At 30.3% G+C, this 46,655-nt stretch carries 43 protein-coding genes; 9 read left to right on the top strand and 34 right to left on the bottom strand.

Translation table 11 applies throughout. The annotated features are described in order from the left end of the window. Window positions 1-180: 180 nt before the first annotated feature. The 10 genes from AALI31_RS01815 to AALI31_RS01770 all read right to left on the bottom strand — a co-directional run bounded on the left by AALI31_RS01815 (window position 181) and on the right by AALI31_RS01770 (window position 13,224). Window positions 181-927 carry a DUF4214 domain-containing protein gene (locus AALI31_RS01815; protein ID WP_489884824.1) on the bottom strand — a complete coding sequence of 249 codons (747 nt, stop codon included), beginning with the start codon at window positions 925-927 and terminating at the stop codon, window positions 181-183. A gap of 103 nt (window positions 928-1,030) precedes the next feature. After that, complete coding sequence (locus tag AALI31_RS01810; RefSeq protein WP_489884823.1) at window positions 1,031-1,294, bottom strand: hypothetical protein; 264 nt, start codon at window positions 1,292-1,294, stop codon at window positions 1,031-1,033. Window positions 1,295-1,938: 644 nt separating this feature from the next. Continuing rightward, entirely contained in the window at window positions 1,939-2,076 is a 138-nt protein-coding gene (locus AALI31_RS01805) for a hypothetical protein (RefSeq protein WP_489884822.1), read from the bottom strand. A 125-nt stretch (window positions 2,077-2,201) separates the two neighbouring features. Then, a complete protein-coding gene (locus AALI31_RS01800; RefSeq protein WP_489884821.1) occupies window positions 2,202-2,804 on the bottom strand; it encodes a cytidylate kinase-like family protein in 603 nt (200 codons plus the stop codon). Between the two features lie 89 nt (window positions 2,805-2,893). After that, window positions 2,894-4,414 (bottom strand): hypothetical protein, encoded by a 1,521-nt coding sequence (locus AALI31_RS01795; RefSeq protein WP_489884820.1) that lies wholly within the window; start codon window positions 4,412-4,414, stop codon window positions 2,894-2,896. 86 nt (window positions 4,415-4,500) lie between these two features. Beyond that, the gene (locus tag AALI31_RS01790; protein ID WP_489884819.1) at window positions 4,501-4,746 is read right to left on the bottom strand and encodes a hypothetical protein; all 246 of its coding nucleotides are present in this window, start codon (window positions 4,744-4,746) and stop codon (window positions 4,501-4,503) included. Window positions 4,747-4,765: 19 nt separating this feature from the next. Then, on the bottom strand, window positions 4,766-9,199 hold the full coding sequence (locus AALI31_RS01785) for a type VII secretion EssC family protein (RefSeq protein WP_489884818.1): 4,434 nt from the start codon (window positions 9,197-9,199) through the stop codon (window positions 4,766-4,768). A 184-nt stretch (window positions 9,200-9,383) separates the two neighbouring features. Beyond that, on the bottom strand, window positions 9,384-10,553 hold the full coding sequence (locus AALI31_RS01780; protein WP_489884817.1) for an AI-2E family transporter: 1,170 nt from the start codon (window positions 10,551-10,553) through the stop codon (window positions 9,384-9,386). 118 nt (window positions 10,554-10,671) lie between these two features. Beyond that, the gene (locus AALI31_RS01775) at window positions 10,672-11,673 is read right to left on the bottom strand and encodes an aldo/keto reductase (RefSeq protein ID WP_489884816.1); all 1,002 of its coding nucleotides are present in this window, start codon (window positions 11,671-11,673) and stop codon (window positions 10,672-10,674) included. Between the two features lie 129 nt (window positions 11,674-11,802). Continuing rightward, on the bottom strand, window positions 11,803-13,224 hold the full coding sequence (locus AALI31_RS01770; protein ID WP_489884815.1) for an FGGY family carbohydrate kinase: 1,422 nt from the start codon (window positions 13,222-13,224) through the stop codon (window positions 11,803-11,805). A gap of 165 nt (window positions 13,225-13,389) precedes the next feature. Here AALI31_RS01770 and AALI31_RS01765 point away from each other — a divergent pair, with 165 nt between their 5' ends. The 3 genes from AALI31_RS01765 (at window position 13,390) to AALI31_RS01755 (ending at window position 15,395) form a co-directional block, all read left to right on the top strand. Further along, on the top strand, window positions 13,390-14,217 hold the full coding sequence (locus AALI31_RS01765) for a thymidylate synthase (RefSeq protein WP_489884814.1): 828 nt from the start codon (window positions 13,390-13,392) through the stop codon (window positions 14,215-14,217). 12 nt (window positions 14,218-14,229) lie between these two features. After that, window positions 14,230-14,712, top strand: a complete 483-nt coding sequence (locus AALI31_RS01760) for a dihydrofolate reductase (protein WP_489884813.1) — start codon at window positions 14,230-14,232, stop codon at window positions 14,710-14,712. Between the two features lie 95 nt (window positions 14,713-14,807). After that, window positions 14,808-15,395: a dipicolinate synthase subunit B gene (locus AALI31_RS01755; RefSeq protein ID WP_489884812.1), complete on the top strand. Its 588-nt coding sequence runs from the start codon at window positions 14,808-14,810 to the stop codon at window positions 15,393-15,395. Window positions 15,396-15,432: 37 nt separating this feature from the next. On the opposite strand, the gene AALI31_RS01750 is transcribed toward AALI31_RS01755, so the two are convergent. The 13 genes from AALI31_RS01750 to AALI31_RS01690 form a co-directional block, all read right to left on the bottom strand. Then, a complete protein-coding gene (locus AALI31_RS01750) occupies window positions 15,433-17,184 on the bottom strand; it encodes a peptide ABC transporter substrate-binding protein (RefSeq protein WP_489884811.1) in 1,752 nt (583 codons plus the stop codon). A 94-nt stretch (window positions 17,185-17,278) separates the two neighbouring features. Then, the gene (locus tag AALI31_RS01745) at window positions 17,279-19,069 is read right to left on the bottom strand and encodes an ABC transporter substrate-binding protein (protein WP_489884810.1); all 1,791 of its coding nucleotides are present in this window, start codon (window positions 19,067-19,069) and stop codon (window positions 17,279-17,281) included. A 93-nt stretch (window positions 19,070-19,162) separates the two neighbouring features. Beyond that, window positions 19,163-20,134 carry an ABC transporter ATP-binding protein gene (locus tag AALI31_RS01740; protein ID WP_489884809.1) on the bottom strand — a complete coding sequence of 324 codons (972 nt, stop codon included), beginning with the start codon at window positions 20,132-20,134 and terminating at the stop codon, window positions 19,163-19,165. After that, window positions 20,135-21,115, bottom strand: coding sequence for an ABC transporter ATP-binding protein (locus tag AALI31_RS01735; protein WP_489884808.1), 981 nt, complete (start codon window positions 21,113-21,115; stop codon window positions 20,135-20,137). Between the two features lie 10 nt (window positions 21,116-21,125). Further along, window positions 21,126-22,052 (bottom strand): ABC transporter permease, encoded by a 927-nt coding sequence (locus tag AALI31_RS01730; protein ID WP_489884807.1) that lies wholly within the window; start codon window positions 22,050-22,052, stop codon window positions 21,126-21,128. Window positions 22,053-22,063: 11 nt separating this feature from the next. Next, window positions 22,064-23,029 carry an ABC transporter permease gene (locus tag AALI31_RS01725; RefSeq protein ID WP_489884806.1) on the bottom strand — a complete coding sequence of 322 codons (966 nt, stop codon included), beginning with the start codon at window positions 23,027-23,029 and terminating at the stop codon, window positions 22,064-22,066. Between the two features lie 294 nt (window positions 23,030-23,323). Continuing rightward, complete coding sequence (locus AALI31_RS01720) at window positions 23,324-24,016, bottom strand: A24 family peptidase (protein ID WP_489884805.1); 693 nt, start codon at window positions 24,014-24,016, stop codon at window positions 23,324-23,326. Next, on the bottom strand, window positions 24,013-24,402 hold the full coding sequence (locus AALI31_RS01715; protein ID WP_489884804.1) for a prepilin-type N-terminal cleavage/methylation domain-containing protein: 390 nt from the start codon (window positions 24,400-24,402) through the stop codon (window positions 24,013-24,015). The genes AALI31_RS01720 and AALI31_RS01715 overlap by 4 nt, the downstream gene beginning before the upstream one ends. 84 nt (window positions 24,403-24,486) lie before the next feature. Beyond that, complete coding sequence (locus tag AALI31_RS01710) at window positions 24,487-25,446, bottom strand: methyl-accepting chemotaxis protein (protein ID WP_489884803.1); 960 nt, start codon at window positions 25,444-25,446, stop codon at window positions 24,487-24,489. A 140-nt stretch (window positions 25,447-25,586) separates the two neighbouring features. Further along, complete coding sequence (gene groL, locus AALI31_RS01705) at window positions 25,587-27,212, bottom strand: chaperonin GroEL (RefSeq protein ID WP_489884802.1); 1,626 nt, start codon at window positions 27,210-27,212, stop codon at window positions 25,587-25,589. A 20-nt stretch (window positions 27,213-27,232) separates the two neighbouring features. After that, complete coding sequence (gene groES, locus AALI31_RS01700) at window positions 27,233-27,520, bottom strand: co-chaperone GroES (protein WP_489884801.1); 288 nt, start codon at window positions 27,518-27,520, stop codon at window positions 27,233-27,235. Between the two features lie 223 nt (window positions 27,521-27,743). Further along, entirely contained in the window at window positions 27,744-29,678 is a 1,935-nt protein-coding gene (gene thrS / locus AALI31_RS01695; RefSeq protein WP_489884800.1) for a threonine--tRNA ligase, read from the bottom strand. A gap of 10 nt (window positions 29,679-29,688) precedes the next feature. Further along, window positions 29,689-30,222 carry a peptidylprolyl isomerase gene (locus tag AALI31_RS01690; RefSeq protein ID WP_489884799.1) on the bottom strand — a complete coding sequence of 178 codons (534 nt, stop codon included), beginning with the start codon at window positions 30,220-30,222 and terminating at the stop codon, window positions 29,689-29,691. Between the two features lie 209 nt (window positions 30,223-30,431). On the opposite strand from AALI31_RS01690, the gene AALI31_RS01685 reads away from it, so the two are divergent. Next, a complete protein-coding gene (locus tag AALI31_RS01685; RefSeq protein ID WP_489884798.1) occupies window positions 30,432-32,021 on the top strand; it encodes a M28 family metallopeptidase in 1,590 nt (529 codons plus the stop codon). 156 nt (window positions 32,022-32,177) lie between these two features. On the opposite strand, the gene AALI31_RS01680 is transcribed toward AALI31_RS01685, so the two are convergent. The 3 genes from AALI31_RS01680 to AALI31_RS01670 all read right to left on the bottom strand — a co-directional run bounded on the left by AALI31_RS01680 (window position 32,178) and on the right by AALI31_RS01670 (window position 35,074). Continuing rightward, window positions 32,178-32,732 (bottom strand): hypothetical protein, encoded by a 555-nt coding sequence (locus AALI31_RS01680; RefSeq protein WP_489884797.1) that lies wholly within the window; start codon window positions 32,730-32,732, stop codon window positions 32,178-32,180. Window positions 32,733-32,810: 78 nt separating this feature from the next. After that, window positions 32,811-33,542 carry an ATP-binding cassette domain-containing protein gene (locus AALI31_RS01675; RefSeq protein WP_489884796.1) on the bottom strand — a complete coding sequence of 244 codons (732 nt, stop codon included), beginning with the start codon at window positions 33,540-33,542 and terminating at the stop codon, window positions 32,811-32,813. Continuing rightward, entirely contained in the window at window positions 33,542-35,074 is a 1,533-nt protein-coding gene (locus AALI31_RS01670) for an ABC transporter permease/substrate-binding protein (protein ID WP_489884795.1), read from the bottom strand. Before AALI31_RS01670 ends, AALI31_RS01675 begins: the two co-directional genes overlap by 1 nt. Before the next feature lie 431 nt (window positions 35,075-35,505). Here AALI31_RS01670 and AALI31_RS01665 point away from each other — a divergent pair, with 431 nt between their 5' ends. From AALI31_RS01665 to AALI31_RS01645, 5 genes are read left to right on the top strand one after another with little or no spacing between them, the layout of a single operon-like run. Next, the gene (locus AALI31_RS01665) at window positions 35,506-36,174 is read left to right on the top strand and encodes a response regulator transcription factor (RefSeq protein WP_489884794.1); all 669 of its coding nucleotides are present in this window, start codon (window positions 35,506-35,508) and stop codon (window positions 36,172-36,174) included. After that, window positions 36,165-36,554: an MBL fold metallo-hydrolase gene (locus AALI31_RS01660; protein WP_489884793.1), complete on the top strand. Its 390-nt coding sequence runs from the start codon at window positions 36,165-36,167 to the stop codon at window positions 36,552-36,554. Before AALI31_RS01665 ends, AALI31_RS01660 begins: the two co-directional genes overlap by 10 nt. 28 nt (window positions 36,555-36,582) lie before the next feature. Then, window positions 36,583-36,987 (top strand): ComEC/Rec2 family competence protein, encoded by a 405-nt coding sequence (locus AALI31_RS01655; RefSeq protein ID WP_489884792.1) that lies wholly within the window; start codon window positions 36,583-36,585, stop codon window positions 36,985-36,987. 27 nt (window positions 36,988-37,014) lie between these two features. Next, window positions 37,015-37,689, top strand: coding sequence for a response regulator transcription factor (locus AALI31_RS01650; RefSeq protein ID WP_489884791.1), 675 nt, complete (start codon window positions 37,015-37,017; stop codon window positions 37,687-37,689). 8 nt (window positions 37,690-37,697) lie between these two features. Then, complete coding sequence (locus tag AALI31_RS01645) at window positions 37,698-39,191, top strand: sensor histidine kinase (RefSeq protein WP_489884790.1); 1,494 nt, start codon at window positions 37,698-37,700, stop codon at window positions 39,189-39,191. A gap of 110 nt (window positions 39,192-39,301) precedes the next feature. Here the strand turns inward: AALI31_RS01645 and AALI31_RS01640 are convergent, their stop codons facing one another. From AALI31_RS01640 to AALI31_RS01605, 8 genes are all read right to left on the bottom strand, one after another. Next, window positions 39,302-39,559: a hypothetical protein gene (locus AALI31_RS01640; protein WP_489884789.1), complete on the bottom strand. Its 258-nt coding sequence runs from the start codon at window positions 39,557-39,559 to the stop codon at window positions 39,302-39,304. A 228-nt stretch (window positions 39,560-39,787) separates the two neighbouring features. Then, window positions 39,788-40,030 (bottom strand): hypothetical protein, encoded by a 243-nt coding sequence (locus AALI31_RS01635; RefSeq protein WP_489884788.1) that lies wholly within the window; start codon window positions 40,028-40,030, stop codon window positions 39,788-39,790. Continuing rightward, on the bottom strand, window positions 39,999-40,607 hold the full coding sequence (locus AALI31_RS01630; protein ID WP_489884787.1) for a hypothetical protein: 609 nt from the start codon (window positions 40,605-40,607) through the stop codon (window positions 39,999-40,001). Before AALI31_RS01630 ends, AALI31_RS01635 begins: the two co-directional genes overlap by 32 nt. Window positions 40,608-40,924: 317 nt before the next feature. Next, a complete protein-coding gene (locus tag AALI31_RS01625) occupies window positions 40,925-41,353 on the bottom strand; it encodes a hypothetical protein (protein ID WP_489884786.1) in 429 nt (142 codons plus the stop codon). 213 nt (window positions 41,354-41,566) lie between these two features. Beyond that, the gene (locus AALI31_RS01620; protein ID WP_489884785.1) at window positions 41,567-42,367 is read right to left on the bottom strand and encodes a hypothetical protein; all 801 of its coding nucleotides are present in this window, start codon (window positions 42,365-42,367) and stop codon (window positions 41,567-41,569) included. 255 nt (window positions 42,368-42,622) lie between these two features. Next, window positions 42,623-43,711, bottom strand: a complete 1,089-nt coding sequence (locus tag AALI31_RS01615) for a hypothetical protein (protein ID WP_489884784.1) — start codon at window positions 43,709-43,711, stop codon at window positions 42,623-42,625. Window positions 43,712-44,226: 515 nt separating this feature from the next. Beyond that, entirely contained in the window at window positions 44,227-45,621 is a 1,395-nt protein-coding gene (locus AALI31_RS01610) for a S1 family peptidase (protein WP_489884783.1), read from the bottom strand. Window positions 45,622-45,814: 193 nt separating this feature from the next. Further along, the coding region (locus AALI31_RS01605) for a S1 family peptidase (RefSeq protein WP_489884782.1) at window positions 45,815-46,655 on the bottom strand (841 nt) is incomplete at its 5' end.

Raw genomic sequence — 46,655 nt, 5'->3', positions numbered from 1 at the left:
GGTCTTAAACTATCTCCTGTTACTTCTGCCATTATAACCCCTAGTTTATCTTCAGTTAATGTACCATTTGGATTAGCTGTAGTTTTAACACTCTTAACCTCATACTCCTTCCCTGATATATTACCATTTAACACCTTGAAAAGTAAAAAGACAGACTCTAAAGTCTGTCTCAATTTATTTCTAATATAAAACCCCTAACTTAGTAGTAATATCCTTAGCCTCTTTATTACTTGTCATACCATTAGCTACATTCGAAATCTTACTTTTAAAATTAGTCCCAAGTTTCGAAGTCCAATATCTTATCCCTTCATCATCTGCTTCCCTAACAAATATCAAACCATATAACCTCTTCACTGTATCAGTAGCATCCTTCACACCTTCTCGAAATTCTGAAGAATTAACCAATACACTAATAAAACTCCTAAATGTAACTTTACCTTCTGTAAACATACCTGTCCAATAATCTAACGCTTCCTGATCAATGTCTCTTCCAAAAGCTCTAGTATACGAATCCTTAAGATAAGAATCTAATTCCTCCTTATTAACATTTGGCTTCTCTGTAACCTTAGTAGATTGACTATTACTATTTGATGATTGATTATTACCACTTGTTGATGTGGACTGAGTGGTATTAGTAGTATTAGAGGAAGAACCAATCTTAACGCAGAAATCACACGGATCTGATTTCTTCAAAATTACATCTTTTAAAGCTCCACTATAAATTGTTTTACTCCTCGATAACCTTGAACAACTCTTTGTTAAATGAAAAGATTTTCCATTTGGTGTATAATACACTGTAGGATTGCCTAGGGCTTCTACTATAGATTGAGCTTGTACCACAACTGGTCTCTGAACTAATGGTACACTTAAACCTGTAAATGAAAATAAATTAACTGCTATCAATGTCTTTATGAGTAACTTCTTCAAAACAAACAACTCCTTATGTATATCAAATATGTCCAAATACATCTGTAGATTATAATATACTTAGCTCAATAGTAATATAATTTAGTGTAATAAAATTGTCAGTTCATAAAAAGTTTCCATTTCCTAGCCCTAACTCCCTGCTCCTCATGTTACCCACACTCAATCCTATCATTTGCTCCCTATTCGCTCCTACTTGTAATCTTATTCCTTCTTCTTCCTTAACTACCTCGTTATTAAATGTTATAACAACACCTTTATTTGCATTTAAGTTAGCTTTATTTATATCTAATTCAATATCTATTCCCGCTATCTTAAACGTCTCATTTGTAGCATTTTGAGCAGTTTTGAAAGTAAAACTATCCATCACATATTCCTTACCTCCATAGTTAAATCATTGGCTCCAGTAGGATTTGTTTTTGTATTCTTACCTCCGTCCGACTTTAACTCCTTCCCTGATATATTACCATTCAATACATAAAACAAAAAGACATCATATGATGCCTTTCAGTAAGTGTTTATCATCCATATATTTTTAACCACTACTATATTATCACATTATTCCTTAAAAAAACGGAACTAAAATGGCACAATTTTGGAACTAAATTCGGAACAATTTCGGAACTAAAACGGAACTAATTTAGATATAATGAAAGTTTATCAAGTGCTTTATTTCTTATGTTACGTAAATATCGATCAGAATAATTCTTATTTATTGATATATGGCTTATTGAATTCTTCTTTAAATAAAAATCTATTATAATTTCTCTCTCAATTCCTTCAAGTGAGTTTANTTCTATCGTTACTGCATCTCCTGCACCACGTGAAATAGTAAATTTAAATGTTCCTTCTCCTAATTTCTTTATCTCATCCGGATCTACATCTTTAAATATATCCTGTAATTTAACATCATTACCGCCATTACCATTAGTAACGGTTCCTCTCTTAACCTCATACTCCTTCCCTGATATATTACCATTCAACACCTTGTTAGTTTAAAGTTCTAGCTTGTCCTCACACGTATCTCACACAAATCTTCCACGAGTTTAGTAGCTTGTCCATCCACGTGTTTCCCAAACTCCTTCTACACCTTTTCAAAAGTTTGATGCTTGTCCATCCGGACATATCCCATACATCCATACATCCATACATCCCATCACACCTCCCACAAAAAACAAAAAGTCGCTAAGTCATTCCTTAGCAACTTTTTAAATTTTCATTGTTAAATTTCAAATACTTGTACAAGAACCGAACTGTATGTGTCAATTCGAAAATAGCTACATAAAAACATTAGCAATGAATTTTGCTATTTTACTTATAGAACCTCTAGACGTATTCACACAGAGATCGTAATTATTCTTATCTCCCCATCTTTTATCAGTAATAAATTCATAATACCGAGCTCGGTTCCTATCTATCTCTAAAATTCTACGTCTTAATTCCTTTTCAGATAAATTTTCACTCTCCGAAGCGTTATTCATACATCTCTGAATCTTAAATTGCATATCTGCATAAACAAATATCTTAAATGGACTATAATCTTTGAGAATATAATCTGCACATCTCCCAATTATAACACAATCAGATCTTTCTACCATTTCTTTTAAAGTATTATTTTGCTCAACATATATGTTATTACTATACTCTACAACTGGATTGAAAACAGGATAAAAACTATTTCCAATTGTAATAGGAAAATGTATTCTTGGTTTATTCTCTACTATACTTTGGACATATTCCTCAGCTAGCTCAGTCCTTTTTGATATTTCAGTTACAATTTCTTTATCATAGTAAGCTATTTGTAAATGCTCTGAAATACGTTTGCCAAGTTCACGACCACCACTTCCAAATTCTCTTCCAATTGTAATCACCTTATTCATAATAGAACTCCTTACCAATAACAAATCATAATTTTACACTTCAAATAACAATATATAGTATATTTTCAACAGATTCAACTTACTCAAAATTACATTTGTACAAATTTACTAGATATATTTTCAAAGATAGGATTTTCAAAGATATAATCTAGAATTGAATTTATAATTTCATACTTATTTCTATCCTCTTTAATCATGTTTTCAATGATTACAATATTGATATGGGTATATTCTTCCTCACTTGGAAAAGTATTCAGTATTGAATTATATAGATTATTGATAATCTCATCATATGATTTATCTAGCATTACAAATTTTCTATCCAAACATACATCTTTTATAATTTGCTCAAAATTAGATTTACTAGTTAATATGTAAGATTGTAGATTTTCGAATTCTTCATCATTAATGTACCTATTCAAAATATTAGCAAACATCTTATTCAAATAATTACAAATTGTCATTTCTTCATCGTTATCAATAACTGGTATATCTATTTTATTTAACACAAAATTTTCAAGCGAAGTTATAACTTGTCCATCATTTAAATAAACAACATAACTTTGATTTTGTAAAATAACGTCAGACACGTCAGTTATACCATTTAGTTCATGTTCTATGTCGTAAGGTATAGTTATTGAACCATCACGATGAAGAACTATAGTTAAATATCCAGATTCATAAACATTTTGTACATTATCAAAGGTATTCATATACTCAATTTTATTTTTATTAAAACTACTTATTTCATTGTCGCTTTGTACATGGTAATAAACTCTACCATCAGTAGTTATGAAGTAAGATTTATAAAAATTGTTTGCTTCAGTAGAAAATTTATCTATTACTATATTTGAAATATTCGAAAGATATTCTTTAGGAGCTTTAAAGTATTTTTCATATATTGGTATAACTACATCATCAAATGTCAAAATATATAAATTTTCCTCTTCTTTTATAAATTTTTTAGCATTGACAATAGTGGAAACTGTTGATGAAATTCTATTAAATCCATCTCCTATTCCTACAATTTTACCATCCTTTTTTATTATAAGAAGAATATCATCATCATAAACAACAGCATCTAGTATCTCTTCCTTAAATATTAACCCACTTATTCCATTGCTCCCGTTGCTCCAAATTTTAACAGTTCCATCCTGATTGTATAACACAACAACCTTATCACTCAAGGTTTTTATATCTTCGACATTATATACATCAATTAAATACCTAGGGTTCCTTCCAGTATATAAAAAAACCCGCCCATCCATTGTCAAGAAAAAGTTACCACATATTTTCTTAACTTTTGTATCGTAAGGTAAACTAAATTTTAAATATGGAATTATCTCATCACTTTCAATTGGATTAATAAATTCTGACCCACTAGCATTTATTGTAGAAAAATTTATCAAATTATCAAACGCTATATCATCCATTTCACTGCTCAATCTTACTATATTCCCATTTTTATCCATTAAATATATTATTTCACCCTTATTATGTATATTTATTGTTTGTACACCAAAATTAGATTTTTCATGAGCAAACAAAAACGTGCAATTTAAAAAACTAAATATTAATACAAATATTATTATTTTTTTTATATTACTCATTAAAACCTCCTAAAACAAATTATATTATTAAAATATGATTAAAAAATATAAGGCATGCCCCTAAATTATAGCACGCCTTTATATGTCTATATTAATAAAAATTTTTCTCCATTGTGAATCGCATAGTCTTCCATTATAAAAGTATCTTCCAATTTCTTATTATCATGGAATTTCAAAAGTAAATAGTTCATTTTAATAAATTCAATATCATATTTTAAATTATATACTGCCTCAAGTATTAAGCTTTTTAAAATCAAAACACTAACTTGATCTGATATTTTGAAATCATATGTCTTGTTTTTATCTGGAACGTAAACTTGTATATAAATCATCAGCCTTTACTCCTAAATTTTAATCTATCATAACAGGAACTTTTTCAGATTTATACATCGCTACAAAATTCTCATCTAAATTATCCTTATCATTTGAAGTAATAATTAATCCATTTTGTGGATTAGAGTTTAATATATCTAGTAATTTATATTGCGAATAATTATTATCATCTAAAGATACAAAAAAGTAAACTCCTATATCATTTTCACATTCAACTACATTTTGTACAATTTTATTTATACTTTCCTCTAGAAAAGAATTATCCAAATTCGATATAAAGATACATAATTTTTCCTCATTTCTTAGGTCAAATTCTTTATCTTCAATTCTTTTAAGTGAAATATCAGTAATCCAATTAATGGTTTGAGATATTTCTTCTCTCACACCACTATACCAATAAAATTTCTCACCCTTAAAATTTGAACTTGTATCCCCTAACATATAACTTTTAAAATTACTACTGTTAAATATCTCCAAAAATTTCTTAATAATTCTTTTGTTATTATCAATACTATCATAAGTAATGATCGTTAACTTGGGTATTCTAGTTCCACCACTTATAAATTGAGATAAAGATATTCTTTTACTTTCATTTAAATAATTATGATTTTCATCTCTAATTTCATTATAATTCACATCCTCATCTAACATTTTGCCAATATATGATGACTCGTAAATCTTGTTATTTATATCTCTCATCTGCATGAATAAATACTTGAGCCTATTATTAAGGTCAACATTATTTTGAGTCTCCATAGGAACAGCAATCTGAAATTCTAAAATTCTACTTCCCCTATTGTCATTATAGCAAATAAGTCCTCTACCTTTAAGCTTTGAGCTTACAACACAATCTTCACCTAATATTTTCTTATACAAATTTTTATTGTTCAACCTTAATACAAACTTATTGTTAAAATATTCCGAAAGCTTCTCCTCAACATCGTCGTATTCAGGTGAAACTGCACAAACAAATATACCGTATGACTTTCCATCTCTAGCTAACATTTTTATAAAATTGCTATAATCCCAAACGCTATTAGATATGTCTTGTATGCTATCAATAACCAACAATATATGTGGCAACTGTTCACCAGTCTTGATCTTATAATTTTCTATAGAAGAGATATCTAAATTCTCAAATATCTTTCGTCTTAGATCAAATTCATCCAATACCTTTTTAAACAATGCATTAATTTCATCTTTCGTATAAGCCATATCTTTAACATGAGGAGCGTAACTAAAGCAATCCATATTCCTCGTATTAGCGTCAACTATATAAATATTTAAATAACTAGGCTTGTACTCGCAACATAACGAATAAATTAACGTCTTAATTAAGGTACTCTTACCTGTACCAGGCGATCCGTAAACAAACAAGTTGCCTAAATTTTCAAAATTCACTTCTAAGAATCTTTGCAAATGATATTTAGGATCATCTATAATTCCAATTATTGCTGAACACTTATTCTTAGATTCACACCACATAAATCCATTGAAATTACTACTGTAACCTGGTAACTGCTGAAGGTTTAAATATCTCAAAGAAGAATTAAAAATAGACGTAACATTAACTTCGATATTATCACACAACTCATTAATCTTATCGATAACTGCCAAATACTGAATTTTCGAATTATTTAAATATCTAACCCTACTTATTTTCTTAATTATCAATCCGCAGTTATTAATTATGTCTAAATTTTCATTACTATTTTCAATATCTTGCTCAACATTTGAGAAAGCAACCTCAACATTCTTTACTACAGACAAATTCGAAAACTTAACATTAAATATTCCACTTCCTCTCGGATTTGAGACATTACTATCTTCAAGTAAAGCAAACATATGTTTTAAATTAGAAAGCCTAAAACATATCCTAAAATCAAATTTAGATAATAAAAATCCTGAATCATCAACAAAAGCACTGGAATCATTAGTAGCAATCAATAAATAAATACCTACCGTAGACATGTGATCACGTAAACTCGTTAACTCTTTTATTAAATCTAAATCTGAACTACGTACGTCATCAATAACTATTGTTATATATGGCAATATACACAAGTCATCATAATTTTTATAAACATTTAAATATCCATTTATATCTCTAACCTTCACACTGTCAAATAATATCTGTCTCTTATTTATTTCATTTTTTATCAACAAGACAAACCTACTTAGTTCAGATTCACTCTCTTTATCCAAAATATCTATAACATGTGGCATATTAATGAAAGAATTTAATTTTGTATTATGGTTAGATTTAATTACTATAAAATTAAAATTATTAGGATGAAAATTTATACAATATGATAAAATAAAAGTTCTCAAAAATTCAGTTTTACCAGTGCTACTATCTCCAAGTATTATTCCATTTGGACCATTATGTTTTGCATGCATATTAACAGAAAATATAGACCTATTGTACTTAACTCCTACAGGTATATCTCTCAAGTTAAGCAAACTATTATTATCCCATCGTGACATTATATCTAATTCATCAGTCCTCGAGATAGAATACATATTAAACATAGACTTATCTTCAAATTTCTTTATCTCTTCAAAGTTATCGAAAATTTTAATTTTAGATAACTCATTAACGTATTTGTCCACATCAATTAAATTCGATATATCTGCATACTCATGGGACAGAACCAATTTCTTAATTCCGCTTTCCTGAACTTTATAAAGAGTTTGTGTATCTTCACTAATATTCAAAATATACTTAAAGGAATCTGGTACAACTCTATCGTGTATAGTAACTAAAATGAATGATATACCGATTTTACTATCTACATTTTTCATATAATCCAAAAATGAATCTAAGATAGGATTAAAATCATAAAATATAAAGATGACATACTCGGTGTTAAACTTTCGATTCGAATCTTGTGATAACATAGATTCACGTTCTGACACAATTCTCTTTATATTGTAAATCAAATCAACCATTTCATTATCACCAGAGGATATATACCTAAAGTCTTTATCATCAGAATAAACATGAGGAATCTCTTTAACATAATTTAGCTCCTCATCATACTGTTTCGGATTCAAAATTCCTATCTTTAAATCCCTATAAGAATGTAATGCCGTAAGCTGCACCAAGAAATCCTTAACAACATCATACAAAGTACTCATATCACCAACAATTGCAATCCTATTGATATCCCTCAATGGTATCGTAATTGGTGCTTTTCTAATTATCCTAAAGTTACTCGTTATTTCCACATATTCCTTATACAATTCATGCTCTTTAGATAAATTTGAAATCACATTAGAATTAACATTTAAATTCTCAAAATACAAATTACCTTGACCAATTGTCAAATTCAAAAAATCTTTATCAGCTATGTTCCTATTCCAAATCTTCTTATCAAAATTTATAACTCCTCTATAACAATCAGTTACTTTCGGATACCTTCTAGATAGTGCCTTAACTTTCTCATCTCTTATTAACGTAAGCTTCTTAGATTTCCCATCTAGGTATAACTTATAATTTTTAATATTTCTTTTTATTTCAGATTTATTAGAAACAATTCCATAAATCAAAATAAAAATAGAAATCAGCAATCCACATGAACCCAAATATATTATGGAGGATAAATCTACAAACATCACCCCTATAAATAACAAAACGCTCGATGTTACAATAATAATCGGCAAAATACCAAAATACAAAAACTTAAATTTAATTTTGAAATCTATATACGGAGGATTTACAGTTATGTTTTTTTCTTCTCCCATATCCATTAAATGTCTTCCTATGTCAGTAGAACTTGCTTTGAAGTTTGTAAATTTTCTAGGAAGTAAAGTATCGATTTCATTTTTTTCAATAACTCGTAGATTTAAATAAACATTTTTATTAGGATTGTTTACAGCTATGCAGTTACCCAAATAAACACACTTTAAACCATATAAGAATATTACATCTCCAAATTTTATACTGGACTTACTCACCCTCACTTGGTTAAGATAACATCCTAAAGTCCCCTCAACAATTTCTACGGTAGGATTTTCACCAAGTTGTAATACGACATGGAAATCTGACACATTTGAGTTATCATAAACTATATTATTGTTTTTTCCTTTACCAATTTTTATGTTGTCAAATCCCATCAAACTAAATTTTCCAAATACGTGACTAATCTCATCTTCAAACTGTATTAATAAAATAATTTTTGAATTTTCATGAGGAAAATTACAAATCAAAACATCTCCATCATAGATTGTTCTACAATTTATATTCTGATCTTTATAGGTGACAATCATATCGTAAGAAGATTTAAGCTTATAATGTCCATTCTCAAATTCAAACCGTATGTTATAATCTCTTGAAAACATAGTAATTGATTTATCTAAGACAAATTCAACCATACTATCTTGAAATCTATTGATTTCCCACTCAACTAATCTATCTTTACAGAATAAATAAATCTTAACCTTTTTCATAATTCCCTCTTAAAAGTTTATCAATGATTCGTACACAATATATTAACATATTTAAAGATTTTATTCAATATTTTGAAATTAATTTGTAATCTTATAATCCCATAAAATTTAAAATCGCAAAATCATATTTTTGTAAAAAACAAAAATGGTTTGATCACAAAATCAAACCATTCTTTGTAAAAACTTAAATCTTCTTGTCAATCTTCTCTAGATATTTTTTATAGTAAAGTGAGATTACACCCACAGTCGGAGATGCAATTATTATACCAATAATACCAAATAGCCCACCACCTATTATTATTGACATAATAATGACTAATGGCGGTAGCCCTACAAACTCCCCTAATATCTTAGGTTGAACAATATTACCATCAATCTGTTGAAATCCTATAAGCACTAAAAAACTTAAAACTGCTGTAGTAATACTAGCTGGTAATCCTAAAAACAACCCTGCCAAAGCTCCAACAAGAGGTCCAACATAAGGCACAACGTTACAAATTCCAGCCACTACACCAACCACAACAGCATATGGATTCTTTACTATCGCAGTTAATATGAATGAGCAACATCCAACAAGTATCGCATCAACTATAACTCCAGTAAAATATCCTCCAAACACCCTATCGAAATTAATAGAAAACTCCTTTACTTTCTTGGAAAATCTCTCTGTGAAAACAATATCCGATAAAACTGAAAAAAACCGTGCTATTTTTTCCTTGCTCCTCAGTATATAGACTGATAAAATTATCGCAATCACAAAATTGAATATAAGAATTCCTGTATTGGAAATAAAAGATGTTAATGCTGATATGGACGTATTTAATAAGTTTGAAAAATTAGTAGTAAAAAATCCCGTTACCTTCTGAACAACTTGAGATACAAACTCAGGGTCTAATTCAAATCCACTCAACCCACTATTCACAATATTTATAAATGATGGTACTTCTTTAACTAAAGACCTCAAACTGTTCAAAAGTGGTTCCAATATAAAGAAAACCAATATCACAATGAATCCTATCAACGTCAACAATACGGATAAAACAGTTAGTAACCTAACTCTTGAAAATTGTTTTTCAGAAACAACATCTAATGGATTTTGATTTTTATCTATCTTATAAAATAACTTAAAATACATCTTATCAATAAGATTAACTAATGGCTTTAATATATAAGATAGAATCATAGCAATAATTATAGGTTGACATATACCCAGTAATCTAAATCCAAAATCTCTAAAACCTCCTAAAATCACAGGAGTATAGTCCGCTAACTTATATAAAATAATTAAAATGAAGAACATAACAAAAATCACAAAAAATTTATGATTCTTTATATCCATAAAAATCTTCTTCACGTATCCAAATACCTCACTTCAAAACTTTAATTGTATGCTAAGGTTATTACAACTCAATTAATCATTATTATCTTAATAAATCAGATAAAAAATTCATCTTGACAAACATTCATATATTTCATACAAACGCTACTTCTTTTTCAAAAATATCTATATATTTAAAATCATCATGCGTATAAAGTCTATCGACCGCTTCAAATGCTTCTCTAAGTTGATTTAAACTTCCACAAGATAAAATAGAACAAGTCTCTATTTCCTGATTAAACAAATACCCAAGAGCCACCCAACCAGGAGCTGCTAAATATTTGGAACCTATTTCTTTCATCCTCTCATATATTTGTAAATTCAACTTTGTATAATATGGAGAATTTTCTTTCAAAGCTTCTATATCTATAAATCCTGGTTCATTTTCACTTATATACAATTTAGAAAAAATACCATTAGCTAAAGCATTATATGGCATAGCAAGAATATCGTACTCCTTATGAACCTGCATCATATTACTATTCATTTTAACATATAAATTAGGCTCCTTAAAAGGATTCATATACTTCGAACCTATATTCCACAACATTTGATTAACAGTAAAACCTTCAAAGGAATTTTCCTTAGCAAATTCCATAGCTTGTCTTATTCTATATGGCTTCCAATTCGAACAACCATAACTCAAAATCTTACCTTCTTTTTTTAAATTTTCAAATTGTTCAATAACGACAGACACATCGACATCTTCATTATCTCCATTAACCAAAAAGACATCTAAATAATCCGTATTCAAGTTCTTAAGACTAAATTCTAAATCAGTCTTAAGGAGATTGTCCCTATTCCCTTCATCATTCAAGAGATAACTACTTTTAGAAATTATACATGAAATTTCTCTTTTACGGTGATCCTTAACCCACTCTCCTACCAACTTTTGTGATTCCTCAACTTCATTCTTCCTAGTGCCAACATCATATCTAGAAGTATCAATAACATTCCCTCCCATTGATACAAAGTCTGTCAACAACTCTTTTATACTCTCTGTACTTAATCCACGCTTTAAAATATCGTAAGTTCCAAAACCAAATTTGTATATATAGTGGTTCGAACCTGGAATTTTAGTCACATATTTCTTCATGAAACTATCCTCCACATAAATAAATTCAAATTTAATTGTACCATATAAATTTCACAAAAATCTATATCCTTTTCAATTTATTTCCAAATACAAAAATAAAGCTACCCATTTTAAAGAGTAGCTTTTAACTTAAACTATATTTTCAAGATATTTATAATTTATCTTCTTTCCACTGTACTTAATCTTTTGATACCCAAACGAATTTTGTAAAATTCTATATCCGTGAAGAGGACCTTCTATAATCCCTAATGCTATAAATTGATTTACAGCATTCCCAATTATCCCAGAATCCTTTGGTCCAATCTCTATATCCTTAGATATTACATCAGCTATAAATTGATTGTATGAATCACTTGAAATATAATCTCCAACTATACAGACGTTATCAAATATTCCTCCAGTTAGCTTTTCCATATTTTTTATACACTTTTTATAATATACAGCAAAGCTATCATATACAATTCTTATAAAGTTAGATATAGCATCCGGTAAGCCATTTAACTTAAGTTCAAAATAATACTTTACTACATTCAATAAGGCTGCTGAATTTTTGAAAATATCGCTATCAAAATCAATTATATAATCTATAGCTTTATCCTCATTAATAAATTTTAACAAATCTTGCATCATATAACTGTTCTCAATGTTTTTCAAAAACTCATCTATGAATCTATAACACGGTACATACTTAAATATCTTTACAAGATTTGTATTAACTAACTGATGATTAAAATCAAATTTAAGTCCCTCTAAATACATTCTAGAAAAATCTTCCGTACACCCTATTACTCCTTCGTAAGAATTAACTATAAATATGGAATTTTTATCTTCCATGTTAGTTGTCAAGAATGAAGATGTTATATTGTTTCCATATGGAGATATAACAATACACCCACCCTCTTTACTCTCACCAATAAATTTACCATAATCTATAAGTCTAAATTCCAAATTACTATTTAATTCTAGATAATCTAAAATATCATAATCTACATTCTGATTTTTAAAATTAAAAAATTGAGTTAGAGAAAGACTTATCCTTTCATTAAAAATATTTCCTGTTAACCTGTAATTTATATAATCACTGAAGGATAAGATTTTTCTAACTTTTGAAAATTTCTCTGGATATAAATCTTTAAACATCATTAATCTATAGACAATGTTATTAGATCTAAAGCTTATTCCCGTTTTTCTATATATGTGTGCCCTTCCTAATTCATTAACTATCTTGTTTAAATAACTCGAGTTCAGATTATAATCTAACAAAATATCATTCATTAAGTTATTATCCTCATCAAGTAATACAAAATCCATTATTGAAGAATTTACAGAAATAGATTTTATATCGTACCCTATTTCCTTTATACTCAATAGAGAATCTTCTATTTCTTTAATAATCTTATCAATATTTATTATAGAATTTGAGTCTTTACCTCTCATAGCTATTTTTGAACATTTGTGCACTTCTTGGATAAACATTTTACCTTCTCTAAGAATTGCTGTCATTATTTTTAGACATATTTTAGAAATATCAATTACCAAACAACATTCCATATTACCACCTCAAAAATTTGTCATCTTTGAATTTAAAAATGTAAAAGCATTAAATTAAATATATTCCTTCAAATATTCATTAATTCTTTTATCATTAAACATTGAAATTAATATTACAATCTATTAGCATATATTTAAAACTTTAATAATGGAGATTAAAATAAAATGGTTTGTATTGCTGATGTATACCACAAAAGATGTATTAAAGAAATTTTAAGTAATGGTTGTTATGATAAAGATCCACGCCCAAAATACAAAGATGGCACTCCCGCCTTTTCAAAATTTATAACTCATCATAATGAAACTTACGATATATCAAAAAATGAATTCCCAATAATAACACTAAGGCAAATATCTATAAAGAATGCAATTAAAGAAATTTTATGGATATACCAAGACCAAACTTCAAATCTGGATATTTTGAAAAATAAATATAATATCCATTGGTGGGATGAATGGGAAAGTAAATCACATCCAAGAACTATTGGAATTAGATATGGAGAAACTGTAAAACGATACGATCTCATTAACAAACTCTTAGACGGAATACACAATGATCCATATGGAAGACGTCACATAATTAATTTGTGGCAAGAAAAGGATTTTGATGAAAGTGATGGACTTAAACCATGTGCATTTCAATCTTTATTTTCAGTAAGAGATGAATTTTTAGACCTTATGCTAATTCAAAGAAGCTCTGATCTTCTTGTGGCTTCATCCATAAATTGTATACAATATGTCGCCTTGCAAATGATGATTGCAAGATCATGCAATTTAAAGCCAGGTAAATTTACGAGAATTGTAAATAATCTACATATCTATGATAGACATTTCGAATCTGCAAAAATTATTTTGGAAAGGCCGTTAGGAGAGCAACCTATTTTGAAATTGGATACAAACAAAAATGGATTTTATGATTTTACAATTGATGATTTTACAATTGAAAATTATAGATTTCAATCTCCTCAAATAAAATTTGAAATTGCAATATAAGGAGAGGATATTATGCTCAACCTCATCGCATGTATAGACAAGCATAACTCCATTGGAATAAATAATGATCTCATTTACAAATTTCCTGAGGATTTAAAAATCTTTAAAGAAAAAACCTTAAACAAAACCGTTGTTATGGGGAGAAGGACTTTCGAAAGTTTGAAAAATATTCCTCTTTCTAATAGGAAAAACATAATAGTCTCTAGCACATTATCTAATCCACTAGATGGATCTTATAGTATTGTAAAAAACATAAACTCCATAATCCATATGTCTCAAGGTGAAGAGATGTTTGTTATAGGTGGAAAAAAAATTTATGAATACTTCAATGAACATTATGACGAAATCCATTTGACAAAAGTCAAAAATGCATTTACTAAATCTTACGAAACAAATAGAAGCATCAAACTCAATATTTCATTAGATGGATTTAAACTCATATCAAAATTGGAATTTGAGAAATTTAATATTTACATTTATAAGAGATCGTCTTAAGATAAAGGCGATCTTTTTTAAAGTAACCTTTTAAAGTATGTAGAATAATTTTTTATATAGGTTTTTTCTTCTATTAATATTCAAAGAGGTAATTTATGCAAAATTTAAACGGCTTAAAAGTAGGCTATGCTTTAACAGGTTCCTTCTGTACATTTAGCGAATCATTTAAATTGATTGGAAAACTTTTGGAGCTCAATGTTGATATATTTCCCATTCTCTCATTCAACGTTCAAAATATTATGAATAGATTTATAAATCCTGATGAGACAATAAACTTTCTACAAAGTAAAGTTAAAAATCCTATAATTAAAACGATTTCTGAAGCTGAATCAATTGGACCAAAAAACTTTTTAGATTTATTGCTTATTGCACCATGTACATCAAACACACTAGGAAAGTTTGCAAACGGTATAAACGATACTCCAGTGACTATGGCTATGAAATCCTTTCTAAGAAATCAAAATAAACCTTTAGTCATTTCACTTTCCTCTAATGATTCATTAGGACTAACTCTTAAAAATATTGCAACTCTCTTAAACACAAAGAATATATTTTTCTCACCAATGATACAAGATGACATAGATAAAAAACCAAATTCCTTAGTGGCAGATTATTCAAAGATTATAAACACAATCTCAGAGGCTTTAAACAATAGACAGATTCGTCCAATCATAACAATATAATAGAAGGCTATCTTAACTTACAAGATAGCCTTTATATTTATTCAAAATACAATTTTTCTAAATCCTTCGTAAACCATCTATATAGACTCACATTATCAAATCCTTTAACTTTTGCTGAATAAACATCCATATTCATTTTTTCAAATAGAAATATGTAAGGTAAATCATCGGACAATTCTACATATAGATTTTCATACACGTCTTTTCTCTTATCATAATCCATTTCCTTGAGAGCATCTGATAATAATTCATCCACTTTATGATTTGAATATCCTATTCTATTCGATGGACCATTTGTAGAAAATCTGGACGATGAATCTGGATCCGGATTAGCAAATGGTGTAAACAAAAACGCTAAATGGTAAGAGAACTTTCCATTTTTTGCTTCCTCCTGTTTCTGAAGAAGAGTTTTTGATTCCATCTGTTCTACAATAAGTTCAATTCCTATATCTTTATAATTTTTTATCATAATTGGTACGAGTATATCATTCACATCATTCGGAGTACTACTCAAAAATTTAAGACTCAATTTCTGTCCATCCTTTTCCCTAATGCCATCTGAGCCTAATTTCCATCCGGATTCTTCTAAAAGTTTTATGGACATTTCTTTATCATACGGATACTTAACAAAGCTCTCCGTTTTAGGATATACCCAAGAATTTCTATTCTGTGGTATATCTAGTACTGTTCCAAAATCTCCAAAACATATTTCCACAATGGTTTCTCTATCCAGCCCATACGCCAAAGCCTTTCTTAGATTTTTATCTTGCATAATACTCTCATTATGATTTATAGCTATGTATCCATATCCCAAATAGTCAGTCAAGATAGCCTCAACAAACCCCATATCATCTAAAAGCTCCATATTTTCCTTAACAGCAAGAACATTCTTTCTTATAATGTCAATGTCTCCATTTTCAATGAGAGATAGTTGATTATTGGTATTTATTATTCTAAATATTAAATTTTGTATTTTGGCTTTTCCTTTGTGGTAATATTCATTTGCAACAAGCCTAATTTCCTCACCATCGATATATTTTACAAACTTATACGCACCGTTGCCAAACGGAGTTTTATTATACTTTTCTATATCTTTTGCATTACCTTGGAGATAATCAACCCCATATACATGTTTGGCAAGGGGCTTTATTCGCTCAAAATAATAATTTGTCTTAGAGTTAATAGCATTAAAGGTTATAGAAAATTTCCTATCATCAATTACTTTAAATCCTTCTATGTTATCGATCAATCCATCTCTATAATTTTCCCATCCCATAACACCAAAGTTATCTCTCTCAAAAGTCCCAGTATAAGTTTTATCCATTAATATTTTAAATGTAAATTCAATGTCACTAGATGTTAACATAGTGCCATCTTGCCATTTTAAATTTTCCTTTAGAGTGAAGATATAAGTATTATCTTCCAATGATATTTCTGGGAAATAGGCTATGCCATCAACCACATTTCCATAAGAATCTATCTCAAGAATCGGTGACCACATAGAGTCATTTATGTCTACGTCATTAGCAGCAACTGCAAAAACAGGATTAAAAATTTCGCTAGGCGAAGGTATGCCTATAATCAAAGTATCTTTTCTATCTTTAGATTTTTGAGGGATGCTTTCTGGATTTTTGGATTTTAAATAAAGAGTATTTTTGTTAAACTCCTTAGTTCCACTCTCGAAGACTAATTCTTTCTCTTTCATAGAGTAATTATTAGAGTTGCAAGAGTAAAGACCTAAAATACATATCATTAAAACAAAATTAAAGACTTTTATTAATTTTATCATTTAACCTCACTAAAATTATTTTTCAAAAAATAACGAAACCCCGTTGGAATATTTGGAAAACGAACTATTCCAACAAGGCACCTAAAAAGATTTATTACTCTAAAGTCAATTTGTGTATATCTTGTATAAGTGATCTATAAGGAGTGATCTCCTCAATTCCTTTAACTCTAGTTAGATATACATCCATATTCTTCCTTTGATACAAGAATATGTATGGCAAATCATCCGAAAGCTCTTTATAAACATCAGTATAAAGCTCTTCTCTCTTATTCCTATCCATCTCATTTAAAGCCTTCTTCATTAAATCATCAAGAACCGGATTTGAATACATAACTCTATTGCTTGAACCAGTTGTTCCAAATACATCTGATGGATCTGGATCTGGAGTTAAGCTCCAAGCTAAAAATGCCAAGTGATAAGAGAACTTACCGTCTTTTGCCTCATTCTGTTTTTCTATCAACGTTCTAAATTCCATTTGCTCAGATTTAACTTCTATACCAATATCTTTATAATTAGTTAACATTATAGGAACTAAAACATCATTTAATGAATTAGGAGATGATGCCAAGAATTTAAGAGATAATCTCTCTCCATCTTTCTCTCTTATTCCATCTGCTCCAACTTTCCATCCAGCCTCTTCTAAAAGAGCTTTTGCCTTTTCCGGATCATAGTTATACTTAGTGTAGGTTCCATCTTCTGGATACGCCCAAGACACACTTGACTGAGGAACATCTATAACATTTGCATGTCCTCCAAATGCAGCTGCAACAACAGCCTCACGGTCTAATCCATATGCTAATGCTTTCCTTACGTTCAAATCCTGCATTGATTTCTCTGAATGGTTTATAGCAATATACCCATATCCAAGATTCTCTGTTATAGCAGCATTAACATGTCCCATTTCAGATAAAATATCTAAATTTTCCTGATTCACCACTACATTTTGTCTAACTATATCAATATCACCATTCTGCAATAACAGAATTTGATTTGTCTCATTTATTACTCTGAAAACCAAATTTTTAATATTAGGCTCTCCTTTGTAGTAATTTTCATTAGCGACTAAAACGACTTCCTCTCCATCTTTATAACTAACAAACTTATAAGCTCCGTTACCAAATGGAGTTCTATTGTATTTATCTAAATCTTTAGCATTACCTTGAGTATAATCAACACCATATACATGCTTAGCAAGAGGTTTAATATCTGTGAAATAGTTCATCGTCTTTCCATTTGCAGAATTTATAGTTATTGTAAATGTCTTATCGTCAATTATTTCAAATCCAGATATATTATCGGAATTTCCATCTCTGTAATCTGTCCACCCAACAACATCCAAATTTTCTCTCTCAAATCTTCCAATATAAGTTTTGTCCATTATAAACTTAAACGTAAACTCAATATCTTCTGACGTTACTGGATTGCCGTCTTGCCACTTAACTCCATCTTTCAAAGTAAATGTATATTTTGTACCATCCTCTGTCACCTCTGGCATATCTGCTATACCTGAGATCACTGATCCATCAGCAGCTATTTCGAGAAGAGGAGACCAAATAGTATCAACAATATCTCTGTCATAAGCCGAATCATGTAATAATGGATTGAATACGCCATTAGGAGCAATCGTACCAATTACTAAAGTATCTTTTCTATTTTGTGCTGTAAGAGGAACAGCAGATGTTGAACTCGTACCAAACAAATATTGTGTAGACTTATCATACTGACCTGTCCCATTCACAAGCGATACACTATTATTCTCAGAAATAACTCCAGCATTATTGCCACTGCTATTACTGCTATTTCCTGAGCCAGTGGAACATGAAACCATAAAAAACATAGATCCTAGTATTAATCCTAATACACCAATTAATTTTTTCTTTCTCAAAATTAACCTCCAAAAAAATTAAAAATTATTTAACTCAGTAATCATAATTACAAAATTTTATAATTACTGAAATTATTTGCACATACTCATCAATTAATATAAATGGCAAGCTACCTTGTGTCCATCCTTGACTTGTTTTAAAATAGGAACTTCTATTTTACAAATATCCTTTACGTATGGACATCTAGTATGAAACTTACAACCAGACGGCGGATTTGTAGCACTTGGAATATCTCCTTTTAGAATAATTCTCTCAACCTTTCTTTCAGGATCAGGTAATGGCACACATGATATAAGAGCCTTCGTATAAGGATGTAGTGGCTCATCATACAAACTACTCTTACTATCAATCTCCACTAACGAACCTAAATAAAGAACACCAACTTTATGACTAATATGTTTTACTACACTCAAATCATGAGAAATAAAAAGATAACTAAACCCATATTTCTCCTGAAACTCATGTAACAAATTAATGATCTGAGATTGAATAGAAACATCCAATGCTGATACTGGTTCATCCGCAACTATAAATTCTGGATTCAAAATTAAGCTTCTCGCTATACCTATCCTTTGTCTTTGACCACCTGAAAACTCATGAGGATATCTCTTCATATGATATCTTGCAAGACCACAAACATCCATAACCTCATGTACCCTATTATAATACTCTTTCCTATTATTTACAAATTTATGTGCTATTAGAGCCTCTCCTATTATGTCACCAATCGTTTTTCTAGGATTTAAAGAACTGAATGGATCTTGAAATATGATCTGCATCTTTAATCTTAATTTTCTCATTTCCTTTTTGGATATATCATTTATGTCAATTCCTTTAAATTTTATTTGCCCTTCTGTTTTCTCAAGTAACCTCAATACTGTTCTTCCAAGTGTTGATTTACCACAACCAGATTCTCCAACAAGCGAAAATGTTTCTCCTTTATATACCTCAAAGGATACATCATCAACAGCTTTAACATTTCCAACAACTTTTTGAAAGACACCATCTCTTATAGGAAAATATTTTTTTAGATTTTTAACTTCTAGTACAACATTCTCATTCAATTACTTTACCTCCTCATCTAATAAATAGCAAGAAGCATAATGAGAATTACCCAAAGCCCTTAACTCTGGTATACCTCTTTTGCATTTTTCATTCCTCATACTGCACCTATCATAAAAATAGCAATAGTTTGGTAAATTCATGGGATTAGGAACTTGACCAGGTATAGAATATAGCTTTTCACCATTACTATCAAATGAAGGTTTAGACTTCATAAGTCCAACAGTATAAGGATGTTTAGGATTTTTAAATATATCTATAACCTTAGCCTTTTCTACGATCTTACCAGCATACATAACTATAACATAATCAGCCATTTCTGCTATAACACCTAGATCGTGAGTTATCATCATCACAGATGTACCGAACTTGGATTTCATATCTTTTATCAAATCCAGAATTTGAGCTTGAATCGTAACATCCAAAGCCGTCGTAGGCTCATCAGCAACTAGTACTTTAGGATTGCAAGCAAGTGCAATTGCAATCATTATCCTTTGTCTCATACCACCTGATAGTTCATGAGGATATGACTCAAATATGATTTCAGGTCTTGGAATTCCTACAGTTTTTATAAGCTCAATAGCTTTACCTTTAGCATCATATTTAGATATCTTTTGATGAACTAACATAACCTCAGTTATCTGTTTTCCTATTTTCATAACAGGATTAAGAGATGTCATAGGCTCTTGAAAAATCACAGCTACCTCTGATCCTCTCTTGTTTCTCATTTCTTCTTCAGATAATGACAAAATATCAGTTCCATTTAAGATTATCTTTCCAGAATTATACACAGTGGGAGGAACAGGTAGGAGTCTCATTAAAGACATAGAGGTAACAGACTTGCCGCAACCAGACTCTCCAACAATACCAAGTACTTCTCCTTCTCTCAACTCAAAACTTACATCATTTACTGCCTTAACTATTCCATCATCAACTCTAAAGGAAATTGATAAATTTTTAAATTCGACTATTTTCTTATTCATAAAACTCCTCCTACCTCTTAAGTCTTGGGTCAATAGCATTTCTCAAACCTTCACCAACTAAATTTATAGATAGTACTGATGCAAACAACAAAACTGTAGGAGGAATCCATAACCACACTCTTCTTGTCAAATCAAAAAAATTACGAGTCGTCTGCAACAAATTTCCAAGGGAAGCATACGGAGCCTGTACACCAAGTCCTAAATAACTAAGACTTGCTTCAAAAATCATCATATTACCAAGACCAGTAGCAACGTAAAGTATTACATATGGCAATACATTCGGTAGCAAATGTTTAAATAGCTTCCTAGACACAGAAAACCCTAGAGCCTCTGTCGCTTGCATGTATTCTTGCTCCCTTAAAAGAAGTACAATCCCTCTAATATTTCTACAGTAGGTGGTCCAAAATATAAATGCCAATAATCCTAATGTTATATAAATCCTATATTGTGGATTTACCTCTAAATCTGATAAGAAAGCCGCCAATATTATAAGCAGAGGCAAAGTAGGTATACTCATCAAAATATCTACGATTCTCATTATAATCATGTCCACTATACCACCATAATACCCTGCAATTAAACCAAGTAATGTCCCCAAACAGACTGATATAACTGTAGCAAAAAATCCAACAAAAAACGAAAATCTTCCACCTTCTAAAACTCTCGCCAAAACATCTCTTCCCAGTGAATCGGTCCCAAATATATTCTCAACAGATGGAGGTAAATTTTTAGCAGCAACATTTATAGCTGACGGATCCTTCATAAAAAAAGGAACTATCAAAATTAGGATCAGAATACATATCAACATAATGAATCCTGTTATAGCTAGCTTATCACTTAAAAATCTCTTTAACACTATCCCATATGGGGAATGTACTTTAGTTTCTTTGATATCTTCGATCTTGTCTTCATCAAATAATTTTTTATTTGAGCTCACAAAATTACCTCCTACTTCAACCTTATCCTAGGATCAACTACAGCATAGACAATGTCTGTTAACAAATTAGCAACAATAGTTAAAACAGCATAAAACATAGCAGCTCCCATTAACAAAGGATAATCTCTATTTAAAATAGCCTGATAAGTTATATTACCAATTCCAGGCCAACCAAAAACCTGCTCGATTATTATAGAACCACTAAATAATACAACAATACCTCCTACAATTGTAGGCACAAGTGGTATCAATGCATTCCTGAAAGCATGCTTGTATATAACAACTCTCTCACTAACTCCCTTTGCCCTAGCAGTTCTTATATAATCTTGTTTTATTATCTCAAGCATAGATGTTTTAACTATCCTGAGAGTACCTGCTAAACTAAACAAACTTAAAATCACAAATGGCAAAATAGTATGAAACATAACATCCACAACATAGGAAATTCCTGTGTAATTACTACCAATTGTCGTCATGCCTATAATTGGTAATCCGAAAATTGGTGCAATATACTTTATTGCAATTATTCCTAAAACAAATGTCGGTAACGAAGTAAACAAAAGTGAAAACGTCAATAAAAATTTATCCAATAATTTCCCATGTTTTGTCGAAATATATATACCAAGAGGTATTGAAACAAAAATTGAGAATAGAAAGGATAGAACATTTAAATAAAATGAATTCCATATGTATACACCCAATACAGAACTAACTGATTTCTGAAATGTCAGCGAAACTCCAAAATCAAATCTAATAGCATTTTTCAACCAGTTAAAATACCTTTCAAAGATATTTCCATTAAGTCCGTATAAAACTCTTAATTCATCTATCCTCTCTTGTGTTATACTAGGCTGTGTTGAAATTATCCCACTCAATGGGTCTCCAGGAGATGATACATATAAAAAAAATAAAATAAAAGATATTCCAAATATTATTGGTATAAATAACAATAATCTCCTTATTATATATTGCCTCACTAATCACACCACCCAAATATTAATAAAAAAAGACACCCAAATTAATCGATCTACAACTTAAAGTAAAAAATTAATTAGGGTATCTAAGTTAACCATCTCAAATTGACTACTCTTACTGCAAAACTTTAGAATTATAACTTATTAATTACACAATCTTATACCAAAACCAAACCCTAAAATTGCAAATAAAACAACCTCACATATGTATCGAATTAATCATATTTGTATAATTATACTACTTCATTAAACAACTTTCAATGAAATTTTAAATATTAAAATCAAACTAGCCCATTTTTATACATTGATTATAATAAATAAAAAGGCAACGAAAAAAATAAATGGTACAAATGGAATTTTACTATACTTAACTTTAAAAGATCTTTTTACTAAGATAAATATACCAATTATACCTAACATAACAACTGATAAATAAAATATAAATACTGTCGGCAACACACCAAGAGTTAAAGATACTATGAGAACAATATAAAAATCTCCTTCACCTAAGAGTTTAAATTTCTTTATAATTAGATAAAATAAAAATATCATATACAAAGTTTCTAAATTATCTTTAACACCATTTTCACGTACAAAAGACAATATAAACAAAAATATTGAAAAAACAATTGATGGATATGACAATATTGTATAAACATAATAGGTAACGTAATCTATAAATGCAAAAACATATAAAATCAAAAATATGTAATAATATCTAAAATAATTTTTTAACAAAATAAATCCAAATTCATTAGTCATTTTAGATAAAATAATACAATTAAAAATTACAGATATAACTCCAAAAAATATGATTTTTAGGTTCATTCTTCTATCTTTAACTATACTCTTATAAATATTTATAAGTGAGCTATTTCGGTGTTGCAACCCCAATAATTCATAATCAACAAAACCTATAATTTTAACAACAAAAATATTCAGTACTAAACTCGCAAATATGGAAAATGTAATTATGTATATAAAATTCATGATATAAATACTAAATCTTTAGAAATATTCTTGGACACTTCTACTCTATTAGCGATATCTCTTATGTTTTTTATGGTCATTGAATCTTCAATCCAATTTGGCCAATTATTCAAGTATTTCCTCTCGTCATTTATCTTTTTAAATTCTCCCATAGACATAGTTTCAGGCACTGCATCTGTTTTTCCATCTACAAATAGATTTAAATTATGCATATCTATAGCATTAACTATGGCATTTGCATCACTTATTTTAGACATTTGTTTTGAACGCTCATATGTGGAAAATAAATTTGGACCTATCAAAAGTACAATTACGAGTATAATAACAAAAGATACCATTACTTCAATTATACTAAATCCATCTTTCTTCCTGTTTTGAAATCTCATTCACTATCACTTACCAAAATCAATATTCATGATAGTACAATTATTTCATTAAAATAACTATTTATTCAGTATATACTCCATATTCTATCTGATTTTATCCGACATTTCTTTCAACATATCCAAATTTTCAACATAATATGCACACATCTCCAAAATGTCTTTTATGGCTTCCTCTTTAAGTTTAAAAACTTCCTTCATTTTAGAAAATTCCGTAGCCATAGACTGCATAAGTTGCCTTATATCTTTAGCTTTACAATCTATTAATTCTATCTGATTGTAACTTTTTTCGTTGCTATCTTTAAGAGAATCGAACGTACTCACTGCATCTTCTGATGATGATTTAATCATAGTAATTTCAGAAATATTTTCCTTTATTTCGTGAAATATATTCTCGGTTTCCTTAGTTATCTCATCTATTGTCTTGTTTATGTGTTCAGAAGCTTTTTTCGTTTCCTCAGCCAATTTCCTAACTTCGTCTGCCACTACAGCAAATCCTTTCCCAGCTTCCCCAGCTCTTGCAGCTTCAATTGAAGCATTTAACGCTAATAAATTCGTTTGACTCGAAATTTTGTTTATAACCTCTGTGAATTTATTTATATCAGTAATTTTATTATTTAAATTTTGAAACACTTCACTTATACTTGAAAAATTAGATATCAATTTATCAACATTCGATATTAAAAAATTTACTTTCCCAACACCATCTAAAACTAATCGCTCCTCGTCTTTTATCATTTTAAATACGTTATCCATAATAGTTCCCATATCTTTATGGTCATTTATTCTATCTATAGTACCTTTCTCCATAGTATCTAAAATAGAATTTTGCGAATTTACATATTTTAAAATTTTATCAGTTTTTTCGTTAAATTCTGTATTCCTGGTATCTATTATCGATAATGCTTTCTTAATATCGTCAAAGTTGTTTATATTTATTAAATCTTCATTCTTAGCAACCGATTCCTCTAAATCTATTCTTTCAATAACCTCTTGAGTATTAACACCTTTGTTAATTCCTCTTTTCTTGAAAAATTTTTTAAACAATATGATTCTCTCCTCTTAAATAACTCGACTTATGGATAATACTATTAATTTGTACATATACAGAATTTTTATTACTATTTAATTTATCATTTTTAAAAAATAAAAAAGGCTTGAATCCAAAAATTCAAACCCCAAAAATATTAATACATTCCATCCATACCCATTCCTGGTGCAGGTGCCGTAGGCTTATCCTTTTCAGGTATATCAACCACAGCAGCTTCTGTAGTTAAGAAAGTCGAAGCAACTGATGCAGCATTTTGAAGTGCTGTTCTTGTAACTTTAGCAGGATCAACTATACCATTTTCAACCATATTGATATACTGACCATTTAACGCATCATAACCTATACCTTCTTGACTAGACTTAACTTTATCTATAATAATAGACCCTTCAACTCCAGCATTAAAAGCAATTTGTCTTATTGGCTCTTCTAGTGCTCTTAATATTATGTTAATTCCAACTTGCTCATCAACTATATTAGAACTCAAATTGCAAATTTGCTTCAACACATGCACATAAGCGGTACCACCACCAGAAACTATTCCTTCTTCAACAGCCGCTTTAGTCGCTGCCAAAGCATCTTCGATCCTTAATTTCTTCTCTTTAAGCTCAGTCTCAGTAGCTGCACCAACTTTAACTACAGCAACTCCTCCTGAAAGCTTAGCCAATCTCTCTTGAAGTTTCTCTCTATCAAACTCTGAACTTGTATCCTCAATTTGTGTTCTAATTTGAGAAACTCTTTCAGAAATTTCATTTTTGTTTCCTTTACCATCCACTATAGTCGTGTATTCTTTCGTTATTTTCACACTCTCAGCTCTACCAAGCATAGCTATAGTAGTTTCCTTTATATCATATCCCAATTCTTCAGATATAACTTGTGCACCAGTCAATATAGCAATATCTTTTAGCATTTCCTTCCTTCTATCACCAAAACCAGGTGCCTTAACCCCAACACAAGTAAAAGTTCCTCTAAGTCTATTAACAACCAAAGTAGCTAGAGCCTCGCCTTCTATATCTTCGGCTATTATCAAAAGTTTCTTACCTTGTTGAACTATCTGCTCTAAAACAGGAAGTATATCTTGAATGTTTGAAATCTTCTTATCAGTTACCAAGATATAAGGATCTTCCAAAGATGCTTCCATCTTCTCAGCATCCGTAACCATATATGGACTCATGTAACCTCTATCAAACTGCATACCCTCAACAACTTCTAAAGTCGTATCCATATTCTTTGACTCTTCTACAGTTATAACTCCCTCATTTCCAACCTTCTCCATAGCATCAGCTATAAGCTGTCCAACTTCTGCGTCACCTGCAGATATAGAAGCCACTCTTGTTATATCTTGCTTTCCATTAACATTTTTAGAAATTTTCTTAATTTCCTCAACAGCTTTTTCAACAGCTAATTTTATACCATTTCTTATTAGTATAGGATTAGCTCCAGAGGTAACATTCTTCAAACCTTCCCTCACAATCGCCTGAGCCAAAACAGTAGCCGTAGTAGTACCATCACCTGCAACATCATTAGTTTTAGTTGCAACTTCTTTAACCAATTGAGCTCCCATATTCTCAAACGGATCTTCAAGTTCTATTTCTCTCGCAATAGTAACACCATCATTAGTTATTAAAGGAGAACCAAATTTCTTATCTAAAACAACGTTTCTTCCTTTTGGTCCAAGTGTAACTTTTACAGTATCCGCTAGAATATCTACACCCTTTTGCATAGCACGTCTAGCTTCCGCACTAAATAAAATTTGTTTTGCCATTATCTCTTTACCTCCTAAACTTATTCTACAACAGCCAATATGTCTTCTTGTTTAACAATTATATATTCCTCACCATCAACCTTAACTTCTGTTCCAGAGTACTTAGAAATTAAAACCTTATTTCCGATCTTCACTTCCATTTTTATCTCTTTACCATCAGAAGAAACGGTTCCAGGACCAACTGCAATAACCTCAGCCTCCTGTGGCTTCTCCTTTGCACTTCCTGCTAAAACTATGCCCGACTTAGTAGTTTCCTCTGCTTCTAACCTTCTAAGAACAACTCTGTCTGCAAGCGGTCTTATATTCATCAAATACAACCTCCCATTTAAAATAACCTTCTTAAAAATTAGCACTCAATAGTTTAGAGTGCTAAAATATGTTATTAATATAATTAATAAATTTAAAAAACTCAAATTTATTAACTTTTAAATTTCTTTAGTTTTAAGTGTTTTTTTGGAATTATCTCCTATTTTAATAGTTTTTCTCATGTTTTTATTTGATTCAAAATCGTTAAGATATTAAGTCAAAACCTCATAATCTATTGCCTATCTCTTCAGATATTGTAGAAATAAATTCATTAATTTTCATACATCCTTTATCGCCAGATTTCCTCTCTCTAACTGAGACTTCACCATTTAGCTCCTCTTTCTCGCCAACTATTAACAAATATGGTATTTTTTCCATCTGACCCTGACGTATCTTGTATCCAATTTTCTCATATTTGTAATCACACTCAACTCTTATACCAGCTCTACTCAATTCATTTGTAACAGTTTTAGCATAGCCATTGAATTTCTCAGATATAGGCAACACCCTCACTTGAATTGGACTTAACCACACTGGTAACGCACCCGCATACTTTTCAATAAGCATAGCAATTGTTCTTTCGTAACACCCTATCGAGCTCCTATGAATTATCATTGGACTCTTTTTCGTTCCATCAGAATCTATGTAAGTCATATCAAATCTTTCAGCAAGGCTAAAATCAATCTGAATAGTTATTATTGTATCTTCCTTACCGTGCACATTCTTAAACTGAACATCCAATTTAGGACCATAAAAGGCAGCCTCACCATCTTCGATTCTATAGTCAATGCCTAGATTGTCAAGTATACCTTGCATATCACGCTGAGTCCTTTCCCAAATTTCTTCATCCCCTATATACTTTTCCTTATTATTCTTATCCCACCTAGAAAATCTATATGTAACATCATTACTTATTCCAATACATCTCATTACATACTTAACCAAGTCAACAGCCTTACCAAACTCTTCCTCAACCTGACTAGGCATACAAATTATATGTCCATCAGATAATGTGAATTGTCTGACTCTTATGAGACCGTGCATTTCACCAGAAGATTCGTTCCTGCTCAAAATTGCAGTTTCTCCGTATCGTATTGGCAAATCCCTATAACTTTTTTGGGAAGCTTTGTAAATCATAAATTGAAAAGGACATGTCATTGGTCTAAGGGCAAAAACTTCTGCATCCTTCTCTTCGTCACCTAAGACGAACATACTATCTCTATAATGATCCCAATGTCCAGAGATTTTATATAAATCGCTTTTAGCAAAAGTCGGAGTCCTAGTTAAAACATATCCTCTTCTCTCTTCTTCATCTTCAACAAACCTTTGAAGAATTTGCATAAGCTTAGCTCCCTTTGGCATCAAAAGAGGCAAACCCTGACCAATGAATTCATTAGTTGTAAAAAATCCAAGTTCTCTTCCTATTTTGTTGTGATCTCTTTTCTTAGCCTCTTCAACTAAATTTAAATACTCTTCCAACATGCTTGCTTTAGGAAATGCTATGCCATAAATCCTTGTTAGCATTTTATTTTTTTCATTTCCTCTCCAATACGCACCTGTAGCACTCAAAAGTTTAACAACTTTTATGTATTTTGTGTTCATTAAATGGGGACCACAACACAAATCCTCAAACTCTCCTTGTTTATAAAATGAAATCTCCTCTCCCTCTGGCACGTCGCCTATGAGCTCAATTTTGTAAATCTCGCCTCTATCTTTTACAAACTTAATTGATTCATATCGTGGAAGAACAAATCTTTCAATATTTAATTCTTCTTTGCATATCTTTTTAATCTCTTTTTCAATTTCTAGTAAATCCTCTTGAGAAAAAGGCGTATCTACATCAAAGTCATAATAAAATCCATTATCCGTACTTGGACCTATGGCTAATTTGACTTTAGGAAATAACCTTTTTACAGCCTGTGCAAGAACGTGACTAGCCGTGTGCCATAATGCCCTCTTACCTTTTTCATCATCAAACGTTAATATATTAACTTTACAATTTTTATCTATGATATATCTTAAATCTACAACTTCTCCATCAATTTCAGCACAAGTTGCATTTCTAGCTAACCCTTGACTAATTGATCTTGCAAAATCCAAAACAGTAAGTGGTTTATCAATTTCCTTTCTACTGCCATCTTTCAATTCAATCTCTATCATAAAGTCTTCCTCAATTCACTATTTTATTTTTGTCATCTAGGACATACTCTATCCCAAAAGTATCAACGATTATTTCCTCTATAATAGGTTTCCTAATTGGGCTATCTCCATAAACTTGCTCATTTGATATATTTAAAGCAACCTCTATGCCTTGTATAATTTTGCCAAAAGCTGCATAACTACCATCTAAGTGTGGTGCATCTCCAACCATTATAAAGAATTGGCTACCAGCAGAATTTGGATCGTCAGATCTTGCCATCGATAAAACTCCAAGTTCATGTTTAATATCATTTGTTATCCCATTTAGTTTAAATTCACCTTTAATTGAGTATCCAGGTCCACCCATTCCATTTCCATTTGGGCATCCTCCTTGAATTACAAAATCCTTTATGATCCTGTGGAATACAAGCCCGTTGTAAAATTTATTTTTAATTAAACTTATAAAATTAGACACTGTAATCGGAGCTACCTCTGGATAAAGTTCAAATTTCATCTCTCCAAAATCTTTTACCTTCATAATCCCTGTAGGATTTTTAGTTTTCATAAAATCACCCTCCATCTACACGTAAAAATACCATTATCAAATATCAAAATCCAGATAAATAAATTTGCACATAGTTAAACGACTCTATCGTACCACAAACATTATTGATGGTAAACATAAAATTTAAACAAATATTAACTTCAAAAAATGATTTTTTTGAACGCAGCTATGCAAAATATAATTAAACATTTTTCAAGGAGAAATTAAAAATGAAATTAAATTATAATAGTATTTTTTCCAAGTTTATCAAATTTATTTCGTGCGTATTTGTAATTTTTAACATGTCAACTATGAATACCTTTTCAAACACATTACAAAAATTAACATTTGGGAAAGAGGCAATTAAACACATTAAGTATTTGTCCAAAACCCCAAGAGTGAGCGGCACTAAGTTAATTATCAATTCACAAAAATATATAAAAAATGAATTTCAAAAATATGGATACGATGTAGAAGAACAAGATTTTGTATGGCCAATTGAGAACAATAAAAATCATTCCAAAAATATCATCGCATACAAAAAAGGATTAAATGATCAGCAAATTATAATAGGAGCACATTATGATTCCACAAATTGCAATGGAGCGGATGATAATGCCTCAGGAATATCTGCACTGCTTGAATTATCACAAAAGCTAAATAAGATTATTCTTCCTTATACATTAAAGTTTATTGCATTCGACGCTGAAGAAGTAGGGCTATTCGGATCAAGGTACTTTGTTAAGAATATGTCTCCTCATGAAAAAATTAATACCATTTTATACATAAACATTGATAGCATTTTAAGTGGTGATGATTTGTACATATACGGTGATAACGGAATAAGAGGATGGTTTAGAGATGAAATCTTATCACTATCTAAGGAAAAAAATTTAAGTATAAAGACCAGTCCTGGATTGGAATTTGAAGATAAATCATTTTCAATACCAGAAGGAGAGTGTTTTGATTACAGCGATCATGTATATTTTAAATATGAAGGAATACCATTTGCATATTTAGAATCTACATCATGGAATTCTATGAATCCACGAACCGGATATCCAAATTATAGAAACTCAAACTTTGGTATGATAATTCACTCAAATAGAGATAATTTAAATTTTATAAATCAAAACTTAGGAAGTAAGTATGAGGATAATTTATCAAAATGTATTGAATTAATATATTTTGCGTTAATCAATCAAAATAAAAGTATAACAATCATAACTAACACTGAGGATTCGTCTTCACTCAAGAATATAAAATACGAACTTTATAAAAATAACAAGCTTATAGACACTTTATCTCATAACGATTCTAAAAAAATAACTATTTCAAATCTTGAAAGAGGAAAATACAAAATAAAACAGCTAAACTCCTCAAATGTAAAATTTAAATGTAACATGAATGATAAGTATTTTGAACTTTCATCATTCGGAAATCTCCACATTTTGTACGAAGATTTAAACGCTTTATCAAAATGCAGAGACTATGATGCGATTTTGTTAAATATCTATGGAAATAATTTTAATGATCCACAAATTCAAACCGATGAATTATACAAACAATTTATAAAAATTAAAAATATAGATCCAAAATCTATATATGATGACGCCATATCTTTAGATGAAATAAAAAACCAAATAAACGAATACAGTTTTAAAAATTTAAGCAACGATGATTCAATAGCAACATTTTCAAATTCCAATTCACTATCACCAAAATACAATCCAAAACTTATTACAAAGATGTTTTCTTCAATCGTAATATCGTTTTTTTATTCAGGATTGTATAAAATCAAAAATAGTAACTTCCTTTAGTTTAGTGATAGCCCATTGCATTTTTCGGATTTTAAATATCCACAAGTTTATTTTTTCCACAACTCTGTATAACTAAAATTCAGTTATCAAAATTTATATATGCATAAAATAAAATTGCGTAGTTGGCACATGCCAAATACGCAATAACACTATCCATTAATCTTCTTTTCTAATTTCTATAAAAACACCTTGGGAAAACAAGCTATGACTTCTAACTAAATCAACAATACGATTCGCACAACATCTAAAATCCTCGGAGTAACAATTATCAAACAAGATTACTCTACTATCCGTAAACAAAGCCACCATAAACATGCTCCTCAATTTATCAAATCTACTTAACAAATCAAAATCAACATCATGATTCGTGAATCCAAATACCGAACAGTAATTTTCAAAGAGCAAAACCTCATCACACTTTTCACGCAAATCTATACCGAACGAACTGTATATGTTATCCTTAGTATCTAAGTATGGCTTTAAGTTAAAGCCACTTATGACGTACGGATAAATTTCAAAATCATTCTTGCACATCTCAAGCACTGACCTAATTAACTTAAACCTGAGATTTTCATCTTTAAAAGTAATGAGATTATAAGATCCGTTATCAAAATTTAAATCAAATTCAAAACTACCATCTAAAATATCTATGAACTTTATCATTAGTTTCCTTCCAAATCGAGAACTTTTTAACAAACTATCCACATTCATAGTTTAATTGAGTAGATTACATTTTTCAATATTACCTACGTGTAGTTAACAATTATTTTTTATTTTTTTACAGATTAGTCACTTGCTTAACTCGAGAAGCTTCATTACAAAATCATTGGAAGGAGTATTCCTAATATTGTCTGGCGTATCATACTGTCTTACATTCCCAAAATCCATAATAAGAACTTTAGTTCCCATCTTCATCGCTTCAGAAACATCGTGAGTAACAAACATGATTGTAATTCCTGTCTCTTTATGAATTCTCATTATCTCATCTTGCAAACTGCTCCTTGTTATTTCGTCAACTGCTCCAAAAGGCTCGTCCATTAATAAAATTTCTGGAGATGCAGCAAGAGCTCTAGCAATTCCAACTCTCTGCCTTTGACCTCCAGAAAGTTCATCAGGATACCTATCCTTAATCTCAATACTTAATCCAACAAATTTCATCCATTTTAAAACCATTTCGGCATTCTTGGATTTATTCATCTTATTCGAAAGACTTGGCACATAAATTATATTTTGTTCAACAGTCATATGAGGAAACAAAATGCTACCTTGAATCGAATATCCTATTTTTCTTCGTAGATCTATTAGATTTAACTCTTTTATGTTTTTACCATTTATGATTATGTCACCTGAAGATGGTTCAATAAGTCCATTTACCATTTTCAACACAGTCGTCTTACCACATCCAGAAGAACCCAGAATGGTAACAAACTCCCCTCTATCAATATGTAAATTGAATTTTTCAATAACTGTATTTTCATTATAGGACTTTGATATATTTTTATATTCAATAATAGGCTTCACTAAATCATCCCCTTACTCATTAAAAATTCTCTAGCTACCTCAATAGGATCTCTTCCCTCACTTTCAACCTGGTAATTCATATTTATCATTTCGTCTTCTGTAATACTGTTATTGAATTTTTTCAAAACTTCTAGAAGCTCTGGGTATTTCTCAATGATCTCTAATCGCACCACATTTCCACAAATATACGATGGAAAAAATTCTTTATCATCTTCTAGGACTACAGCATCCGTAGTAGCAAGCTGACCATCCGTTGTAAATATAACCATTACATCAATCTCTTTACTTTGGAGAGCCTTATACTTTAAACCAATATCCATATCTAGTGTTTTCTCAAAATTAAAACCATAAATACGACTTAAAGCATTGTATCCATCTTCTCTTTCAAAGAAATCATACTCCGCTCCAAAGGTTAATTCATCCGATACATTCCTTAAATCAGAATAAGTTTTAATGTTATATCTTTCTGCAATTTCCTTACGCACTGCCAACCCATAAGTATTATTGAATCCATACATACCAACCCAATCCATTTTGTATTTATCTATATACTCTTGTTTCAGTTTTTCGAATTCATCCTCTGTATAAATGCCATCCTGTTTGAGAACCAAATTCCATCCAGTCCCTGTATATTCAGGATATAAATCAAATTCCCCTTTTTCCATTGCAGGATGAATGTTTGATGTTCCTCCTCCCACACCGTGGGTTAATTTTACATCTAAATCAGTTTCATTTTTAATCAATAATGATAGCATTTCCCCAAGTATATGTTGTTCCGTTACAGGTTTTGTAGCTATGTTTATGGTATCCTTTTGTTTTGTGAAACCTAAAAGTGCAAATACTGCAAATGTAACTAGAGCAAAAGCTACAACGATTTTAAGAGATACTTGTTTTTTGACTGTCCTTCTTACAGCAAAACTCTTTTCAAGTAATCCAAGTAATAGATCTACCACTAAGGCAAGCGAAGCTATGAGCAAACTTCCTGCTATTGTCATAGCAGAATTATTTATGGTTATTCCCCTATAAATAGCAACACCTAGTCCACCTGCTCCTATGAATGAAGCAATTCCTGCAAGTGCAATGGTCATAGTAACCATATTTCTAATACCAGATAGAATTATCGGCATAGCCAATGGTAGCTTTATTCTATATAGAATTTGAAATCGTGTACTCCCCATTCCTCTCGCAGCTTCTATTATGTGATGGTCTATATTTTTTATTCCTGTATATGTACCTCTTACCATTGGCAAAAGTGCGTATATAGTAAGAGCAATAATAGCCGTTGTGTTCCCTACACCAGAAAATGGAATCAAAAAACCTAGCATTGATATCGAAGGAATCGTATAAACGATATTGATAATTCCCAAAGTTACATTTGTTGAGCTAGTAAATTCACTAATAGCAATTCCAATTAATCCTCCAAGCATAATGGCAATAACCACTGAAATGAATGATATTTGTATATGCTCCAGCAACAATTCTAAGAAAAAGTCTCCACGATGTATAAAAAGATTCAAAATTTCATTTAACATATTTTACCTCTTCAAAATGTTAATCTCATTATAAGAAAAGGTAGAGCACAACAATACTCTACCACTCAAAATTAAATCATAGTATTTAAATATCGCATGTAATGTCTATCTATAAGTTTTTATTATTGACTATGCTTCCATTATATCACAACTTTGCCTAACATTTAAATTATTCGATGACCTCAAAATAAATTACGCCATACCTTTTTCTCAATTTTTAAAATACATAAATTCAAAATTGATATATCAACTTTAAGCATACCCAAAATTAGATTTCTAATAGTTCCTATACCTCGCAATTGAAATCACACAAAAAGAAAAACTTTTAAATCGAAGATGTACAAAAATTTTTATGTATCTTTTTTATTTTTAATCTTATTTTAACTTTATCATGGTAAAATAGGATAAAAATATGAAAAGTTGGTGATGGTTTGAGAATACTTGTTATCGATGACTCTGTAGAGTTATGTAATATAATGAGCAGGATATTACTAAATAGTGATTACGAAGTTGATTGTGCTCATAATGGACAAATAGGTCTTAGAATGGCCTTAACTAATAAGTACGATATAATACTTCTCGATATTATGATGCCTCAAATGGATGGATATACTGTTCTAAGGAAGCTTAGATCTGAAGGAAGAACAACTCCTGTTATAGTATTAACTGCCAAAAATGATATGAGCGATAAGATTGATGCTCTCGACTTAGGCGCAGATGATTATTTACAAAAACCATTTAACAAAAATGAGCTCATAGCCAGAATAAAGGCTCTTGCAAGAAGAAGTAACATAACCAATTACGAAAGTGACACAATCACCTATGCGGATATAACTTTAGTAGTTTCAAGAAAAAAGTTATTGAACAATGGAATTTCCTTCACAATGCCTACTCAAGAATGCGAGCTGATACAATACATGATTAAAAATAGCGAAACTATTATCCCATGCGATAAATTATCAAAGGTTTGTAATCCTGAATGTATTGACGATGATAAACTGTTTATATACATAGAAAACATTCGAAAGATCCTAAAATTTGTTTGCTCAAAAATTAAAATCGTTTTTATTAAAGGAGTCGGTTTTAAACTGTGTTACTAAAGATTAAGAGAATTCCGTCTTATGTTTCATTGCTATCGACATTTTTATATTCTTGCAACAATGTAGTTACCCACAACTCAAAGGATAATCTTCAATTTTCAATTTTGAAAATTGGTAAAGCGGATTCGATTATATTGAGTACCGGCAATTATAATGTTGTTATAGATTGTGGTGAAGAAAACAATGGTCCTGAAATTTTAAATTATCTAAATGGAAATAACATAACTTCCATTGATTATTTGTTTATAACACATTTTGATAAAGATCATGTCGGCGGTGCATCCCAGATTCTAAACAATTTGAATGTAAAAAATATTATAACTCCAAATTACGAAGGCTCATGCTTACACAAATTATGTAGAATCATTAAATGCAACTAATACTCCTTTAAGTAAGATTTCAAAAAACATGTCTTTCAGATTAGACAATGTTATATTTGAAGTTTATGCCCCGCAAAGATTACACTACGATGAAGATAATAACTATTCACTTGCTATAAGTGTAATCCATGGAAACAATAAATTTTTATTTGCAGGGCACGCAAAGGAAATTAGACTGGCAGAAATACTTACACAAACAAATTCTCAATACGATTTCTTAAAAGTTCCCCATCACGGAAAGTACAATAGCTTCTCCGAACAATTTATAAAAACCATAAATCCAAAATACAGTGTAATAACTTGCAGCAAGAAAAATCCTCCTCACGATGAGGTGCTTAACATTCTGGGTAAAGTCTCAAGTGAAATTTATCTTACAAGAGATGGAAATATTAAAGTTACAAGTAACAAAAATACTTTTACCATAAATCAATAATGGAAATTTTTTTGAAAGGAGATGAAGATGTTGCATTTGTTAATTGTAGAAGATGAAAAAAATTTAAATAGAATTATATCTAAACGTCTCGAGTCTGCAGGATATTCTATAGATAAATGTTTCAATGGTGAGGAAGCAATTTACTACATTAATAATAGTGACTTTGACGCTGTCATAATGGATATCATGATGCCAAAACTTTCTGGAATTGATGTTCTCAAATATATGCGCAAAAACAATATCTCTACACCTGTATTGCTCTTGACCGCAAAGTGTAGCATTCCTGACATAGTAAATGGACTTGATTCAGGTGCAGAAGATTATATAGTAAAGCCATTTTCATTTGATGAACTCCTTGCAAGAATACGTACAATTACAAGAAAGCTATCAAAAAATTATTTTGACATATACACCGTAGCAGACTTAGAAATAAATATAACCCAGCATACCGTAAAAAGATCAGGAAAGGAAATCTCATTGTCTTTAAAGGAATTTAAAATTTTGGAATATCTGGTAATAAATAAAGGAATTGCCCTATCTCGACAGAAGATTGAAAGCTATGCTTGGAATTTTGACCACTGTAGTAATGCAAATGTTATTGATGTTTATATAAGGTACATTCGTAAGAAAATTGACGATAACCATACTAAGAAGCTTATCCATACCATTAGAGGTTTTGGATATGTGTTAAAAGAAGATTGAGTATAGCTATGGAAAGATTAGTTTTAAAGTTAAGAACGCTGATTTTGTTTGCATTTTTAGTGACTTTTAATTCCATAAAAAAATTATCTGTAAAACTACAAATAATAATTTGGTATATATTTTCAATGATATTCATTTCAGGGATTGTGCTTATAGCTATGAATTCATTTAGCGAGAAGATGATCGAAAAAGATATAGGTGATAGATTAATAGGTACAGTTTCATCAAAGGCTTTAATGTTAACCTCTAAGCGAATTAACCTTCATGACAACATAAATTTAGGAGAGATTGGTGAAAACCCCTCCTTCAATAAATTAAAAAATATACTATCTAGCATTAATTTTAATTATTATGAAGATGGAGTTTATATGGCTATATATGATACAAATACAAATCTTATAGTTGGGAATATGCCTTTTGAAATAAATTCAAATTTTGCTTTCAAGAATAACTTCTTAAGACAAACTGAGCATGATGGTAACAGATACTACGAATATGATAAAGAGATAAATATCGCAGATAGTATTTATTATTTAAAAGGTATTTCTTTAGTTTCAGATAAATCTCTCTTTTCAAAATCCGTAGTCACGAATAATGTTATACTTTCAGTAACGATGATTTTTGTTGCTTCAATAGGAGGGTATTTAATTTTAAGCCGTGCATTTAATCCCGTTGATAAGATTACTGAAATTGCAAAAGAGATAAGTGAGAGTAACGACTTATCTAGACGCATAAACATAAATAGTAATAACCGGAATGATGAGATATATCGTCTCGCAAGTATATTTGATAAAATGTTAGACAAGCTCGAGTATAATTTTGAGAAAGAAAAACAATTTACATCCGATGCGTCTCACGAATTAAGAACTCCTGTGTCTGTAATAATGTCAGAATGTGAATTTGCTGAGGAATGTGCAAATGATATAGAAGATTACAAAGAGTCAATTTCCTCTATAAAAAATCAAGCATTAAGAATGTCAAAACTAATTTCAGAGTTATTAACAATATCTAAAATGGACAAAGATACTTTGCAAACTAATTTTGAAAAAATAGATTTAAGTGAACTTCTTTCCTTTGTATGCGATGAGCAAGAAGAGATTAATGGTACAAATGTTTCCCTTATCAGAAATATCCCAGAAAACATAATAATAAATGCTGACCGTTTCTTAATAACAAGGGCACTTATCAATTTAATATCAAACGCATATCAATACATTGGCGATGGAAATAAAATTGAAGTTAATCTTAAAATTCAAGGTAACCATACGATATTTTTTGTAAAGGATAACGGTATCGGAATCTCAAAAGATCATTTACCCAGGATTTGGGAAAGATTTTATCAAGTTGATACTTCAAGAACTGCAAAAGAGAATAATGGTGCTGGACTTGGTCTCTCTATGGTAAAATGGATTGTTCATTGTCACAATGCAGAAATTTTCGTAGAAAGCAATCTTGAAGAAGGTACTAAATTTACAATAAAGTTTCCAATATACGACCTTTAAATAAATAAAAAGAGCTTTGTTTAATCAAAGCTCTTTTTAAATTTCAAATTCTTAAAATATCATATTCTACAAACAAAAACAATCAACGCCTCAACTGTCTACATCAAAACTTAAACGACCTGAAGCTCTCCTCTATACACTGGTGCATCTACTCCAGAAACACTGTTTTCATCTGCTATAACACCATCTGCATACTTACTAGCATTACTCACATCTATAGTACTATGAACAGTAACACTTTCTGCTCCACGGCCATCCTCGATACAAATATCACCTATTGTAGTTGCCTTAACTGCGTTTCCTCCAAGAGTTGCTCCACACAAAGCCACTGCCACTGCAAAAGCCAATCCTAAAAACTTCTTTTTCATCTTTCTCTATCCTCCCTTTATATACTCCGCGTATGCTCGAATATAGCTTATAAATTTTAAAATTCAATACTACCTCAAACCATTTACAAAATCTGAGAGTCACTATTTGATTGAACTTATGTATAGATTATACACTGTAATTGTGTCAAAAGTTTGTCTTTTTCATATTTTTTTGAACTATTTTTTATAAACAGAGAACCCTCAAGTGAAGAATCTCTAATGCCCTATTTATTTGGATAGAAAATTTAATAATGTAGGGTCTTTTTCAACAATGTCAATTAACTGTTCACTGGTTGTAGCTTTTTCAACTTCAGCCAATATTTGCTTGTGACCTTCCATTAACTCTTCGCTATCTGATAAACCTTCTTGAACATAAAACTTTATGTCTTCTCCTAAAGATTCAATAAGCCTTGTTTTCTGTCTCTCAAATAACACTTGATCAAAAGTCATCCTCAACTCTGAATAAATCATATGATGATGAAGAATAATAACTGTCATAACTTCCTGGATCAAACCTCTCGTCTTCAAATAAATAATTCGCTTTATCATAATCTACACTATAGTTTATAAAATCTAACAACATATCATCTTCATCAATAATTTTTACTAATTGTTCACTTGTCGTTGAATTCTGAACCTTAGTTAATATTTCATCAAAATATTTTATCAATCCATTTACTTCATCAATATCCTGTTGAATATACATCTTATATTCTTCATCATCATCATACTGTAAATATTCATTACAATACTTTAAATCTTCATTGAGATATTCTAGTTCTTCATTTAAAAAATCAATCAAACCATTTTTCTGATCTTCAAACGACATATTATTAAACTTTTCTTTTAAATCTTCATAAGAATCATCCGATCCATACAATGAAAGATAACTAATCTTATACTCATCTAAATCAAATGTTTCACCAACTACAATGGCATCCCCTGAACTTGTTCCAGTTGTTAAACCCCCTCCTATACCCACTGCTCCTACCAGGACTGCTGTTCCCAATGCAATACCAGCTAATTTTTTAATTGAATATCTTTTCATCTTTAAAACATTCTCCTGAAATTTATTTAAATATTTAAATTTTATATGTCCTTAACTTATGTTCACATTATAGTTTTCATTTATGTCAAAATCTTGTCCTTTCTATATTCCCTCATTACTTTTTTATAAAATTTATATAATAAAGTAGTTTAAATTCAAAATCATAAAATTCCGAAAAGACAAATTCGTGAAATCGTAAAATCATAAGTCCAAAATCCTAAAAAGCAAAAAGAGCCTCAAGCAAACTACCTAAAGCTCACATATGATACAAAGTTATCCTAAATTTCAACGAGCAAATTACTTAAATTCAATAAGTACTAAATATCTAGAAAGTTTAACAATGTCATGTCTTTATCAACCATAGCCGCTAATTGCTCATTTGTTGTTGCTCCCTCAACTTGAATCAACAAAGCTCTACAATCGTCCGCTATTTGCTTACTGTCTGATAATCCTTCTACATCATACCAAGCTGCTGATTCCTTTAAAAGATCAACCATTCCTGCTTTCTTATCCTCAAACGGCAATTCATTAAATTTTTCTCTTAAACCATCATAATAGCTCTTCACTTGCTCATCTGTAAAGGTCGCTACGCCATATTTCTCCAAGTCAGACTCATCATCAATCAAAACGAAATCTTGTGCTGCCGAACTTGAACTTGCTTTGGCTGCCAAACTTCCTCCTACCCCAGCTACTAATGCTGCTCCTAAAGCTACTCCTGCTATTTTTTTAATTAAATTCTTTTTCATTTTTAAACCCTCCAAAATTTATCTTAAATATTTAAATTTTATATGCCCTTAACTTATGTCTACATTATAGTTTTCATTTATGTCAAAATCTTGTCCTTTCTATATTCTTTCATTACTTTTTTTATAAAATTTATATAATAAAGTAGTTTAAATTCAAAATCTTTTAACTCCCAAAAGTCATACTATCGAAACAAGTGATAAGTCTCCAATAATTCATTCCACATCAAGAAAATTCAATAATGTTACTTCTTCATCAACAATTTTTGCTAATTGATCACTTGTTGTCGCTTCTTGAATTCTCGTTAATAATTCTTTACACATTGCTTCCAATTCTTTACTATCCGGCTCATCTTCATTGATATGTTCATTAATTGATTCATTCAAAAGACTAATTATTCCTTCCTTCTGATCACTAAACGACATTGCATCAAACTCAGATCTCAAATTCTTATAATAGTCATTTATCTTATCTGATGAAAGACGATCAATATCATAATCTTGTAAATCTAACACTTCACCTTTCGTGTTATAATCTTCTGTAACAGGAGTTGACGGATTGAATATATCGTAATCTTGCTCTATATAACTCATATACTCCAGCAGTGTCGGATTTTCTTCAACAATAGAGCTTAATTGATCACTTGTTGTTGCTTGCTCAACTCTCTTCAATAAATCTTCAGCCTTTTTTAATAAGTCTTGATCATTTGACAAACCCGATTTACCATAAAATATAATTCCATTACCCAAAATATGAACTAGACCATCGTATTGGTCTTTAAAGGACATTTCATCAAAGCCCTTCTTTGAAGCTTCATAAAACCCCTCACTACCTGGTAAATAATACTTAACTTCATAAGTCTCCAAATCAGACACATCAATCATCATAATTTTATTTTGTGACAACGATCCTGAGTTTGCTATAGCTGCTATACTACCTCCTATACCAGCTACGCCTACTAACACAATCGTTCCTAGTGTAAAACCTACTAATTTTTTAATAGAATCTTTTTTCATATATAAAATATCCTCCTAAATATCATTTAAAATATCTATTTTCAATTTCTATATGTTCTAAATCTATACCTATATTATAATTTTCACATATGTCAAATTTTTATCTTCTATATACTTTTTTGTAATCATTCCTATAAATTTTGTATGACAAATTCTTATTAAGCTCATAACCAAAAATAGCTGAATTTGAACAGCTATTAATTAAAAATAATAGGATCCTAAGTTACCTTAGAATCCTAATTATACAATTAAAATTTAAATTTTCATAGCTTCTCTTTCTGCATCAGCCTCTTCCTGTGTTATAAAACCTGACTTAACTTCATATTCGAGTAAGTCATTATACGCAGCACCCAATGATTCTTCCGTAGTCGCATCCAAAATCCTCAGTTGCAAATCAGCTTCTTCCCTTGTCATATATCCCGATTCAACCAAATCTTCTATAATATATCTTCCATATAAATTATATAGCTCGTCCAAAGAATCTTCAGAATCATTACTCCTAATTTCTTTCGCCTTCTCATTGGTAATTATGCTAGCGTCAACCAATTCCTGTGTTATAATATATCTGTCGTACTTGTCATATAATTCATTCCATGCATCATCGCTTGACACTCTAGCTTTTAAATCGCTTGCCTTATCCTGAGTTAATACTCCAGCACCCAATAACTCATCTACCATTTCTTCAAAAGTAATAATAGACATATTCTCTCCATGGTTCTTATATCCACCACTTTTAAGTCTGCTACCCTGCTCATTTGTTAAAGTTCCATCTTTAACCATTTCATCAATAATCAAGCCATAAGCAGCTTGTCTCTCTTCTTCATTTGAAGCACTATTATACTTAAGTTTGGCATCTGCCATACCTCTAGTCATGATACCACTATCAACTGACCTATCGTAATAGAACTCATCCAATACCTTATTATAATTTTTGTATCCTTCATCTTTTAGTCTCTGAATTTCAGAATCTGTAAAATCATATAAGCTTCTTGTCTCATCAATTATCTTCCTATATATCTCATCCTTCTCTTCATCACTTGTTGCGTTTAAAAATTGAATTTCTAAATTTCCCTCTTCAGGAGTTAATACACCTTCAGAAACCAAATCTTTTATATCCTGCTCACTTTGATAATAAACTTGTCCATTCACTGACCCATATGGGCTATACCCAAACTGTTCTTCATATTCACTATAAAAATACCCCGAATCTATTTTCTCAAGTGAAGCAACATCATCTATATTTACAGCCTCAGAAGCTTGTACAATTGGAGCACTTCCACCAAATACAACCATTAAACTTAAAACAATACCACCAATCATTTTTTTAAGATTATTTTTTTTCATTTTAGAAATAACCTCCTCAACATATAGAATTAACACTTTTTTTATTTTTAATTTAGTTACATTATAATTCATGATCATGTCAATTTTGTATCATTTAAATATCTTTTTCATTAAATTTAAAATCATAAAATCAATCTAACAAAAAAGAGAAATCCTCAGATAAATATGCAAAGCTCTCTCCTCCACAATATTAAAAAACCAAAATCTGAATTAATTTTACTGCTTGGATCTTTCACAGAATTTTGATTATTGAAAAATACAATTCCCAGAATCAAAATTACCAAAACTACTACGCACGTAACAATAGTATCTTTTTTTCACTATAAATCCTTCGTATTTCTTAAACTCTTAACTAATATTTTAACATCCTTGTTTCAAAAATTAACTCCTATGTTTTACCACTTAGGATATAATATCGTTCACAATTTTCAAATTTACACCAAAGCAAAATCACAAATTTACAAAAACATAAAAAGAGAACTTTGAAAAAAGACCAAAGCTCTCATTCAATTAGCCTATTGTATATTTTTCATAATAAAATCATATAAATTATCAAACAATAAAAACCCATAAGACACAATTTTATCATCTTCAATTTCACCATTTGACCCATTAGCTAATCCAATAACCTTACCATCGGTATTGAATAAAGGACTTCCCGAGTTACCACCAACAATATATGCATCGTAATTAGTAACACCAGTAGTAACTAAAGTAAGTTCACCTTCACTATACCACATAGTTCCATATTCCTTGTCCCCAGGATATCCTACATTATAAACCTTATCACCAACTTTAGCATTCTTTATTTCTTCCAACGTAGCTATTTCTAAAAGTTCAATACCATCACTAAGATTTCTTCCATCTGCCGTTGGATTAACTTCAACTATTGATAAATCCGCTTCATTTGGAGCATTCAAAACAGATTTAACCTCAAAATCTACAAACTCTCCGTTCTTATCTCTCAAACGAATAGTTGCACCCTTCTCCAATTCAAAAACATCAGCAACGTGCTTATTGGTCAATAATTTATTTTGACTCACAATAAATCCTGTCCCATGACCCATTTCAGAACTTTGCATAATAACTATCGATTTATATTCACTATTACCTATATCTTTAATCTCCTGTCTTCCATTCTTCCTAGTTGTCTTCATAGAACCAGTTCCATCGTCTTGCTCCGATTTAACAAAAATATATGACCTAGTCAACAAAATTACTTTAGACTCATTATCAGTGCTTGACTCACCAAGTATCCCAACAACTTTCCCATCTTTATTAAATACTGGACTTCCAAAATCTCCACTTACAGTATAAGCATTCAAAATAACATTATAATCTTCATCAAATTTTGTAACTTCACCTTCGCTACGCCACATAGTTCCATATTCCTTATCCTCTGGATATCCCAAAGAATAAAGGACATCTCCAACCTCGACATTCATAATTCCTACGGAAGTTTCTATATCTGGAATACTAGCAATATCGCTAACATTTCTACCATCGCTAGATGGATTAACTTCAACAACAGCAACACCGTCTTCAGAAGAAGAATTTCTTACGCTCTTAACTGTGAAATCTACAAACTGTCCATTAACATCTTTAACACGTACAACCGATCCATCACCCTCTTTAAAAGTATCAGCAACCTTATTACTAGTCATGATCTTATTCTGACTTATAGCAACCCCCGATGTATATTTCTTCTCAGCATTTTGATAAATAACAACTGATTGATATTCATTATCTTCAGTGCTTTTTATTTCCCTTCTATTATCTGTCTTTGTCGTAGATGAAATTTGAGTTGTAGTATTATCACTCTTCTTTGTACTTTGATTATTGAAAAATATAATCCCTAAAACCACAACCACTGCTAATATTATCCCAGTAAAGACACTATTCCTATTCATTTTTATTCTCCTGTAATTCATTAAAATTTTTATTAACATTATTATAACACTTTTATTAACAAAAATAAACACATCTTACTTAAACAATACTATATCTCAATAACTTTCAAACAACTATTACTACAAAATCACAAATTTACAAAATATAAAAAAGAGCCCCAAAAAAACTTCGAAGCTCTCATTAAATAAATCACTATATATTATTCATAACAAAATCATATAAATCATCAGTTAACAAAAATCCATAAGTGATAATTTTATCATCCTCGACTTCGCCACCTTCTGCATTAGCTAATCCAATAATCTTACCATCACTATTCAACAAAGGACTTCCTGAATTTCCTCCAACTATATATGCGTCATAAATAACAAAATTTTCACCAAGTCTTGTAATCTTACCTTCAGTATACCACATAGTTCCATATTCCTCATCTCCAGGATATCCTACGTTGTAAACCCTATCTCCTACTTTAACGTTTTTTATTTCTTCCCTTGTAGCAAACTCCAAAAGTTCAATACCATCACTAAGATTTCTTCCATCTGCCGTTGGATTAACTTCAACTATCGATAAATCTACTTCATCTGGAGCATGCAAAACAGACTTAACTTCAAAATCTACAAATTCTCCATTCTTATCTCTCAAACGAATAGTCGCCCTGCCGTCCACATCAAATGTATTAGCAACATGCATATTGGTCAATAATTTATTTTGACTCACAATAAATCCCGTTGCTGCACCTGAATTAACAGATTGATACAGAGGAATTGACTGATATTCACTATTACCTACATCTTTAATCTCCTGTCTTCCATTCTTCTTCGTAGTCGATATAGTGCCAGTACCGTCATCTTGCTGTTCTTTAATAAATCTATATAAATCACTAATCATCATAATTCCATGTACATCATTTTTATCAACATCATTCCCACTAACTATAGCAATAACCTTCCCATCTTTATTAAAAATAGGACTTCCTAAAGATAGCTTTAAATATCCACTTGAAACATTTAAGGTAATATCATATTCAGAAATC

The organism is Anisomitus miae (SeqCode) (assembly GCF_054906395.1).
Note: the sequence above shows the minus strand (reverse complement) of the source record. Positions and strands in the feature narration are given on the sequence as shown.

What these genes read in the sequence shown, in the direction of transcription:
- AALI31_RS01750 (WP_489884811.1), bottom strand. Translation starts at nt 17,184, where the DNA reads ATGATAAAATTAATAAAAGTCTTTAATTTTGTTTTAATGATATGTATT.
- AALI31_RS01630 (WP_489884787.1), bottom strand. Translation starts at nt 40,607, where the DNA reads ATGAAAAGATATTCAATTAAAAAATTAGCTGGTATTGCATTGGGAACA.
- AALI31_RS01765 (WP_489884814.1), top strand. Translation starts at nt 13,390, where the DNA reads ATGGTTTGTATTGCTGATGTATACCACAAAAGATGTATTAAAGAAATT.
- groES (WP_489884801.1), bottom strand. Translation starts at nt 27,520, where the DNA reads ATGAATATAAGACCGCTTGCAGACAGAGTTGTTCTTAGAAGGTTAGAA.
- AALI31_RS01735 (WP_489884808.1), bottom strand. Translation starts at nt 21,115, where the DNA reads ATGAATAAGAAAATAGTCGAATTTAAAAATTTATCAATTTCCTTTAGA.
- AALI31_RS01685 (WP_489884798.1), top strand. Translation starts at nt 30,432, where the DNA reads ATGAAATTAAATTATAATAGTATTTTTTCCAAGTTTATCAAATTTATT.
- AALI31_RS01720 (WP_489884805.1), bottom strand. Translation starts at nt 24,016, where the DNA reads ATGAATTTTATATACATAATTACATTTTCCATATTTGCGAGTTTAGTA.
- AALI31_RS01625 (WP_489884786.1), bottom strand. Translation starts at nt 41,353, where the DNA reads ATGAAAAAGAATTTAATTAAAAAAATAGCAGGAGTAGCTTTAGGAGCA.
- AALI31_RS01690 (WP_489884799.1), bottom strand. Translation starts at nt 30,222, where the DNA reads ATGAAAACTAAAAATCCTACAGGGATTATGAAGGTAAAAGATTTTGGA.
- AALI31_RS01670 (WP_489884795.1), bottom strand. Translation starts at nt 35,074, where the DNA reads ATGTTAAATGAAATTTTGAATCTTTTTATACATCGTGGAGACTTTTTC.
- AALI31_RS01755 (WP_489884812.1), top strand. Translation starts at nt 14,808, where the DNA reads ATGCAAAATTTAAACGGCTTAAAAGTAGGCTATGCTTTAACAGGTTCC.
- AALI31_RS01620 (WP_489884785.1), bottom strand. Translation starts at nt 42,367, where the DNA reads ATGAAAAAAGATTCTATTAAAAAATTAGTAGGTTTTACACTAGGAACG.
- AALI31_RS01770 (WP_489884815.1), bottom strand. Translation starts at nt 13,224, where the DNA reads ATGGAATGTTGTTTGGTAATTGATATTTCTAAAATATGTCTAAAAATA.
- AALI31_RS01805 (WP_489884822.1), bottom strand. Translation starts at nt 2,076, where the DNA reads ATGTATGGATGTATGGATGTATGGGATATGTCCGGATGGACAAGCATC.
- AALI31_RS01800 (WP_489884821.1), bottom strand. Translation starts at nt 2,804, where the DNA reads ATGAATAAGGTGATTACAATTGGAAGAGAATTTGGAAGTGGTGGTCGT.
- AALI31_RS01775 (WP_489884816.1), bottom strand. Translation starts at nt 11,673, where the DNA reads ATGAAGAAATATGTGACTAAAATTCCAGGTTCGAACCACTATATATAC.
- AALI31_RS01785 (WP_489884818.1), bottom strand. Translation starts at nt 9,199, where the DNA reads ATGAAAAAGGTTAAGATTTATTTATTCTGTAAAGATAGATTAGTTGAG.
- AALI31_RS01795 (WP_489884820.1), bottom strand. Translation starts at nt 4,414, where the DNA reads ATGAGTAATATAAAAAAAATAATAATATTTGTATTAATATTTAGTTTT.
- groL (WP_489884802.1), bottom strand. Translation starts at nt 27,212, where the DNA reads ATGGCAAAACAAATTTTATTTAGTGCGGAAGCTAGACGTGCTATGCAA.
- AALI31_RS01645 (WP_489884790.1), top strand. Translation starts at nt 37,698, where the DNA reads ATGGAAAGATTAGTTTTAAAGTTAAGAACGCTGATTTTGTTTGCATTT.
- AALI31_RS01650 (WP_489884791.1), top strand. Translation starts at nt 37,015, where the DNA reads ATGTTGCATTTGTTAATTGTAGAAGATGAAAAAAATTTAAATAGAATT.
- AALI31_RS01680 (WP_489884797.1), bottom strand. Translation starts at nt 32,732, where the DNA reads ATGAATGTGGATAGTTTGTTAAAAAGTTCTCGATTTGGAAGGAAACTA.
- AALI31_RS01640 (WP_489884789.1), bottom strand. Translation starts at nt 39,559, where the DNA reads ATGAAAAAGAAGTTTTTAGGATTGGCTTTTGCAGTGGCAGTGGCTTTG.
- AALI31_RS01615 (WP_489884784.1), bottom strand. Translation starts at nt 43,711, where the DNA reads ATGAAAAAAAATAATCTTAAAAAAATGATTGGTGGTATTGTTTTAAGT.
- AALI31_RS01635 (WP_489884788.1), bottom strand. Translation starts at nt 40,030, where the DNA reads ATGATTTATTCAGAGTTGAGGATGACTTTTGATCAAGTGTTATTTGAG.
- AALI31_RS01790 (WP_489884819.1), bottom strand. Translation starts at nt 4,746, where the DNA reads ATGATTTATATACAAGTTTACGTTCCAGATAAAAACAAGACATATGAT.
- AALI31_RS01715 (WP_489884804.1), bottom strand. Translation starts at nt 24,402, where the DNA reads ATGAGATTTCAAAACAGGAAGAAAGATGGATTTAGTATAATTGAAGTA.
- thrS (WP_489884800.1), bottom strand. Translation starts at nt 29,678, where the DNA reads ATGATAGAGATTGAATTGAAAGATGGCAGTAGAAAGGAAATTGATAAA.
- AALI31_RS01760 (WP_489884813.1), top strand. Translation starts at nt 14,230, where the DNA reads ATGCTCAACCTCATCGCATGTATAGACAAGCATAACTCCATTGGAATA.
- AALI31_RS01610 (WP_489884783.1), bottom strand. Translation starts at nt 45,621, where the DNA reads ATGAATAGGAATAGTGTCTTTACTGGGATAATATTAGCAGTGGTTGTG.
- AALI31_RS01655 (WP_489884792.1), top strand. Translation starts at nt 36,583, where the DNA reads ATGTCTTTCAGATTAGACAATGTTATATTTGAAGTTTATGCCCCGCAA.